The organism is Olsenella sp. DNF00959, from assembly GCF_001553055.1.
In the GTDB taxonomy this organism is placed as follows: domain Bacteria; phylum Actinomycetota; class Coriobacteriia; order Coriobacteriales; family Atopobiaceae; genus Olsenella_I; species Olsenella_I phocaeensis.
Genome location: NZ_KQ960123.1, coordinates 164,229 through 221,041, shown reverse-complemented (window position 1 = coordinate 221,041; position 56,813 = coordinate 164,229). Strand labels below are relative to the sequence as shown.

The following is a 56,813-nucleotide window of genomic DNA, read 5'->3' as shown; positions in this document are numbered from 1 at the left end:
CCCTCCGCGCGTCCTGGTCCAGTGCGTCAAGCAGCAGCTGCCCCAGGCCGAAGCTCGAGGCGGCAAGGGCGGAGGCGGGGCTGCGGTCGGAGAGGCCGATGCCTATGGCCTCCGCCGCCTCGAGCACGGCGCACCCGTCGTCCAGCAGCGCATAGCGCGCGTCGACGGGCACGCCCAAGGGTCCCCTGACCTCGAGGTGTCGCAACCTGCCACTCCGAGCGGCAAGCAGGGCGTCGATGGTTCCCTCTCCCCCGTCCGCGATGGGCAGGCAAAAGACGCGTGCGTCAGGATCTACCCGACGCACGCCTCTCTCGACGAGCTCTGCGATTGTCCTGCTCGACGCCGAGCCCTTGAAGGAGTCGGACGCCACCAGCACGCTCAGCGACATGGACGACGACCTCCCGTCGGCCTCGGTTCCCGAGACGCCCTAGAAGGAGCAGCCGCCCCCGATGGTGCAGACGCCGCCCGCAGGCGCCGCCTCGTCAGCGGAGGTTGCCCCCACTGCAAACTCCTTGGCCAGATAGGCCACGATGTCGCCAGACTCGTACAGGGGGGCGCCGTCGATGAAGAGGCAGGGCACCTGCCTCTCGCCGCCCACCTCGACGAGGTGGTTGAGGTCCTCCTCGCTGCGGCTGATGTTGTGCAGGGGCAGCTCGATGCCGTTCTTCTCCATGAACGAGAGGACCTTGTGGCAGAAGGGACAACCGTCCTTGATGTAGAGCTCGAGCGTCTTTTCAGCCATAACGGACTCGCTTTCTTCGCATGCGGCGGATGGGACCGCGCCTTGTCTCTGATAAGAGTCATATACCCCAAGCGGAGTCGTGCGAAGCACCGGGCATGGGGTCGGTCGTCCCTCCTTCAACGGCGCCCGCTCACGGCAAGGCCTAGGAGACGAGCATCCTGCCCAGGGCGATCCCGCAACCCACGGCAAAAAGGCAGCTCGCCACGTTGGCGACGACGTTGAACGCGGCTCCGGCCCAGTTGCCGGAAGAGACGAGCTGGAAGGTCTCGTTGGAGAAGGTGGAAAAGGTGGAGAGGCCGCCGCAGAGGCCCACCGCCAGGAAGAGCCGCAGCCTCTCGGGCATCGGGGCGGCAAGGCCCACCCCGGTGACCAGGCCGATGAGCAGGGCAGCGAGCAGGTTGGCGACCAGCGTGCCCGCGGGCAGCGACGGGGCGACCCCCTTGAGCCACACACCCAGCTACCAGCGTCCCAGGCTGCCCAGGAAGCCTCCCAGGCCAACCGCAAGTGCCTCCATGGCACACCTCCATAGCAAAGGGGCGGATGGATGGCCCACCCGCCCCGAAGACACAGAATGACAAGGGCTGACGCGACTCTCGCCACCCCGGAGAGCAGGGCTAGAGGAGCCTCAGCGAGACCTCCTTGAGCTGGCGGTCGCTGACCTCGCCGGGCGCGTCGCTCATGAGGTCGGAGCCCGAGGTGGTCTTGGGGAAGGCCATGACGTCGCGGATGGAGTCGGAGCCGGCCAGCAGCATGCAGACGCGGTCGAGGCCCAGAGCGAAGCCACCCATGGGGGGCGCGCCGAACTCGAGGGCCTCCATCAGGAAGCCGAACTGCTCCTTGGCGCGCTCGTCATCGAAGCCCAGCAGGCGCAGGATCCGCATCTGCAGCTCGGCGTCGTGGATGCGCATGCCGCCGCCGCCCGCCTCGAAGCCGTCCATGACGAAGTCGTAGGTGTGCGAGCCGATGGAGAGGACCTCGTCGCGGTCCTCGCTCGCAAGCAGGCCGAGCTGGTCCTCGATTGGCTGGGTGAAGGGTTGGTGCTCCGCCGCGAAGGCGTTGCGCTCCTCGTCCCAGTGGAAGAGGGGGAAGTCGACGACCCAGAGGAAGTCGTGACCCTCGCGCGGCAGGTCGAGGGCGTCGGCCATGTGGTTGCGCATGCCGCCCAGGATCTGGTCGGCCTCGAGGCGGCTGCCCACCGCAAAGAGCACGAGGTCGCCCGGCTCGACGGCGAGCTCCTCGCGAACGCCCTGGAGCTCCTCATCCGAGAGGAACTTCGCAATGGGGCTCTTCAGGCTGCCGTCCTCATGGAAGGCGAGGTAGGCCAGGCCCTTGGCGCCGAAGCCCGCCGCGACCTCGGAGAGGCGGTCGATCTTGGAGCGTGCCCAGCTGCCCGCACCCTTGGCGCAGATGGCCTTGACGTGGGCCTTGGGGTCGGCGGCGGCACTCGCGAAGAGCTTGAACTTCGAGGCCGAGAAGACCTCGCTCACGTCGTGGATCTCCATCCCGATGCGAGTGTCGGGCTTGTCGCTGCCATAGCGGTCCATGGCGTCCCAGTAGCCGATGCGCCGCAGGGGGAGCTCCATCCTGACCCCGACCTTGGAGAAGGCGTCGGCCAGGACCTCCTCGAGCTCGCCCATGACGTCGTCCTGCTCGACGAAGCTCATCTCGATGTCCACCTGCGTGAACTCGGGCTGGCGGTCGGCGCGAAGGTCCTCGTCACGGAAGCACTTGGCGACCTGGTAGTAGCGCTCGACGCCACCCACCATGAGCAGCTGCTTCAGGAGCTGCGGGGACTGCGGCAGGGCGTAGAAATGGCCCGGTTGGGTACGGCTGGGCACCAGGAAGTCACGGGCTCCCTCGGGGGTCGACTTGAAGAGCGCGGGGGTCTCGACCTCCATGAACTCGCGGCCGTGCAGGGCCTCGCGCAGGGCGAAGGTGAAGTCGGAGCGCAGGCGCAGGCGCCCCATCATGCTGGGCCGGCGCAGGTCGAGGTAGCGGTAGCGCAGGCGGATGTCCTCGGAGATGTCGAGCTGGTCCTCGATCTGGAAGGCGGGGGTCTTGGAGCGGTTGAGAACCTCGATGCTCGCGGCCAGGACCTCGATCTGGCCGGTCGCCACCTTCTTGTTCGCCTCGGGACGCTCGCGCACGACGCCCTGGACCTTGATGGGCCACTCGGGACGGATGGCCTCCGCCACGTGGAAGGCATCGCCGCCCGCGTGGTCGGGGTCGAACGAGACCTGCGTCAGGCCCTCGCGGTCGCGCAGGTCGACGAAGACCATGCCGCCGTGGTCGCGACGGTGCCAGACCCAGCCCGTGAGGGTGACCTCGCAGCCGATGTCGGAGGTGCGGAGCTCGCCGCAGGTGTGGGTGTGCATGCTGTGTGAGTCCATGGGTTCCTCTCGCCTCTTCCGCCCCGTGCCGTTGCGGGCGGACCTACAGATGACGGCGTCCCGGCGTAGACGGCGCCAGCGCGCGCAACACGCCAGTCTAGCAGCATCGGGCCACACCGTGGCCGCTAGTTGCCCGATGCGCCACCACGCCCGCACGCAGGCGGCGGAGCGCGCGTGTCATGAACGAAGCAGCGATGCGAGCCCACCGGCTCAGCGGAGGTAGTAGACGAACGAGTCGATCCTCTCGTCGATGCCGGCACTGAACGTGCCCGCGATCCGTGAGTGCGGTGCGGGTCTTGCGACCTTTTGCCTGCGTGCCAGCCAAAAAATTAGGTTATGGTAACTCTCATCACTTGACCACCTTGTTGCCATGGCAATGCGCCCTCGCGACGCAAGGGAGAAAGACAGTCTTAAGCTTTGCTTATTTCTCTTCCCAGGTCGTTGCCACGGGCCGGGGGGTCAGGTAGATTTCTGATTTAATTACCACCCATGATCCGTGCGAGCACATGCAACGCGTGACGCCTTGCGGCGTCCTGTGCGGAATGGAGCAAAGATGCCTCTAGACGATTCCACCGACTCGAACACCAGCCGGCCCGGAGCTCCCAAGAGCCCCCTGGGAGAGGATGCGCGGCAGCCCGCCGCCCATCTCGGGCAGACCGCCCGGGTGGACCTCCCGGACATCCCTCCGGTCATCGGTGCCGCAGGAACCGATGACGGCGACGTCGACGCGGAGCTCGAGCGCCAGACCGCCCTCGCCATGCAGAAGGCCAAGGAGCGTCGTGCCAAGCGCAGGCGCAAGCGCCTCGTCAAGGTGGGCGTCGCCGTAGGTATCGTTGCCGTCATCGCAGGCGGCATCGCCATCTCCAGGCAGCTCGCGGCGCAGGGGGCACAGCAGGCGACCCCCATAACGGCACCCGTCACAAAGCAGGACTTCTCGAGCACGGTGAGCGCCTCGGGCAAGGCGCAGCCCCTCTCGTCCACCATCGTCACCCCCGAGGTCGACGGCATCATAGAGGACGTGCAGGTGAAGGAGGGCTCGGTGGTGAGCGAGGGCGACGTGCTCTTCACCCTCAAGAACGACTCCCTCGACAAGGCAGTGCGCGAGGCGTCGCAGCAGGTGAGAAGCGCCCAGAACGGCGTCAACAGCGCCCAGACCACCCTCGACAACGCCTGGGACTCCTACAACAAGGCGCTTGACGCATGGAACAGCGCCCCGGACGCCGAGACCCAGAAGGGCATGACCCATCCCGACCAGGTGTACGCCGAGGTCGAGAGCGCCCAGTCCAGCCTCGAGGGCGCACGCATCTCGCTCGAGGGCGCGAACGACGCCTACAACGAGGCCGTGGCCAACACGTCCAAGCGGACGGTCAAGGCTCCCTGCTCCGGCAGCGTAGTGGCGGTCAACGCGGTGGCAGGTGCCTCTGCGGGAGGGACCGCCGGCGGCACCGGGCAGGCTGGCTCCGGTCCTTTGGTGCAAATCGCCGACGTCTCCCAGATGACGGTCACCGCCCAGGTCAACGAGGTCGACATCTCGAAGCTCGCCGTCGGCCAGAAGGCGAGCGTGAGCTTCTCGGCCCTCCCCGAGCTCAACATGGAGGGCGAGGTTACCCGCATCGCCACCGTCTCGACCGGAAGCGGCGACAGCGGCGGGAGCGGCTACGGCGTGGTCACCTATTCGGTGGAGGTGCTCATCCCCAGCCCCGACCCGAGCCTCAAGCCAGGCATGACGGCAAACGCCACCATAACCACCCAGAGCATCCCCAACGCCCTGACCGTCCCGGCGACCGCCCTCACCCCCGGGGAGGGAGACACGTGCACGGTCGAGGTCGTCAAGCTCTCGGACGACGGCTCCAGCATCGCATCGAGCGAGAAGCGCGAGGTCAAGGTCGTCGCACAGAACTCCAGTGACGCCGTGGTGGAGGGCCTCAAGGAGGGCGAGCTCGTCCTCCTGGGCACGAGCGGCGGAAGCTCCGACGACGACTCCGGAGCCATGGCCGGCGCCGGCATCATGTACTAGGGGCAACGATGGACCTCGTACTCGACGTTCGCGACATACACCGCATCTACGAGACCGAAGCGGGGCTGACCCATGCCCTGAGAGGCGTGTCGCTCCAGGTCAGGCGCGGCGAGTTCCTCTGCATCATGGGTCCCTCGGGCTCGGGCAAGTCGACCCTCATGAACACCCTGGGATGCCTTGACACCCCCACCTCCGGGACCTATCTCCTGGAGGGGACCGACGTGTCCACCCTGGACGACGACGAGCTGGCAGAGCTGCGCGCCACGCGCATCGGCTTCGTGTTCCAGTCGTTCAACCTGCTGCCCCGCTCCACGGTGCTGCGCAACGTCATGCTCCCGCTCATCTACTCGGACTGCCCCGTGCGCGAGCGAGAGGAGCGTGCCATCCGAGCGCTCGCCGCGGTCTCGCTTCCCGAGCAGTACTTCGACCACAAGTCCAACGAGCTCTCGGGCGGGCAGATGCAGCGCGTCGCCATCGCCCGCGCCCTGGTCAACGACCCGGCGCTCATCCTGGCAGACGAGCCGACCGGCAACCTCGACTCCGCCACGGGCGACATGGTCCTCGGGACCTTCCGCCGCCTGCGGGAGGAGGGGAAGACCATCGTGCTCATCACCCATGACCCAGAGGTGTCGGCCTGGGCCGACCGCACCGTCCACATCAGGGACGGCAGGCTCCTCACCGACGCGCAGGAGCGCGAGCTCGTCCGTCACAGCAGCACCGGAGGAAGGGGGCTCACGTGAGGGCACGCGACCTTGCCAGCGAGACCTGGGAGGCGCTCGACGCCAACCGGGGCCGCTCGCTTCTCACCGTGTTGGGCATCGTCATAGGGATCAGCGCCGTCATCGCCATGACCGCGCTGATTGGCGGCATCAAGAAGGCGCTGGTGAGCAGTTTGGGGCTGACACAGGCCAAGGCAGTGTACATCTCCGTCTACACGGGTGACCCCATTACCCAGCAGGACGTTGGCTACATCGCCCAGGCGCTTCCCGACTACGAGTTCGTCACGGGCATCTCGTACGGATCGGCGGACGTCACCACGCAGAAGAAGCAGACCAACGCCCAGGTGATGGGCGTCAGCCCCGAGTTCTTCCAGGCTCAGAGCAGACATGCCAGCTCGGGCAGGCTCGTCTCGTCCGATGACCTGGACAGGATGTCGACCGTCGTCGTCATAGACCAGAACGCCGTGGGCCTCCTCTTCGGCGACGCCGACGCGGAGGCGGTGGGAAGGACGGTCCGCCTGGGCAACGACGACTACACCGTCATCGGCGTGTTGCCCGCCACGGGGGCGGCGACAGGCAACGGCATCACGGTGTACGTCCCCCGCACCACCTGCTGCGCCCGCATCACCGGAAGCCAGACCGTCGACCAGATCGTGGCGTTTGCCCGCGACGGCGTGGACGTGGACCAGCTCGTGAAGTCGACCAAGTCCACACTCGAGGCCCACTACCACGTCCAACAGGACGCGAGCTCCGAGGGGGGGACGGGCGGCGGCATCATGGTCTATTCGATGAAGCAGATCGCAGACCAGCTCAACTCGACCATGCTCGCCTTCCAGCTGCTCATGACGACCGTCGCGAGCATCTCCCTCGTCGTGGGCGGCATAGGCATCATGAACATGATGCTCACCAACGTCACCGAGCGCATCCGCGAGATAGGCCTGCGAAAGGCGCTGGGCGCAAAGAGGTCCGACATCACCAAGCAATTCCTGCTCGAGTCGATCTGCCTCTGCCTCGCTGGCGGCGTCATCGGCATCGTCCTGGGCTATGCCGGCGCCTTCGGGCTGGCCAAGGTGGCAGGAGTGGGCATCATGAGCGGCATGGGGGGCTCCGGCGGCATCACGCCCGTCATAGAACCCACCGCCGTCACCCTGGCGACGAGCATCTGCGTCGCCATCGGCATCCTCTTCGGCTTCTATCCCGCCCGTCACGCCGCACGCCTGGACCCGGTGGAGTCCCTGCACTTCCAGTAGGAATCGCAGCGAGGGCGAACCGCCCCTCTCGCCCGCGAGCACCCCTTGGAGGCCCCCGCGACCGGCGCCCTGCCGGAGACGCGGGGGCCTCGCCTTGTGGCGGGACCTGGCGGTGGGCTCCTGCCCCACGTCGGGAGCCTATACTCAGGGCGGTAGGAGAAACCGCGGGACGCGGAGGAAGGCAGGGACATGGCATACGAGGCGGCCATCTTCGACCTGGACGGAACCCTGCTCGACACCCTCGACGACCTGCACGCCTCGGTCAACTTCGCCCTCGCCTCCGAGGGACTGCCCGCGCGCTCCCGGAGCGACGTGAGGGCCTTCCTGGGAAACGGCGTGGCCCGTCTCGTCCACCTGAGCGTCCCCGAGGGAACGCCCGAGGAGCAGGAGGCACGGGCGCTCGCGACCTTCCGCGAGCACTACGCCCGCCACAACGCCCAGCTGACGGCCCCCTACCCGCAGGTCGGGGAGCTGCTGCGCATCCTATCGGGCGAGGGGGTGCTGAGGGCCGTCGTGTCCAACAAGCCCGACTCGGCCGTCCAGGACCTGGTGGCGACCTACTTCGGCGGCCTCTTCGACGCGGTCGTGGGCGAGCGTCCCGACGTGAGGCGCAAGCCCGCACCCGACTCCCTCCTGGCGGTCATGTCCCAGCTGGGATGCCGGCCGGAGCGGGTGGTGTACGTAGGCGACTCCGAGGTGGACCTCCAGACGGCAAGGAACGCGGGCGTCGACTGCATCGCCGTGAGCTGGGGCTTCAGGGACGTGGGCTGGCTGCGCGCCCAGGGCGCCACCACGATCGTGTGCACGACCGAGGAGCTTGCCGAGGCCATCCTGTTCTGATGCCGAGGGGGCGTCATCCCTCGGCAGAGGGGTGGAGACGACACCAGGTTCGATGCAGGACCGACCAGAGGCCTTACGCCGACGGCAACCCCGCACCATTACGGCCTCGTGCCGGTGACGGGTCAAGCCTCCCCCACCCGCACGTCCCTAGGCCACGTTTGCCTAAAGCATCGCGAACCGGCGAATGGGAGCGGCCGCGGGGCGGTACTATTTTTTCAGCAGCACCGTTGGCAGTATTCCTTCGAGAAAGGATGCGATATGGGCAAGAAGGCAGCTGAGGAGCTCGAGATAAATTACGACGAGCTGGCCGATTACCTGCACAGCAACCACTCCGTGTACATGAAGGTCGACAACGACGTCTACTACCTCACCGACGTCAACTTCGAGGCGTGGCGCGCGCAGGACACCAGCCGGCGCAACTCAAAGAACCACTTCGTCGACTGCAGCGACCTCGTGCCGACCGTCGACGAGTTCCTCTCCCTTCCGTTCATGCACGGCAAGACCATCAAGGACGTCTTCGACTCCGCCAAGTTCTATGCCTCTGTGAGCGGCGTCAAGGAGCCCTAGGCCCCTCCCCTCGTTCGCGATAGCACGCATCGGACCGCGTCTGCCAGCTGGCAGCGCGGTCCTTTCTTGCGCGCGACCACAGCGGTCGGAAGGTCCCAAGGCCGACCGCGGGGGAAGCCTGCGGGCTGGATGCGCAGAACAGCAACGGACTGCGCGTCATTCTCGCCTGACCTGGACAAAGGCGAGAGGACCGCGCATTCCACGATTGGTCTGCGCGGCCCTCTCCCTTTCTTCTGGCGCTCCCTTTCTTCTGGCGCTCGAACCGGGCGGCCGCAGATGACGACCCCTAGCGCTTGGGCTCCTGCGCCTCGCGGCTCTCCGCGACCTCCAGGTCCTCGTCTTCCTTGGTGAAGCCCTTCTCGAGCATGGGAAGGAGCATGCGGTAGGAGTTCTCCGTCGCGTTCACGTGCGGGGACTTCTTGGCGTAGCGCTTGACCGCCGCCGCAGACTTGTTGATGGCCACGAGGGTGCCGGCGCCGGCGACGCATCCGCCTGGGCAGGCCATACCCTCGAGCAGGTAGCCAGGGTACTTGCCCTTCACGGCGTCCTTCATCATCTTGCGGCACTCGTCCAGGCCCTCCGCGTTGACGACGTTGACCACGCGGTCGGGGTAGCGACGATGAATGGCGTTGACGACGGCGTTCGCGACGCCGCCCGCCACGGCAAAGTTGCGGCCATCCGTGCTGGCAACGTCGAAGTCGCTCTTGTTGTCGTCCTCGAGGCTCAGGTAGTCGATGTCCTTTGAGGCCATCATGCCGGCCATCTCCTCGAAGGTGAGGACGAAGTCGACCTCGCTGCGCACGCTCCTGCGCATGGCCTCGAGCTTCTTGGCGGCACAGGGGCCCACGAAGACGATTTTGGCGTTGGGGTGCTGTGCGCGGATCATGCGGGCGGTGAGCGTCATGGGCGTGAGCGCCATGCTGACGCAGTTGGCATGCTCGGGGAACTCGCGCTTGGCCATGACCGACCAGGCGGGACAGCAGCTCGTGCCCATGAAGGGCAGCTTGTCGGGAACCTCCTCGAGGAAGTCCTCCGCCTCCTGCATGGTGCAGAGGTCGGCGCCCAGAGCAACCTCCTCCACGCCCGAGAAGCCCAGGAGCTTGAATGCCTCGCGCAGCTTGCCCACGTTGCCCTTGCCCCCGAACTGGCCCACGAACGAGGGGGCGACGGCGGCGATGACCTCCTGGCCCGAATGTATGGCCCAGATGACCTGGGCGATCTGACTCTTGTCGGCGATGGCGCCGAAGGGGCAGTTGACCAGGCACTGCCCGCAGCTCACGCACTTCTCGTAGTCGATGTCGGCGCGCCCGTGCTCGTCGGAGCCGATGGCGTTCATGCCGCAGGCGGCGGCGCAGGGACGAACGTGGTGATGGATGGCCTGGTAGGGGCAGGTCTTGGCGCACATGCCGCAGTGGATGCAGGCGTCCTGGTCGATGAACGCCCGCTTGTCCACGAACGAGATGGCGTTCTTGGGACAGATCTCTCGGCAGGGGTGGGCGAGGCAGCCCTGGCAGGTGTTGGTGACCTCGTAGACGTTGTCCTTGCACGCGTTGCAGGCGAACTTGATCACGTTGATCAGAGGAGGCTCGTAGTAGGCGAGGTCCGCCGTCTCGGCCTCCTTGAAGCCGTCCGAGATGCGTGCCGGGCGCTCGACGCCCTGCAGGGGAAGGCCCATGGCGAGGCGGATGCGCTCGCCGATGATGGCGCGCTCGAGGAAGACGCTCTCGCGGTAGGTCGCGACGTCGCCGGGGAGAATCTTGAACGGCAGCTCGTCGAAGGCATCGTCGATGTCGCTGTCGGTCTTGCCGGGGTCGTCCCCCATCGCGTAGCAGACCTTTGCCACCTCGCGGAAGACGTTGCGACGAATCTCGGTAAGGTTGGTGTACACGCCACGCATGCTGCCGGCCATAGGAACCTCTCTCGCGTGCGCCGGACGAACCGGCGTCCCCTCCTGAGCCGGCCCCCGCCGGCGTGCGCCCCATCGGGCTGCCCCACCAGTATGCATCAAAGCGAGAACCACGTGGACAGGCGGGCCACAGGCAGGCGTCCGCGAGGGTGCTAGCCGCGGCTGCGGAGCCAGAGGTCCTCTCCTGGGCGCCCCGCACAGGTGGCACGGCCGCCCCTCGGCCCTGTGCTAGCCGCGGCGGCGGAGCCAGAGGTCCTCTCCCTTGGGGAAGGCCTCCTCGAAGCGGGCGGGCCAGGCGGTCGAGAGGCGCAGGTGCTCGCCCGTCACGGGATGGTCGAGCTCCTCCTCGATGGCGTGCAGCATGAGCGAGGGCTCCGGACCCGCGTTGCGGCTCCGGGCACTGCGGGGAGTGGCGCGACCGGACCTGCTGCCATAGAGCACGTCCCCCACCAGGGGGAAGCCGAGTTGAGAGAGGTGGACGCGTATCTGGTGGCGACGTCCCGTCAGGAGTTCGACGGCCACGAGGGAGCGATGGCCGTCCGTGCCCAGCAGCCTCACGCGGGTGTGGGAGGGCTTGCCGCCGCGGCTCGCGCGCATGCGACGGGCGTCGTGGCGGTCGCGGCCCAGGGGGAGCTCGATGTCGCGCGTCCCTGTGGGAAAGCGCCCCTCCACCAGGGCGACGTAGCACTTGCGGATGCCACGCATGGCCACGAGGGCATCCAACCTGGGCTGGGTCATCTTGTCAAGCGAGAAGAGCACGAGTCCCGAGGTGTCGACGTCCAGCCTCTGGACGGGCTGCAGGCCACTGGCGTCCGTCCCCTGGGCCTCGAGGAGCTCGCGCAGATCGTCCGTGAGGGTGCGGGCGCCGCTGCCGTCGCCATGAACCAGGATGCCCTGGGGCTTGTCCACCGCGGCGAGCCACTGGTCCTGGTAGATGAGCTCGAGCTCTTTGCCCACGTTCCTCTCCCCTCCCGCCGGTCGGCCCCTGCCAGCTGGCGAGGGCACATCATCCGGCAAATCTCACCTGCCGGGTGCTAGACGTACATGCCTTTCATTTTTGTCGGTACATTCTTGACCACGATATACCGGCAAACGCGCCAAAATAACTCATATGACAATGATGTGATCTGTTTATCGGTCTTTCTCTGCCGACAAACAGGCAAGTTGAGCTACTACTGCACAGCGTCTTCTTGTTTGCCGGCAGGTCGTATCACCCCTCAGCCATGGACCACGGCGACATGAATTTTGGTAGAACTTGTGGACGAGCCTGACGCTTCGCCCCAAACTGCCAAACTCTCGCCAGTCGTGCGACCCTTCCAAGCTGCCCTCGGTTCCGTGAACGGTATGGGCCCAGCAGCATACCCTGCAGGCTGGTGCCAGCCATATGCAGGAAATCACCTGCTCAGAATCCTATTCTCTGGCAAAGCGAGCCGGTACCTTGGCGTGCGAGCTACCCACGTCCCGCCGCACGCGGCAACGAGCTAGCTGTACCCCATCGCGCACAGCAGAAGACGAGGAGAATAACGTGGCCATCTACCTGGGAGGACGAACGGCACTTGACATCTGGCGACGCGCATCCCTGGGGCTATGCGCGATGCCCATCAGCTGCACGTGCACCAGCCTCGTTGACTCCGCCGCTTCATCAAGAGAGCTTGTCGCGGCAGTCCAGTCTCTTCTCCTTGCAGGAGCCATCCCCGACGAGGGTGGATGCCACCGAGACCTGGAACCAAGGACGCAGCTCCCTGGCGTTGTCCAAAGATGCGCGCGCCCATTCGAACTCCTGGTAGACCACAAGAACAAGTCACATCGAATGAGGGGCGCAAAGGTACGGGTATGTCGCTCCACTCTCCCGTCGGGATCCTTGTTCCGGATTCCGAACACGGACGTCCGCCTCGCATCACCCGAGCTCATCTTCCTGCAGCTTGGCAACGGGAGGGCGCTTCTGCCAAAAATCGAGCTTGGAATGGAGCTCTGCGGAAGCTACGTGAGGGGTGACCTCGCCCCGCAAGGCCAGACGGAGCTCGAACATGGGGAGAGGGGACGAGTCCCTCGGCTAGATGCTGGATGCGAGGGGAGGCCATCCTTGACAAATGTCGCCCGATTGCATGAGTTTTTAAATGAGTCGAAAGGCATGCACGGTATCGTGGCATCCAGGCGCGCCTTGCGTTGGGTGCTCGACGGTGCCAGATCGCCACGTGAGAGCGCCCTCCACCTTGCCCTCGACCTGCCATCCAAGCTGGGTGGATATGGCATGGGCACCCCCTTGCTCAATCACCCTTTGGATCTGGGGGCAGGCATGCGAGCTGGCTCCTGCATTGCCGACCTTGCATACCCGAAGGAACGCGTCGTGGTTGAATATGACGGGTTCGCGCCACATGGTGGAAGGCGCCTCGAATCGGGCGAAGTCGTCTTTGACGCAGACAAGGTGCTTGACGACAAGGACCGCTGGAGCCGCATACAGGCGGCGGGATGGAAGCTGGTAGTGTTCTGTGGCAGGGACACGACGTCCTTCCCTCGCTTTGACACGAAGGCGAGGCAGCTCGCCAGCTACCTTGGAAAAGCCGTCTTGGACGGTGGAGCCGAAACCACGCAAGCGAGAGACAGGCTGAGGCGCTGGTTGTTCAATCCACATAGGCATCAGCTGTGAGCCAGGAGGGCACTACCGCCAAGCCGACTTCGATAAGACGTCGGCTCCCGACCTGAGCTGAATTGTCGGTACTTTCCGAGCAATGAGGTGCCGACAAACGAACGCATATGCCCTCAAAGTGCCGAATTGGGTTAGATCGTCGGTATTTCTCGCCTGCAATAGTACCGACAAACGGACTCGTACCGACAAACTGAGCCGTATCAAGTTCGGCTGCGCAGGGCCAGAGAGAGCCTCGTGGCACCCGATGCCAGCAGCAGCGCGACCGTGGCCAGGATGACCGCGCTGGCATCCGGGACGAAGGTCGCGAAGTCCCCCCATGGGGCGCCATAGAGCCTCGGCACCCACAACAGGCTCAGGGGGAGAAGGCCGTACGCCACGAGGTCCCAGGCCAGGAAGTCGCGCGCCCTCCCCTCGGACCAAGCCGCCCCGAGCCTGCGCGCCCAACCCCTCAGCCCGAGGAGGCTCGCCAGGGAGAGACCAACCATCACAAGGTAGAGGGCATCGTATTGGGCATGGAGCCACAGCCTCTCGCCACCGTCCACCTCCACGCCGCCGCCACCCACGGCGATGAAGGTGACGCCGTCGGCCATCTGCCAGAACGCCTCGTTGCCTCCGAAGTAGTCGCTCGCGTCGCCCAGCACGACGAGGGCGATTCCGCGAGAGGGCAGCACCATCATGCGAGCGACGTAGTTCTCGACCTGGCCGTCGTGGCTCATCACGAGCTCTCCGCCGTCCCAGCCGAAGGTGGTCCAGCCCATGCCGTAGTAGGTGTCGCCGTAGGGGTCAGGCACGCGACTCAGGGCGAGCGCCCGCACGGAGGAGGGATTCAGGACGCCGGAGCCGCCCCGCAGGTACATGCGCAGGTAGCTCTCCATGTCGCTCAGGCTGGCGCGCACGTAGCCGGACGAGGGCCCGCCCCAGGCGTGGTCGCCGTCCTGATGCAGGTATCCGTCTGCCAGATTGAGCCCGAACCAGTTGCGGTGCCCCGGCACGGAGCCCTGTGCGGCCTCGCCGGCACGGGCGTCGTCCGAGCCATAGGCGGACGCGTCGTACATTCCCAGGGGGGCGAAGACCCTCTCCCCTAGGTAGTCACCATAGCTCATGCCGCTGACGGCCTCGACGAGCCGGCCCAGGAGGTCGTAGTTCGCGTTGGAGTACGAGAAGCTTCCCGCCGAGGCTCCCGGCCAGGCGTCCGCGGGGGAGTCGTAGTAGCCGAATCCGCTCGTCTGGTTGAGGAGTGACCGGACGGTGACGGAGTCGGGCAGACCAGCGTCCGCCACATAGCAGCCAATGGGATCGTCCAGGTCGACTTGGCCCGCCTCCACGAGCTGCATCACCGCGACGGCCGTGAACGACTTCGAGAGCGAGCCGATCACGAAGGTCGAGCTCGTGCTGGCGCAGTCTCCCAACGTCCGCTCGTACAACGTTCCCCGGGCGCTCACCACCGCGACGGCGACGCCGGGCACGCCGGTCCGGGGGAAGTTCTGGTCGAGGTAGGCGTCCATGAGCTCGGCGAGTTCGGCCTGCGTTGGGGTGCTGCCGGGGTCAACCTGGGCATCGCCGCCGCCCCCCGAGGGAAGGACGAGGCCCTCGTCGTCGCCTCGGGCGAAGGGGAAGGCCTCCTGCGGGTCGACGTCGAGGCCAGAGTCGGCGTCGGAGCTCGCGTCCGACCCTCCGTCAGAGACGCCCGAACCCCTGTCGGTCGACGCATCGGTCTGAACCTCGATCTGGCTGCTGCCGCTGGCAACGCGGTACGAGCCGGGTACCACCCCCACGGCGCGCAGGAGCCCGGCGAGCTCCCCCTCGCCAAGCACGACGGCAATCGCCAAGGCAAGCACCAGAACCCCGCGAATCCATCGCCGGGGATCCCTGCACGCCGCAGGAGCCGCCTTCCCATCTCCAAGGACGCCCATGAAGCTAGAAGCCCGCATAGACGAACTGCACCGGCCCGTTGAGGCCCGAGAAGACGAGGAACCACAGCAGGACCGCCAGAAGTGCGAAGGCAAGGCAGCCTGCCGCCACGGCGACGAGCGTGCCATGCCCGGCGGCATGGTCGATCAGCCAGGCCTTGGAGCGGGCGAGAGGGCCCTTCCCTCCCTTGCCGGACATCAGGCGCCCTCCCCTGCCTGCGTCGCCCGCTCGGACGTGAGTCCCTCGGCGCTGCCGTAGCCCGCTCCGCCCAGGAAGGCGTCCTTGGTTCCGTTGACGAAGTGGTAGAAGGACTCCTCGATCCGCACCCAGCCACGCCAGCCGGGATGCACCGTGTCGCAGAGGAAGTACCTCTCGTACTCGCAGCTCGAGAAGTCCGCGTATGCGGAGCCGGCTTCGTCGCAGATGCCACGGATGCGCTGGTAGTAGTACTGGCGCTCGTCCTGGCTCACGTTGGAGCGGTCGTACCACGACCCGTGCACGGGAAGGATGCACACCAGGGGCTCCAAGCCCGCCTCCTTGCACACCCTGAGCAGGCAGGCGAGGTCGGCGTACTCGTCGTCAGCCTCGTGGAAGTTCTGGTACCACTCGGGGTCGTACTGGGAGTTCTTCTCCCAGTACGCGTCATAGACGCCATAGTCGTTGTTGGTGCAGCGCTGGGCGCCCTCCGCGTCGGCCTGGGCGAGCAGGGCGGCCCAGTCGGGCTCGCCCGTCGACTCGCCCGACGCGCGCAGCACGCTCTTCTTCGGGGCGAGCGAGATCACGTTGGAGAGCTTGGAGCGCAGGCGCAGCTGGTCGGACTGGTAGTAGGCGACCGCGTTGAGGCGGTCCAAGGGGGTGTCGCCGTTGGCCGCACGCAGCTCCGTCGTGCCCACGCCCAGGGCCTGGGCACGCTGGCGCACGTAGGCCTTGGTCTGGTCCGAGATGTCAGGATTGTCACAGAACTCCTGGTAGAGCGAGTAGCTGAACTTGGACGAGAACTTGGACTGCTCCCCGTTGCCCTTGAAGAACCACTGGGGAGAGACCACGAGCATGACTTTTTTGTTCGTCGTCTTGCGCGCGTACGCCCCGGCGGCGATCGCCTGCCAGAGGCTCTGGTCGTAGCCCTCCCCCACGTAGGTCATGTCCACGCCGGAGCCCGACTCGCCGAAGACGGCCTGGGGGCACATGGACACCAGGTCCTTCGAGATGTAGAACTCGGAGGAGCCGAAGCAGAGCCGCGAGCCCGCGGACATGTTCGCGGTCACGAAGGAGCTGTTCTCCGACTTCCCGCTGGCATACACGTAGTCGTAGATGCGCGACTCGTCCGCCCGCCCGCTCTTCGGCAAGGCGAGCTCCGCCACCGCAAGGCCCGCAACGGAGAAGGCGAGAAGGCCGCCCGCGACGCCCAGCAGCAGGCGCAGGCCGGGACCTGGCCAGCGTCCTGCGCGCGAAGACTGGGAGGCTTCCTCGACCGTGGCGTCGTCCCTGTTGGCGTCCGTCACCCTAGAGCCTCTTCCTGACCTGCTCGAGGATCAGGTCGACGGTGTTCATCTCCTCGCGGGGGAGCTCGGTGGGTGCGATGGAGACGCCGAACTCCTCCTCGATGCCGACGAGCAGCTCCACGGCCGCCATCGAGTCGAGCAAGCCGAGGTCGAAGAGGTCCTCGTCGCGATGCTCCCGCACCGCCGGGTCCTCGCAGACCTCCTCCATGAGGTCGAGGAGGCGCTCCTCCACGTCGTCGTTGCGCATGCTGTCAGACATTCAGTACTCCTTTCAGAACGAGGGAGACCTGCCCTGAGAAGAGGGCAAAGCCAAAGAACACGAGCTGCATGGTGATCGCCCACGAGGCCAGTCTGAACCAAGTCTGTCCCTTGTGGGCGCGGTAGTAGGCGGTCTTGTGGAAGCCCTCGGTGGCCGCCATGAGGACTCCGTGGTAGAGGCCGTACGCCACGTAGTCGGAGGTGACTCCGTGCCAGAGCCCCATGAGCAACATGTCTGCCACGAGGGCCACCTGGGCGGTGCGCAGGCGTCCCTTCACGAGGTGACGGCGCATGAGCCAGCGCGAGAGGCGCATGAACACGAAGTCGCGCAGCCAGGCCGAGAGCGTGATGTGCCAGCGGTTCCAGAAGTCCTGGAGGTCCTCGGCCAGGAAGGGCGCGCGGAAGTTGCGGGGCACGCGCACGCCCAGGCAGTAGCCCACGCCCATGGCCATCATCGAGTAGCCCGCGAAGTCGAAGAAGAGGTAGAGGCCATACGCGTAGCAGGTCACGACCTGCTTCCACAGCTCCTCGAGGAAGGGGCCGCTCCCCCAGGCCGCGGGGGCGTAGAGGCGGTGCACCAGGGTGGCGAGCACCATCTTGTAGGCCATGCCGCCCAGGACGAGGAGGATGCCGCGAGCCAGCATACCCGCGTACTCGTCGCGGGGCGGGATGCGGCGTGCGTCCTCGAGGAAGCGCCGGCTGCGGTCGATGGGACCCGAGTCGAAGGTCGGGAAGAAGAGCAGGAAGCTGAGCTGGTCGACCAGGCCCATGTCCTCGCGCGCGATGAGCCCGTCGTGCACCTCCATGAGGATCTGCACCGACTTGAAGGTGGCATACGAGATGCCCGCGAAGCCCAGGAGCGCCGTGGACGCGAACGAGACCGTGAGCTTGTAGGTCACGAGAGGCAGGATGCCGAGGGCGACGGCCGCCACGAAGCGCCTCTCGCTCTTGGGGTCCGCCATGAGCCAGCGAGTCGTGCCCAGCGAGACGACGAGGAAGAGGGCGAGGGAGACCAGTTGCGCGGGCTGGCCCGCCACGAGGCAGCCGACGAGCAGCAGCGAGGCGACGAGGCCCAGGCGGTCAAGCCGTCGGCCGTTGAGCCCCAGCACGGCGGCGACGGCAATGACCGCGGCCGTGAGTGCGAAGAAGCTGGGGTCTGCGAAGAAGCCCATCTCTCACCCGCTAGGAGGCCTGGAGGGAGCGGCGGTCGACCTTGCCGTTGGGAGTGAGGGGCATGCGATCGAGGATCCTCACCGAGCGAGGGACCATGTAGGAGGGCAGGCGCACGGCGAGGTCCGCCTTCAGGCCGCGGGCGAGGTCGAAGTCCGCCTCGTCGGCGTCCCGGCGCGAGAGGACCACGAAGGCCCGCAGGCTCCGCACCCTCCCGTCGCGTACGACGGGGAGAACCGCCGCCTGGCTCACGCCCGGCATCTCCAGGAGCGCACCCTCGACCTCCTGGAGCTCGATCCTGAAGCCGTTGAGCTTGACCAGCGAGTCGAAGCGCCCCTCGCAGTGCAGCACCCCGCCCTCGTCCAGGTGGCCCTGGTCGCCCGTGCGATAGCCGCGGGTGGGGCTGCCGTCCGACATCGTGGTCTGGAAGAAGGCCTCGGCGGTCTTCTGGGGGTTGCGGTAGTAGCCCTTGGCCACCGTGTCGCCCACGATCACGATCTCTCCGGAGACGCCCGCGGGGCAGGGCTCGCCCGTCTGGTGGTCCACGATCCTGAGCTCGGTGCCAGGGCGGGGCACGCCGACGGGGAGCGGCGCGCTCCCGGCAAGCTCCTCGTCGCCGATCGGGGCGAAGGTGACCGCCACGGTGGACTCGGTGGGCCCGTAGGTGTTCACCACGAGGGCGTCGGGGAAGCGCTCGCGCAGCTCCTGCGCCGTCTGGCGCCTGAGCTCCTCTCCGCAGAAGAGGAACATCCTGAGCTCTGGCAGGAGGCTGGCGTCGAAGCGCCCATCCACGAGGCAGAGGTCCGCGAACGAGGGGGTCGAGACCCACACCTCCACGCCGGAGCCCGCCAGGTCCTCGAAGAGGTCCTTGTAGCTCGCGGCGACCTCGCCTGGCACGGCATGCAGGCAGCCGCCCGTCGAGAGCGCCCCCACGAGCTCGTACTCCGAGAGGTCGAAGGAGTAGTGCGCCTGGTCGAGGAAGACGCGGCCACCCTCGGACACGACGGGGAAGTCCCTCATCCAGCCCATGAAGTTGGCGACGTTGGCGGCCGAGACCTCGATGCCCTTGGGACGACCCGTCGAGCCCGAGGTGAAGATGACGTAGTTGGTCTGCTCGCCCTGGACCCAGCCCTCGCGAGGGGGCACGGGGAGCTCGCCCTCCCTGCCCGACACGGCCTCGTCGGCGGCAAGCTCGCGCACGTCGACGATGCGGTCGGAGGGCAGCACGCCCGCGAGGGACGACGGCACGTTCTGGCAGCACGCGAGGGCGGCATCCTCTATCTGGCTCACGATGTCGCGCACGCGCGATGACGGCAGCTCGCTGTCCACGGGGACGAAGGCATGTCCGCTCAGGAGGCAGCCCAGGAAGGAGGCGACGGCGAGGTAGGACTTGGAGGCGTAGACGACCACGGGGGCGCGTCCGGGGGCAACTTCCAGAAGGCGCCACGCGACCCTGCACGAGAGCCTCCAGAGCTCCGCGTAGCTGACGTCCTCGTGACCCGACTCCTGGTAGGCGGGGGATTCCGGCGCAGTGCGCACCGTCGCCATGACGGCGTCCAGGAGCGCGTTTCCCTGGGCGGAGGCGGGCTGGACGGTGTCCCGAGGCGGCTTGGACGCGGATGCCGCCGATGCGACGGGCGACATGCCCGGCAGGTCCTTTGTAACGTTCATGGCCACTCCCTCGTCGCTACTTGCACGGAGTCGGTCCTTGATCCACGCTCGCAGTATTTCCGCTGCATGTGAAGGCGGCGTGTTCGAGGGAAGTCTGACACAAAAGCACGTTCAAGATAAATTTTTCCTTGAAACGAGCAGGCAGGGACCTTGCCCCAGGACGGGGGGCGGGCGAGAGGGGCCAGGCACCCTAGCCTTTGGCCGCCGACACCTGCTCCTCGAGCAGGTCCGCGAAGGACTCGATGACGCCCCAGACGTGGCGCGACTCCCTCCAGGCCAGGCTGACGGAGATGCCCGCCCCCTCCCCCAGCCCGATGGCCCTGAGGTCGGAGCCCGGATGCGCCGCGAGCGCCGACCGGGCCAGGTCGTCCGGAACGAAGCAGGCACCGACCCCCCGCGCCGCAAGCTCAACGAGGGTCTCGGAGTTCTTGGACTCCACCCGCGGCCTGGGCGGCACGCCCGAGCGCCCCAAGATCCTGCGGGAGAGGTCGCCCGGCTCGTCTCCCCTGCCCAGGAGCATGAAGGGGCAGTCCGCGAGCGCAGCCAGGCTCCCCGTGCGCTCCACCTCCCGGGCGACGGCCTCCCAGCCCCCGCCCAACAGCTGCCGGAGCAGCCCCTCCGAAACCAGCAGGACCACGCGCTCGCGCCTGAGCTCGCGCACCACGAGGCCCGGCTCGTCCGCGTCCACCGTGGCCACGACCAGGTCCACGGCCCCCTGCCGGAGCAGCTCGACGAGCTCCTGGTTCTCGGCCTCGACGAGCCTCACGTCGATGCCGGGCCTGAGCTCCTGGAAGCGCGAGACCGCCTCGGGCATGAGCATGTGGCCGCGGGTGCTCGCGATGCCCACGCCCAAAAGGCCGCGCTGGTCTCCCGCGATGTCCATGAACTCGCGCCCCATGGTGCGCCGCTCGCCCTGGAAGCGGCGGGCATACCCCAGGAACACCTCGCCGGCGTGGGTGAGCGAGAGGGGCACCCTGCGCTCCAGCAGCCTCACGCCAAGCTCCCGCTCGACGCCCGCGATGTGGGCCGAGAGCGTCTGCTGCGTGACCGAGAGGCGAGCTGCGGCGCGGGTGAAGCTCCTCTCCTCCGCCACCGCGATGAAGTAGTCCATGGTCTGGAAGTTCATGTCCCCGTCCCGTTCTGCGACCGCGCTCACGGGGCCTGCGAGCCGGTCACAACTCACAAGAAAGTTTTGTTACAGGTATCAAATATAACAGTTTGAAATACAGGTGAGAGACCCATAGGATGCGAGGGGCAGGCATCGGTGGAGGGAGCGGACGAGGATGGCAGAGGCGTTGGTCCTGGCGGCGTTCGCGCTGTCGCTTGCCGTGGGAATAGCCCTCGGCCTCTCCCTCCTCGTGCCCCTGGCCTGCGGCCTCGCGCTCTTCGTGGGCTACGGCCTCCACAGGGGGCATCGCCTGGGAGAGCTCCTGCGCGTCGCCGCGCGCGGGCCCCTCTCCATAGGAAGGGTGCTCGTGCTCTTCGTGGTCATAGGCATGCTCACCGCCTCCTGGCGCGCGGCCGGGACCATCCCCGCCGTCACCTGCCTCTCGGTCCGCCTCGTGAGCCCCTCCACCCTCCCGCTGGCGTCCTTCGTGCTCTGCGGCCTCATGTCCACCCTGACCGGCAGCTCCTTCGCCGCCTCGGCCACCGTGGGCGTGGTGTGCATGACCATCGCGACGGCCATGCGCGCGGACGTCCTGATCGTGGGCGGGGCCATCATCAGCGGGTCCTTCCTGGGGGACCGCTGCTCGCCCATGTCGAGCACGGCCATGCTCGTCTCCACCATCACCCGCAGCAGCCTGCACGAGAACCTCGGGCGCATGATGAGGATCTCCGTCGTGCCCGTCGTCGCCTGCGCCCTGATCTACGCCGCGCTGGGTCCCGCCGCCGGAGGCACGGGCATGGCCCCCTCGTTCAGGGGCTCCTTCGCGACGTCCTTCGACCTCTCGTGGTACGTCCTCGCGCCCATCGCGCTCGTGCTGGTCCTCTCGCTGGCAAAGCTCAGCGTCCTGCGCACCATGCTCGCGAGCCTCGCGAGCGCGCTTCTGCTCTGCGTCTTCGCCCAGCACGTCCCCCTGGGGGAGCTCCCGGGCATCCTCCTCTTCGGCTTCAGGACCTCCAACCTGGCCATCGGGCGCATGGTGAACGGAGGTGGGGTCCTCTCCATGACCGAGATCGCGTTGATCGTCGCGGTGGCCTCCAGCTACTCCGGCCTCTTCGAGGAGACGGGCCTCCTCCGGGGCATCCGCGCCTTCGTGCGCCGACTCGCGGGGCGCACCACGCCCTTCGCGGGAGTCCTCGTAACCAGCGTGGTCACCGCCTGCATCGCCTGCGACCAGGTGGTCTCGCTCATGCTCACCGCCCAGCTCTGCGACGAGATAGAGGGCGACGGCAGCGCGCTGGCGCTCGACCTCTCGAGCAGCGCGGTCATCATCCCCGCGGTCATTCCCTGGACGACCTCCTGCGTGGGGCTCTGCGCCTTCGTAGGCATGCCCGTCGGCAGCGCCGCGTACGCCTTCCTCTGCATGCTCATCCCGCTCTGGACCCTCGTCGTGTCGCTCTGGCAGAAGCGGCACCCGGGCTTCGCACTCCAGCGCGGGGGCAGGGCCCTGGGCCTGGACGCGCGCGACGACGCGAGGCTGATGGGGAACGAGGCCCCCGCCAAGATGGCAGGGGCCTCGTAGAAAGTGGCGATGCGAGGGCTTCGCCCACGCCTGGCGCAGGGATCTTGGACCTAGGCGATCCTGCTGGCCACCTGGGGGGCGAGCTCGGGCAGGGGCACCTGGACCTGCTCGTGGGACTCCATGTCGCGCAGCGTTGCGAAGCCACGCGCGAGCTCCTCCTCGCCCAGCACCACACAGAGGCGGGCGTGGCACTTGTCCGCCTGCTTGAACTGCGACTTGAGGGAGCGGCCCTGGTAGTCCGCCTCGCTGCGGATGCCCGCCTGGCGCAGGGCCAGCGTCGCCTCGAACACCGCGCCGCGCTGCTCGGGAGAGGCGCAGGCCACGTAGACGCAGCCCTCCTCCGGGGTCTCGAGGCTGCCGCCCTGGGCGGCGAGGGCCAGGGCGATGCGCTCGAAACCCACGGCGAAGCCGATGCCGGGCGTGGGCTTGCCGCCCTCGAGCTCGACGAGGCCGTCGTAGCGGCCGCCGCCGCCGATGGCGCCGACGCCCGCGTCGAGCGCCTCCACCTCGAAGACCGTGCGGGTGTAGTAGTCGAGGCCGCGCACCAGCGTGGGGTCCTCGACGTACGCGACGCCCGCGGCGTCGAGATAGCGCTTGACCTGCTCGTAGTGGGTGCGGCAGTCGTCGCAGAGGTTGTCCTTGGCAAGCGGAGCCGCGGCCATGACCTCGCGGCAGTAGTCGTTCTTGCAGTCGAAGCTGCGCAGGGGGTTGATCTCGGCGCGCTCCAGGCAGTCCTCGCACATCTCGTCGGCGTGGGCAAGGATGAAGTCGCGAACCATCTGGCGGTAGGCGGGACGACAGGCGGCGTCGCCCATCGAGTTGATCGAGAGGCGCAGGCGTGCGGGGTCGAAGCCCAGGCGCTTGTAGAACTCCATGAGCATGATGATGCACTCCGCGTCTGCCGCCGGGTCGGGCGCACCCAACCACTCCACGCCCACCTGGTGGAACTGGCGCAGGCGGCCCTTCTGCGGACGCTCGCCGCGAAACATCGCCTCGGCATACCAGAGCTTGGCGGGAGCCGCCCCCTGCGGGACGAGGTTGTTCTCGACCACCGAGCGCACGACGCCGGCGGTTCCCTCGGGACGCATGGCCATGCGCTGCTTGGCCTTGAGGCCCCTCTCGCTTCCGGCGGCGAGCAGGTTCTCCATGAGCGCGCCGGAGACCACGCGGAACATCTCCTTGCGCACGACGTCGGTCGACTCGCCGATGCCGTGGACGAAGGTGTCCACCTGCTCGATGGCCGGGGTCTCGATCATGTCGAAGCCATAGGCGCCAAAGAGCTCGCGCGCGACGTCCTGCATGTGCTGCCAGGCGCGCATGTAGCCGCCAAACAGGTCCTCGGTCCCCTGGATCTTCTGTGCCATGGGTCTTCCCTTCCGCTCGTGTGCAACGGCCAGTATATCCCCAAGACGGCGGCCTCCCCATGCGGTCATGCGAGAAGGATGCGCGCAATGCGGCGCCAGCGTGCGCCGAATCCGACGAAGGCGCAGGTCAGACGAGAATGCCGCGCACTCCAGAGATGGAATGCGCGGCAACGTATGGGCCAGGGCCGTAGGCGAGCCTGAATCGCAGGCAAGCCTAGGCTGCGGCCGAATCTGGAGCTGCGGGCAACGCCTGTCTGCCCGCCTACAGCCTGCCCACCAGGTCGAGGCCCGGGGTGAGGGTGGCGCTGCCGGGATGCCACTTGGCGGGGCAGACCTGGTCGCCGTGGGCGGCGACGAACTTCGCTGCCTGCAGCAGGCGCAGGAGCTCCACGGCGTTGCGGCCGATGCCGCCCGCCGTCACCTCGTACACCTGGATGCGACCCTCGGGGTCGACGATGAAGGCACCGCGCTCCGCCTGCCCGGCGTCCTCGATGAGCACGTCGAAGCTGCGCGCGAGCACGTGCGCGGGATCGGCGAGCATGGGGTAGTCCACCTTCCCGATGCGCTCGGACTCCTCGTGCCAGGCCTTGTGCACGTACTCGCTGTCGCAGGAGACGGAGTAGACCTCGCAGCCCTCCTGCTGGAAGGCGGCGTAGTTCTCCGCCAGCTCCTCGAGTTCGGTGGGGCAGACGAAGGTGAAGTCCGCGGGATAGAAGAAGAACAGCGACCACTTGCCCAGGACGTCCGCCTTGGTGATGGTCTTGACCTGGTCCTCGTGGAACGCCTTGACGCTGAAGTCGTCGATCTCCTTGCCGATGAGAGACATGGTTTCCTCCTTGTGCGCTTGCGGGACGAGGCCCTGCCTGCGCCCCTCTCTGCAGTCCCCTCGAAAGGGGTTAGCCTAGTCTAACAAAATATATGTTGTTAGGTCTATAGCAATTTTTGCGAACGCCATGCGCGCATGGGGCACGCATGAGGAGAGGGGCTTCCCGTGACGCGCAGGTCATGCCTGGTTTGCGCGTGAAGGGCACAAAGTCCCAGTTAGACGGGAAATGCCGCGCAGGCCATTTGCGACCTGCGCGGCATGCTTTTGCGCCCTACTTCCCCGCTGCGCAGTCGGCCTGCCCGCCGCGCAGCATGCGCAGGCCGTGTGCGATCGGCCCGATCACCGCCGAGAGGTTCTCGCATGCGGCCTTGGGGCTCCCCGGCAGGTTGACCACCAGGCTGCCACCGCAGATCCCGCAGGCCTCGCGCGAGAGGCAGCCGTGCGGCGTGATCTCCATCGACGCGGCACGCATCGCCTCCGGGATGCCGGGGGCCATGCGCTCGCAGACAGCGACGGTCGCCTCGGGCGTGACGTCACGTGGCGAGAAGCCCGTGCCCCCCGTGGTCACGACCAGCGCGACGTCCCGGGCGACCAGGGAGCGCAGGACGTGCTCGATCTGCGCCTGCTCGTCGGGCACGACCTCGCTCGCCACGACGTCGTAGCCCGCACCCTCCAGCAGCCCCACCAGCGCCGGGCCGCTCGCGTCCTCGCGCTCCCCGCGCGAGCAGCGATCGCTCACGGTGACGACCGCCGCCTCGAAGCCCTGCCCCGGCCCCTCCGCCATCAGAGCATGCCTCCCTCGCCCAGGACCACGAAGTCGCGCTTGCCCAGCTCTATGCCGGCGGCGATGCGCGGGAGCACCAGGTCGAAGATGGTGGTCTTGCTGTACATGACGCAGCCGGGAAGGCCCATGACGGGACGTCCCGCGGCACCCGTCTGGCCTGCCACGCCGAACTCTCCGTCGTAGTAGCCCAGGAGCATCATGGCGCCCGGTAGCACGGGCGCGCCGTAGGTCACGATGCGCGCGCCGGAGCCCTTGATGGCACCGGGCGTGTTGTCGTCCGGGTCGACGCTCATGCCGCCGGTGCAGACGATGAGGTCCACGTCCGTCTCGCGCATGCGGGCGAGGGCGACAAGGAGGTTGTCCATGCCGTCGTCCACGACCTCGCGCTGCGTGGTTACGATGCCGACGCCCTTGAGCTTCTCCTCGACCACGGGGGTGAAGCGGTCCTTGATGATGCCGGCCGCCACCTCGGAGCCCGTGGTCAGGATGCCCGCCGTCTTCAGACGGTACGGCGCGACGCGCATGAGGGGCCTGCCGCCGGCCGCGGCCTCGGCCGCCTCGAGCCGCGCCTTGTCCACCACGAGGGGGATGGCGCGCGTGCCCGCGAGCACCTGCCCCGCCTGGACGGCAATGTTGCCCGGCTTGGTGGCGACCATGACCTCCTCCACCGAGTTCACGGCGACGAGCCGCTCGGAGTCCACGATGAAGGCTCCGTCGCAGGTCGCGCGCAGGTTGATCTTGCCCTCGCGGGGCTCGCCGGCGGGCTCCAGGCCCTCGCCGAGGCAGAGCGCCGCCAGGCGCTGGGCCGCCTCGTCCTCGTGCAGCTTCGTCTCGTCCATCTCCCAGACGTAGATGTTGCGCTTGCCCATGGAGAGGAGCACGGGAATGTCCTCTGCCTCGACCACATGCCCCTTGCGGAAGCGGGCGCCCTTGTAGCGCTTGCGGTCCCCGTCGTCCTCCGGGATGATCTGCGTCATGTCGTGGCACAGCACGTGCCCGACGGCGTCCTCTGTCCTGATCTGCCTCATGCCAACCTCCTTGAGCCTCGCGCACGCACCGCGCTCACAGCTGCTTGACCGCTTCCTCATCGAGCACGCGGATCGCGTCGCCCGGTCGTACCGTGCCGCCACGCACCACCACGCAGAAGATGCCGTCGGTGGGCATGACGCAGATGCCCACCAGGCGACGGATCTCGCAGTCGTTGTGGCAGGTCTTGCCGATCTGGGTCACCACGAGGAGGCAGGGGCCCACCTCGAGCGCCGTCCCCACGGGGAGCTCCCTCAGGGCGAGGCCGCGCGTCAGGATGTTCTCGGCGAAGTCCCCCGCCTTGAGCTCCACCCCCCTGTCCCGCATCGTGTCCACCGACTCGTCTCCGAGCAGGCTCACCTGGCGATGCCAGTTGCCGGCGTGGGCGTCGCCCTCGATGCCCACGCCCACCCTGAGCTCGATGGCGTCGACCGTGTGCTTGCGGGTACCCTTGCGTTCGCTGACGCAGCAGGAGACGACCTCGCCCTCCCGCGTGCCATCGGCATTACTCCCCATGCTCCCTCTCCTCTTCGGTCCGAACGAAGTGCCCGCTCTTTCCGCCGTCCTTCTCGAGGAGGCGGACGTCCGTCACCACCATGTCGCGCTGGACCGCCTTGCACATGTCATAGATCGTCAGCGCGGCCACGGAGGCGGCGGTCATGGCCTCCATCTCGACGCCGGTCTCGCCGCAGCAGCGGCAGCTCGCCTCGAGCGCGATGCCGTCCTCCTCGAGGGAGAAGGACACGTCAACCCCCGTGAGCTGGATGGGATGGCACATGGGAACCAGCTCCCAGCAGCGCTTGGCCGCCATGATGCCCGCGACCTGGGCCACGGCCAGGACGTCTCCCTTCCTGATCCCGCCCGTGCGCACGAGCTCGAGCGTCGCCGGGTTCATGAGCACCCTGCCGCCCGCCCGGGCGACGCGCTGGGTCCTCTCCTTTGCCGAGACGTCCACCATCCGCGCCCGGCCCTGCTCGTTGAAGTGGGTGAGCTCTTCCATCCTCATCCTCCGATCTCGTTCATCGTGCGCAGGCTCTCGCTCGCCTGGCCCAGCGCCGCGCTCAGGTGGTGCTCCGCGGGCTTGGCGGCGATGGCCCCGCGCAGCGCGTGCGCGAGATCCTCCCCGTGCAGCCCGCGCACGGAAATCTCCTGCCCCGAGTGCAGGCAGGGCTTTACCATGCCGTCCGCCGTGAGCCTGAGGCGCGTGCATCCGCTGCAGAACTTGTGGCTCAGCGGCCGGATGAGGCCGACCGTCCCCTTCCAGCCCGGCGCCGAGAAGACCTGCGAGACTCCGTCCTGGCCCACGGGCTCGAGCTCTCCCACGCGGTCGAGCACCACGTCCGCCGGCACGAAGCGGCCGCGCGGCCATGCGGCGCACTCCCCCATGGGCATGAGCTCGATGAAGCGCACGCTCGAGATGCCGTACGCTCCGTCGCGCGCGAGCTCCGCGAGGGGACGCACGTCCACGTCGTTGACGCCACCCATGAGGACGGCGTTGAGCTTGGTGCGCGAGAAGCCCGCGTCATGCGCGGCATCGAGGCCCGCGAGCACGTCGCGCAGCCTGCCCCCGCGCGTGATGAGCTCGTAGCGCACGGGGTCGAGGGTGTCGAGGCTCACGTTGAGGCGGCCGAGCCCCGCCTCGCGCAGGGATGCTGCCAGGGGTGCCAGGAGCGTGGCGTTGGTGGTCAGCGCCAGCTCGTCGATGCCCGGCACGGCCGCGAGCATGCGCACGAGGTCGACGACGCCGCGACGCACGAGCGGCTCCCCGCCCGTAAGCCGGACCTTGTGCACGCCGAGCTCGGCACAGGCGGTGACGACCTCGACGATCTCTTCGAACGAGAGGATCTGGTCGTGCGCGAGCATGGGCACGCCGCCTGCGGGCATGCAGTACTGGCAGCGGCAGTTGCAGAGGTCGGTGACCGAGACGCGCAGGTACTCGATGCTGCGTCCCTGGCCGTCCCTCACCTCGTCCCGCCTTCCCCGAGCGGGAGCACGTCCCTCTTGGCGACGTGGACCACGCAGCGCTCCCCCGCCTCGAGGCCCTCCCATGCGTCCTTCTCGCACTCGTAGCGCAGGAGGCCGCCGGCCGGCGTTCTCAGCATCACGATGGTCGAGAAGCTGCTGTCTATGACGCGGTCCACGACGCAGGGGATGCGGTTCTCTCCCTCGCCCATGTGCAGGTAGTGGGCGCGGATCCCCACGTGCGTGACGTCGAGCCCGGAGGGGACCTCGCAGGAGAGCGTCACGCCCCAGGCCTCGCAGCGCAGGCTCCCGTCCGGCAGAGCGCTGACGGGCGAGACGTTCTTGCATCCCGAGATGAGGGCCGCGGCGAGGCTGCGCGGCGCCTCGAAGAGCTCTCGCATGCCCATCTTGGGGCCCGAGCGGCCGTCGCTCACCACGCAGACGCTGTCGCACATGCGATACACCTCGTCGCGGTTGTGCGAGACGTAGACCACCCCGCCCGGGAAGCGCCTCAGCGTGTCCGCGAGCTCGAGCTCGAGCTGCCAGCGCAGATATCCGTCGAGGGCGGAGAAGGGCTCGTCCAGGAGCAGGAGCTCAGGGTCGCTCGCGAAGATGCGGGCCATCGCGCAGCGCTGCTGCTGCCCGCCCGAGAGCTCCCGGGGACGTCGCGCGGCCAGCTCGCCCACGTGCAGGGCCTCGAGCTCGCGGCGCGCCCGCTCGCGGCGCTCCTGCCTGCTGCCCTCGCGGATCGCCGCCATGACGTTCTGCTCCACGGTCATGTTGGGGAAGAGGGCGTAGCTCTGGAAGAGGTAGCCCACGCGGCGCTGCTGGGCGGGGAGGTCGATGCCCGCCTCGGAGTCGAAGAGCACGCGGTCGTCGAGCACGATGCGTCCCTCGTCGGGCCGCATTATTCCCGCGATGCACTTGAGGGTGAGGGACTTGCCGCAGCCCGAGGCGCCCAGGAGGGCGACGACCTCGTGGGGGCGCTCGAGCTCGAAGGCCACGTCCAGCGAGAAGCCCCCCAGGCGCTTCCTGACGTCCACGACGAGGGACACTACGACCGCCTCCCCACGGCTGCGGACTCGCGCTCGCGTCGCTCCATGAGGTTGACCGCCAGGAGCACCACGGCGGAGATGGCGAGGTTCACGAGCACCCAGGCGAGCGCCCCCGCGTCGTCGCCCGTGCGCCAGAGCTGGTACACGGTGGTCGACACCGTCGCCGTGGAGCCGGGCGTGTAGCCGCAGACCATCGAGGTGGCACCGTACTCCCCCAGCGCACGCGCGAAGGCGAGGACCACGCCGGCCATGATACCCTGGCGGCAGCAGGGCAGCTTGACGCTCCAGAACACCCAGGCGTCGGAGCGACCCAGGGTGTGGGCGGCATCGGCGAGGGTCTGGTCGAAGGACTCGAAGGCGCCGCGCGCCGTGCGGTACATGAGGGGGAAGCTCACGACGACCGAGGCGAAGATGGCCGCATACCAGACCATGGTGAGCCTGAGCGAGAGGTGGTCCAGGAGCCAGGCACCTATGGGCCGGCGCGGACCGAGCAGGATGAGCAGCAGGTAGCCCACGACCGTCGGCGGCAGGACCAGGGGAAGGGTCAGGACGACGTCCAGCACGCCCTTGACGACCCTCGGCAGGCGGGCGACGACGTCGGCGAGCCAGATTCCCAGGAAGAACACGAGGGTGGCCGAGACGGCGGCCACCCTCAGCGAGTTTATGAGCGGGTACCAGTCCATGGACCGTTACTTCTTGAGCGGCGTGAACCCCACGGCCTCGAAGGCGGCGGAGGCGTCGGGGCCCTGGAGAAACTCGAGGTAGGACTTGGCTGCGTCGGCGTTCTTGGAGGCCTTGAGCACGGCCGCGGGGTAGATGACCCTGCCGCACATCTCCTCGGTGGCCTCGTCCACCACGGTGAGCTTCGCGGAGGTGGCGTCGGTCTTGTAGATGATGCCGCAGTCGGCGGACGCCTCCTTGACCTGGGCCGTGACCTCCTTCACGTTGCTGCCGTACGAGAGGACGCCTGCAGAGGAGAGGCTCGCCTCGTCCAGACCGAAGTAGGTGAAGATCTTCTGGGTGTACTGGCCAACGGGCACGTCAGAGTTGCCCATGGCGAGAAGCACCCCACCGGACGTGAGCAGGGACTTGAGGTCCTCGAAGCTCTTGATGTTCTTGGGATTGCCCTCGGGGACGACGAGCGTGACCTTGTTCTCGAGGAGGTCGATGCGGGTCGAGTGGTCGACGAAGTCGAGCTTGTCGTCGTTGCCCTTCTCGGCATCGATGTCCAGGGCGTTCATCTGCTTGGGTGCGGCGGAGATGAACACGTCGCAGTCCGCGCCCTCCTGGATCTGGGTCTTGAGGGTGCCCGAGGAGTCGAAGTTGTAGGTGGGCTCGGCGTTGCCCTCCTTGGCGAAGGCCTTGCCGGCCTCGGTGAGGGACTCGGTGAGGGAAGCCGCCGCGAAGACGGTCAGCGCCTTGGCGGTATCGGTCGTGGCCTGGCCAGACGTCGTGGACGTGGAGTCCGTGCTTTCCGCCGGCTTGGAGCAGGCAGTGACGCCGAGGGTTCCTGCGGCTGCCGCGGCCGCGACGAAGCCGCGCCTGGTGACGTTTGCGTTCATGTGTGCTTCCTCTCTTCCGTGAATCTCCCCTTGCGGGGCCAACAGACCCGGGCGGTCGGCAGTGCCGAGCCCGAGACCTCAGTGCTCGTGCGGGCGGTGCGGCCGCAGCTCGGCGCGGCGGCGGATCATCTCTCCCGCGATAGATATGGCGATCTCCCCCGGCGTCACTGCCAAGATGTCGTCGCCGATGGGCATGCAGATCGAGTCGATCCAGGACTGCGCGATGCCATGCTTTGCCAGGACCCCCTTGGCGAAGGCGGACTTGCGCGCGCTGCCCAGGCAACCGGTGTAGGCGGGCTCCGCGGGGGCGACGCGCTCCAGTACGTCGATGTCGGCCGCATGGCCGTGGGTCGCCACCACCACGTAGTCGCGGCGGCTCACCTCGACCTGGTCCCCCAGGGAGCGGAAGTCGCCGCAGAGGACGCGCTCCGCCGTGGGGAAGCGCTCGGCCACAGCGAGTTCGGGACGATCGTCGTACACCACGGCCCTGAACCCCACGCTCGTGAGCACCGGCACCAGGGCATGTGCGACGTGCCCCGCGCCAAAGACGTAGACGATGGGATCGGACCCCAGCGGCTCGGCATAGCTCCTGCCCGCCTCGTCCCACGTCGGCGCCTCGAGCGCCACGCGCGGGTCGTCCGACGCGAGCTCGTCGAGCGTGAGGGTCTCGACGCGATGTCCGCCCCCCTGCCAGCTCTCGCAGTACACGCCGGGACGTCCCTGGCCGTTGAGTTCCAGGGTCCGCCGCAGGGCGTCGAGGTCCCCCTGGTCCAGCAGGTCGCAGGCGATGAGGGCGTCGCCGCCGCAGGCCATGCCCGTGGACTGCATGGTGAACCACTCGAGGAAGGGCTCGCCCCTGCCGGCGGCCAGCGCGAGGGCGCGGTCCAGGACCATCTGCTCAACCCTGCCTCCGCCCACGGTGCCCATGAAGCCGCCGTCGGCGAAGGCGGCCATGCGGGCCCCCGCGCCACGCGGCATGGATCCGCGCGTGGCGAGCACGGTGCAGAGCGCGACGGGACGCCCCGCCTCGAGCTCCTCGATGAGCCTGAGGACGAAGTCATGGTCGCGCATGGAGTCGCGGGAGTCGTTCATGGGCATTCTCCTTTCTGCGTGATGCCTGGGCTCGCATCTGGCGGCGGCTGTCCCCGGGAGGCCGGCGGGCGGGGTCGCCCCCCGCCTCGTCCTGCTAGGCGAGGAGCTGGGGACTGAAGTGCAGGATGGCCTCGAGGACGCCCCCTCCGATGGCCCGTGCCTTGTCAGATACGGTCAGGCAGTGCGCGGGGTTGCCGCGTGGGTCTATGTCGCCGGACTTCATGCCGCGGGTGACGGGCACGCCCTCCTGCAGGAGGCCGCGCAGGACGCCGTCGATGGTGCAAGGCAGGGGCTCGCCCGCCACGTAGGCGGCGACGTCGCCCGCCTTGACCACGTCGCCAATCTTGAGCACGGGCTCGAAGCTGCCGTCCGCAGGAGCGCGCAGCACGCGGTCGGCCCCATGGCCCGCGATGATGCCGGGGACGCCGGTGTTCGCGATGGGGGTGCCCTCGTAGTAGACGCGCCCGAGCTCGTGTCCACGCTTGGTCTCGACTGCGGCATGACAGTCGACGGGAGCCGTGAAACCGGGGCCCACGCCTATGACCACGGGCGCCATGCCCTTGGTCGTGCCCAGGTTGCGCTTGGCCAGGATGGCGTCCACCACCACGTGGGGACGGAGCTCCTCGATGACCCTGCCCTCGGGGTCGACCAGGACCGCCACCTCGCCAGCGCGCGCGATGCGCAGGGCGTCTGCGGCGTTCTTGGCGCGCCGGGCGAGCTGGTCCTCGACCTTGGCCTGTCCCAAACGGATAGCCTCCGAGAAGGCGACTGTGCGCCGCACGGCCGTGGGGACGGCGATGTCGCACATCACGACCTCCATGCCCGCGCGACGCAGGCGCAGGGCGATGCCCGAGGCGAGGTCCCCGGCACCCCTCATCACGACCAGCATGCGACCACTCCCCCACTCGACCTACGACAGGCCCCCTGCCCAGCATCGCAGGCGCTATCCCGTTGTACCGCCGCAGCGACCCCCTCTGCCAAGCCTCGCTGTTTCTGTGCACATATAACGACGCGCAGAAAAAAGGCCCCCCGAGGGCGAGAAGACCGGCTGCTACGATGTTGCCAGCAGGCCCTGGAAGAGCCCGCTTGTCCATGTTCTCCCAAGTATATTACTAAGAATTGGGTAGTCTAATGCTTATTGGCGATTTTCTGCGAGTGGCACCCGGAATCACCTGCGTGGTGGGCAGCGGCGGCAAGACGACCCTGCTCAGGACCCTCTCGTACGAGCTTTCGGGCAGCATGGATGCCCCCGCGACCGCAGCCTCTGGTGGCGCGTCGGCAGATGACCCTTGGAACAAGTGCTTAGGGCCTGCGGTGATCCTGACGACCACCACGCACTTCCTTCCCTTCGAGGGGATCGAGACCCTCGTGGACCCCAGCCGCGAGGACCTCGCGCGGGCAGGCGCCACGCGGGGAGTGGTGTGCGTGGGCGGCCTGGGCAAGGGCGGCAAGCTCGGCACATCCGCGACCCTCTCGCCCGCGGAGCTCGCGCTGGCCTCGCCCTACGTGCTGGTCGAGGCGGACGGCTCCCGGCAGCTGCCGCTCAAGGCGCACGAGACCTGGGAGCCCGTGATTCCCGAGGGAAGCGCCAGGACCATATTGGTGATGGGGGCGTCAGGCTTCGGACGTCCCGTCCACGAGGTGGTGCACCGCCCCGAGCTCTACTGCGAGCGCACGGGGGCCCAGCCGGACGACCCCGCACGGCCCGAGGACCTGGCGCGCCTCCTGGACGTGGAGCGCGAGCTGGGGCTGGTCGACTTCGACGTCGTCCTCGTCAACCAGGCGGAGGACGAGGCGACGCTCGAGGACGCGCGCAGGCTCGCCTCCCACCTGAGGCTGGAGGCCCCCGTACTTGCCGGAAGCCTCCAGAAGAAGGAGCTCGTTCAGCTGCGCTAGCGGCATGCCGGTACCGGAAGCCCTGGTCCGAGCGGGACCCCTACTCCTCCGCCTCGGAGTCGTCCTCGGGAACGATGACGTTCAGCAGGAACGAGACGACGAAGCCGGTGATGATGGGCGAGCCGGTGATGACGCTGGCGACCTCGGCGGGCAGGAAGCCCAGGACGGCGGGCACGTTGGTGAGGCCCACGGCCACTGCCAGCGAGACGCCCACGATCATGCGGTTGCGGTAGTTGAGGGGCTGCTCGGTGATGAGCTGGATGCCCGACATGGTAATCGCCGCGAAGACCGAGAGCGTGGCACCGCCCAGCACGGGGTTGGGGATGGAGGTCATGAGGCCGCCGAACTTCGGGATGAGGCCGGCCACGATGAGCGTGGTGCCCACGATGACGAAGACGCGCTTGGCGACGACCTTCGTGGTGACGATGATGCCCACGTTCTGGCTGAAGGGATCGGAGGGGAAGCCTCCGAGCAGCGCGCCCAGCATGCCACAGACGCCCGTGCCCTTGACGGCACCACCCAGCTCCTTGTCGGTCGCCTGGCGGTTGAAGCCGCCGGCCGTGGTGGACGAGACGTCGCCGATGGTCTGGACGGCCTGTACCATGTACATGAGGATCATGGCGACGATCGCGCTGGGCTCGAAGGTCAGGCCGAAGTGCAGGGGCTGCGGAAGCGCGACCCAGGCGGCGCTGGCGATGCCCGAGGTGTCGACGCCGATGAAAATGGCCCAGACCACGTAGCCCACGAGCAGCCCGAAGAGAATGCCCAGGGTCTTGAGGATGCCCCTGCCGAAGAAGTTGAACGCCAGGGTGACCACCAGGACGAGGGCCGCGACGCCCACGTAGGCCGGTGCCCCGAAGTTGGGGTTGGACGCGCCACCGCCGATGTAGTTCATGGCCGTGCCATAGAGCGAGAGGCCGATGCAGAGCACCACGGTGCCGCTGACGACGGGCGGGAAGAGCGGGCGGATCTTCTCCATGGCCATGCCGATGAAGATGGAGAGGAACGCCGCGACCAGCTGGGCGCCAAGGATGCCCGAGACGCCATAGGCCTTGCCGATGGTGAGCAGGATGGGCAGGTACGCGAAGGCGACGCCCATGGCGTTGGGAAGGCCCATGCCCACGCCGAAGGGAGAGAGCAGCTGCACGAGCGTGGTGATGCCCGCGATGAGCATGCATGCCTGGATCAGAATGACCTTGTCCGAGTCGGGAAGCCCCAGGGTCGAGGCGATGATGATGGGCGGCGTGATGTTGCCCACGATCATGGCCAGCACGTGCTGCAGCGCGTGCGGGACACTGGCCCCCCAGCTGGGCTTTCCGTCGAACTTCCTCAACTCTTTCAGATCGTCTGCTGCCATGAGTACGTCCCCCCTAAAGACTTTTTGTATGACAACAAGACGAAAAGTCTAATGGCCAATCCCTCACAAAAGCTTCAAAAGTGAGAGATTGGCCATTGCGTGCCGCTTAGGTTAGAAAACGTACCGCTCACAACGTGAAGAGTATCTGGCGGGGACGTCAGATCCTTCCGAGCTCCCTCAGGACCTTCTCCGGCGTCATGGGCCAGCTGCGCATCCAGACGCCGCAGGCGTCGTGGATGGCGTTGCCGATGGCAGGGGCCGCGCCGTTGCAGGCGATCTCGGAGATGGACTTCGCACCGAAGGGGCCATCAGCGTCGTTGACATCCACCATGACCGCCTTGAAGTCGTCTGGCTGCTCGAAGATCATGGGCACGCCGTAGTCCGTGAGCGTGGTGCGCAGGGGACGGCCCTTCTCGTCGATGGTCATGTCCTCGTAGAGGGTGTGGCCGATGGACTTGAGCGCGGCGCCGTACATCTGGCACTGTGCGAGCTCGGGATTGATGGGCGTGCCGGCGTCCTGGAGCGCGTAGTACTTCTGCACCTTGACCTGGCCCGTACGGACGTTGACCGCCACCTGCGCGAAGTGGGCGCCATAGGGGATGGCGTTGGCCGTGGTGATGAAGCTGCCGTGCGCCACCACCTGGCCGCGGCCGTCGCCGGCGCAGCAGGCGTGTGAGAGGTCCCCGTAGCTCAGGGTCGCGTCGGTCCTGGTGGAGTGCACCTCTCCCGGATACCGAAGCTCCAGGTCCGCCTCGTCCTCCCCCATCTGCAGGGCGGCCTCGGCAATGATGCCGCGGGCGAGCTTGCGGGCGGCGTCCACGGAGGCGTTGCCGCTGAAGAAGGTACCCGACGAGGCGTAGGAACCCGTGTCGAAGGCGGCGGAGTCGGTGTCGCCAGAGATGACGCTGACCAGCTCGAGGGGAAGGTGGAGTATCTCCGCCGCCACCTTGGTCGAGATGGTGTCAAGGCCGGTGCCGATGTCCGCCCCACCGCTGTTCAGGATCACGGTGCCGTCGGTCTCGAGCTTGCAGATCGCCTCCGCGTGGTCCAGGCCGGGCAGGCCGCTGCCCTGCATAATCATCGCGAAGCCCTTGCCGATCTTCCAGTCGGGGTCGTCGGACTCCTCGCGCTTGCCCCACTCGATCATCTCGCAGCCGCGCCTGATGCACTCGTCCAGGCCGCAGGAGCCGACGGGAACCACGTTGCCCTCGCGGCCCTCGCCGAGGCCCTTCAGGATCTCGAGGCGGTAGCCCGTCTCGACGTGGTTCTTGACCGCCATGTCCTTGAAGTCGATGCCGAGCTTCTCGGCCAGCTGGGCCATGGCCATCATGATGCCGTAGCTGCCCTTGGGCGTACCGTAGCCCTGGTAGGCACCGGGCTGGAGCTTGTTCGAGTAGTAGGTGATGAGGTCGTAGGCCATGTTGTCGACCTTGAAGAGCGGGAGCACCTTGGAGCAGGAGTTCATGGGAACCGTGAGGCAGTGGTTGCCGTAGGCGCCGGTGTTGGCGCGCACCTCCATGAAGATCGCCGTGATGCTGCCATCCTTCTTGGCGCCCATCTTCACGCGCACGCGCATGGGGTGGCGCGCGGAGGCGGCCACGAGCTCCTCGGCGCGGGTGTGGCGGTAGTAGACCGGACGATGCGTGGCGTAGGCCGCGTAGGCGCAGACGTCCTCGACGAGGATGTCCTGCTTGGAGCCATAGCCGCCGCCGACTCTGGTCTTGACCACGTGGATCTTGTTCTGGGGGAGCCCGCAAACCCACGAGACGATGCGGCGCACGTGGTAGGGAACCTGCGTGGAGGCATAGACCTGGAGGCGCCCGCCCTCCATCTTGGCGTAGCAGAGGTGCGGCTCGAGGGGGGCCTGCTGCACGTTGGTGGTGCGGTAGGTCTCGTCCACGATGGCGTCCGCCTCGGCGAAGCCACGCTCGACGTCGCCAATGCCGCCCTTGTTGGAGGCGGCGATGTTCCTGTGGATGTCGGCCCTCAGCGGGAAGGGATAGAAAACCTTGCCCTCGCGCTCGTCGCCGGCGTCCTTGTTGTACTCGTCCAGGTCCTCGGGGGCGCCGACGCCGTACTCCACGATGCCGTCGTGCACGCGCGGCGCACCCTCGGCCATGGCCTCCTCGACGGAGAAGACCGGGTCCAGGACCTGGTAGTCGACGCTGATGAGACCGCAGGCCTCCCGGGCGATCTCCTTCGTCTCGGCTATGACGGCGGCGACGCGGTCGCCCACGAAGCGCACCTTGTGGTTGAAGAGCCTGGTGTCGTGCGGGGAGGGCTCGGGGTTGCCCTGCCCGGCCTGCATGTAGGTGATGTCGGGACAGTTGAAGCAGGTGATGACCGCCACGACTCCCGGCAGCGCCTCGGCGGCGCTCGCATCGATGGAGTTGATGTAGGCGGAGGCGTAGGGCGAGCGGAGCATGACCAGGTGGCAGGCGTCGGGATCGACGAAGTCCTCCACGAAGGCGCGCTCGCCCCTCACGAGCTGGGGGCCGTCCACCTTGGAGCCGGGCTTGCCCACGTAGCTGAGCTCGGGACGGTAGTCGGGGGCGATCTTCGACTCGTAGCCGCCCTTGTCGCGGAGCTCGCAGGCGAGCTTGACCGCCAGGTAGTAGTTCTCGTAGCTTGCGTCACGGATGTAGACGCCGGACAGCGCGTCCTTCACCTGCTCGCGCGTGGGGTTGGGTTCGTTCTCGAGGAGCCAGGTCAGGAGGAGGGCGGTTGCGGGAGAGTTGTAGGCGCTCTGCACCACGCCGGCATCGATGAGGGCCTGCTGGACGTAGCTCAGCTTGCCCGGCTCGCCCAGGCCGGCGGGGGTGCGCACCTCTCGCCCGTCGACCTCGCCCGCGAGCATGAGGTTTGCGTACACGGGGGTGCCGTCCACGAGCACGGTGTCAGAGCCGCAGAAGCCCTCGCCGTCGTCGCTGTCTCGCACGCAGAGGTTTCCGTTCCTTACCAGCAGCTCGCGCAGGGACAGCGTCGGATCAAGCTCGAAGCCGCGCTCGCGCCCGTCTATCTTGCACTCGATCCTCATCGCGCATCATCCCTTCCGGCGTCCTCGAGCATGCGAGCGAGGGTGACGCCCGCGAGGTAGCGCTTGTATCTCTCGCTTCCGTACATGTCGCTGGGAATCGTCGCGTCCAGCCCGTAGGCGAGCTCGACCAGCTCGTCCTCGCCGGCACCGCGCGACGCGGCGTCAGAGAGCTCGGGCGAGACGAACGCGCCCACGCCCTTGACCGTGAGCGCCACCCGTGCCGCCCCATCGTGCAGGCAGAGCGAGACGACGAGGTAGGAGAGGCTCTCCATGGTGTTGGCGTAGCGCTTCGAGGTGACCCAGCCGGGGTCGGCGGGAACGATGACGCGGCGGACGAGCCTGTGCTCCGGCTGCGTCTGCGCCCACTCGGCGACGCTCAGCCTCCTCGTCGCGCCGGACTCGTTCATGAGCCCGATGCTCGCACCCACGGCGAGCAGCGTCGCGGCGAGATACGAGTCGTCGCGCCAGGCGGCGACGTTGCCTCCCACGGTGGCCATGTTGCGCTTGGTGCGCGAGCCCATGAAGAGCAGGGCCTCCTTGAGGTAGGCGGGGACCAGCTCGCTTTGCAGGGCCTCCTGGAAGCTCGTGGTAGCGCCGATCAGGACCTCTCCGTCCCCAGCCTCGACCCCCCTCAGCTCGGCGACGCGGCTGATGGATACCAGCCTCTGGTAGTGCAGGGGCGAGCCGAGCCTGTTGAGCTCGGTCCCTCCGGCGAGGTAGCCCGCCCCGGAAGCAGCCAGCTTGGCCGCCTCCTGCGCAGAGGCCGCAATGACAAGTCTCTCGTCCATGTGATGCTCCGATGAACAGGCGCGTGCGAACGTCGCGGCACGCGCTACCTCCCAGCAAACGTCGGTTCGGCACGGTCAGGGAGGGCTATTCCATGCACCCTCATCGTGCGCCTAAAGCAAGGCAAAAGATAGTCGAAACCAGGCGAACGACCCAAAGAACTAGGCCTGTGACCTGCGGATACGTAATATTTTTAGAAACATAACGCCTGCCTGCGAAACCGGCGGCACGTACGTCGGTCGGCGTCTGCCTGGCCACCGCGCTCGTCTCGTCCCTCGACACGAGGGAGCCCTGGGCGACTCTCCGCCCAGGGCTCCCAAGGCTGCCACACGAGGCGACTGTGCGCCTCTCCGCTAGACCCTGGCTACGGCCTTGATCTCGACCTTGGCGCCCTTGGGCAGGGCCACGACCTGGAAGGCGGCGCGCGCGGGGTACGGTGCCTCGAAAAACTCGGCGTAGACCTCGTTCATAGGGCCGAACTCGGCGATGTCGCTCAGCAGGACGGTGGTCTCGACGACGTCGGCCATGCTGGCGCCGGCGGCCTCGAGGACGTTCTTGACGTTGGTCAGGCTCTGGCGGGTCTGGCTCTGGATGTCGTCTCCGGCGAACTCCCCGGTGGCAGGGTCGACGGGCAGCTGGCCCGAGACGTTGATCGAGACGCCCTCGGCCTGGATCGCGGCGGAGTAGGGTCCGACTGCTGCGGGAGCCTTGTCGGTGACGATGGCCTTCTTGTTCATTCCAAACTTCCTTTCTTCTCTCGTCGGACGCACCCGAGCGGCCGGCGCTGGAGCCTGATTGTAGGGACGCGCTACCTGCTGACGTAGCTGCCGGGCTTCTCGCCCGTGGGCTCCCCGTCGCGCGCGACGAGGACGCCGTTGACGAAGACGTACTTCGCGCGTCCCTGGGCCTCGAAGCCCTCGTAGGGCGTGTAGTCGACGTTCTGGTGCTGCGTCGCCGCCTGGATGGTCCAGCGGCAGCTGGGGTCCCAGACGCAGACGTCCGCGTCAGCGCCCTCGGCTAGCACACCCTTGCGGGGATACATCCCAAAGACCTTGGCGGGGTTCTCGCTCATGAGGCGGCAGAAGTCCTGGGGGCCAAGCGCGTCGGCGAAACTGGTCATGATCAGCGCGGGACGATGCTCCACGCCGGGACCGCCGTTGGGAATCCTGGTGAAGTCGCCGACGCCGCGGTCCTTCTGGCCCCTGAGGTTGAAGGCGCAGTGGTCGGTGGCGAGGGTGTCGATCTCTCCGTCGCAGACCGCCTGCCGCAGCACGGCCACGTCATGGGGCTTGCGCAGCGGGGGGCTCATGACGTACTTGGCGCCCTCGAAGCCGGGCTCGAGGTAGCGGGTGTCATCGAGCAGGAGGTACTGGGGGCAGCTCTCGACTGCGACGTCGACGCCGCGCGCCTTCGCGTCGCGGATGGCCTCGAGTCCCAGCGCGGTGGAGAGGTGCACGATGTTGATGCGAGCACCCGAGAGCTCCGCGAGGTAGCACAGGCGCGAGATGGCCTCCGCCTCGCAGACGTCCGGACGGCTCATGGGATGTCCCTCGGGACCAGTGATACCGCGGGCGAGCATGCGGCGCTGGAGCTCGTTCACGAGGGTCCCGTTCTCGCAGTGGACGCAGAGGATGCCGTCGCGGTCCTTGATCGACTCCAGGACCTCGAGGGTCTGCGCGTCGTCCAGGCGCAGGTGGTCGTAGGCGAAGTAGGTCTTAAACGACACGATGCCCGCGTCGAACATGTCGTCGACCTCTGCCCTGGTGCGCTCGTTCCAGTCCGCCATGGCCATGTGGAAGGCGTAGTTGGAGGTGCAGGTGCCGTCCGCGCGGGAGTGCCACTCCTCGAGGGCCTCCGCCAGCGTCATCCCCTTGTCCTGGGTGGCGTAGTCCACGATGGTCGTGGTGCCACCGCAGGCGGCGGCGCGGGTGCCCGTCTCGAAGCTGTCCGCCGTCCAATCCATGCCCGTCCAGCACTGCATGTGCGTGTGGGCGTCGATGAAGCCCGGGAAGACCCAGCAGCCGCTGGCGTCCACGACCTCGTCGGCGTCCGTGGCCTCGATGCCGGCGGCGATGCGCGCGACTTTGGCGCCGTCCAGCGCCACGTCACCACGCACCAGGCCGTCGGGCAGTACGAGTATGCCACCCTTGATCAGCTTCATGCGAACCATCTCCTTACTCGCTGCGGGCGCCCGCAGGCGTCCGCGCCAATCCGCAAACGAAGGCGCTACTCCCCCCTGACCAGACGCTCGAGACGGGCGAGCTCGTCGGGCGTGTCCACGTCCTCGAGCTCCTCCGGGCGCTCGGCCTCCACCAGGCGGATCCGTCGGGCCAGCTCGGGATCCTTCTTCAGGAGCCCCGTCCCGCCCACGTCGCCCTCGAGGCCCTTCAGTCCCTCGAAGCAGGATGCCGGGAAGAGGACGGGGCCGCCAGCCTTGCCCTGCCAGGCCAGGCGCACGACGCGCGTGGGGTCCTCGCGGAAGGCCCTCACCAGGGAGCGGACGCTCCTCTCGCCCAGGAGGGGCTGGTCGCCCGTGACGAACATGCAGCCGTCCCAGCCGGCGTCGAGCGAGAGTCCCATGCGGACCGTGTCGCTCTGGAGCGGCAGCTCGTGCCTGATCGAGCGCGCGCCGAGGCGGTCGCAGAGGTCCTGGACCTCCCGCCAGCGCGTGACGACCACGGGGTCGACCAGGTCGAGGGGCAGCGAGCGCAGCGTGCGCTCGAGGACGGGGGTGCCCGCCAGCGGCGCGACGAGCTTGTTCGAGCCGAAGCGGCTGGCCAGGCCCGAGGCCATGACCACGACGCCTATGCGGCCGCGGGAGGCGTCGTCCGAAACGTCCTTCGCGGCAGCGCCTGCCCCGAAGCCGTCGAAGCACTCGTCAAAGGAGCGCGTGCCGAAGCCGCGGCAGGCGGCGCTCCAGCGCTCGTAGCGCTCTAGCAGGTCGAGCGCCTCGGGGGTCAGACGAGAGCCGCCGCCTCCGGAGCCACCGATCGTGCGGCTCGTGAGCTTGACCCCCATCGACCTTTCCGCCACCTTGAGCATGCGGATCGCCTTGGTGTAGGCCATGCCCATGGATATGGCAGCGGAACGCAGGCTCCCCGTGGTCTGGACGGCCTGCAGCAGCCTGCAGGGCCCCGGGCCGAAGCACCGCGTTCCGTTGTCATCCAGGACGAACATGGCCTGTGAGGGTCTCATAGCCGCTCCTCCCGAGCTTGGGGGCGGGGCGACGGCACCGCAGCGCGGACCGTCGCCCCAAACCGTCGGGACCGCGACCCGGCTGGCCGCGGTCCCCGTTATGCGGATTCTACGCCTCGTACCAGCGGGCCTCGCCGCGCTCCTCGAGCGCCCTCAGCGTGGCGACGGGATCCTTGGCCTTCTGGAGGAAGATCATGGACGCCACGGCGTAGGGCTTGTAGCTGGCCTCCTTGTACAGGCCGTCGCGGTGGTAGTCGAAGACCTCGTTGGCGACCTCGCCGTGCTCGCAGGACACGCCGTTGATGTCGGCCGGCAGCGGGTGCATGTAGATGGTGTCCTTGCCGTTGGCCGTCTTCTCCATGAGCTCGGGCGTGCAGCACCAGTCCATGTGGGTGGCGTTCTGGGCGAGGAGCTCCTGCTCGAGCTTGTCGATGCCCGCGGAGTCGCCTGCGGCGTAGAGCTTGGTGCGCTCCTCCATGGCGGCGTAGGGAGCCCAGCTCTTGGGGATGACGATGTCGGCGCCCTCGAAGGCCTCGGCCATGCTGTTGGTCTTCCTGAAGCTGCAGCCGCTCTCCTCGGCGTACTTGCCGGCCTGCTCGACCAGGTCGGGCATGAGGTCGTAGCCCTCGGGGTGGGCCAGGGTGACGTCCATGCCGAAGCGGGTCAGCAGCATGATGAGGGACTGGGGGCAGCTGAGGGGCTTGCCGTAGGAGGGCGAGTAGGCCCAGGTGACGGCAACCTTCTTGCCACGGAGCTTGTCGAGGCCGCCGAACTCGTTGATGAGGTACAGCATGTCGGCGGAGGACTGCGTGGGGTGGTCGGAGTCGGACTGCAGCGAGACCAGGGTCGGACGGTGGTCCAGGATGCCGTCACGCCAGGACTGCTCGACGGACTCGGAGACCTCCTTCATGTAGGCGTCGCCCTCGCCGATGAACTTGTCGTCGCGGATGCCGATGACATCGGCCATAAAGCTGATCATCGTGGCGGTCTCGCGCACCGTCTCGCCGTGCGCCACCTGCGACTTGCTCTCGTCCAGGTCCTGCTGCTGGAGGCCGAGCAGGTTGGTGCCGGAGGCGAAGGAGAAGCGGGTGCGGGTGGAGTTGTCGCGGAAGTTCGAGACGGCCAGACCGGACTCGAAGATGCGGGTCGAGATGTTGCGCTCGCGGAGGTTGCGCAGGGCGTCTGCCACGATGTACATGGCCTTCAGCTCGTCGGTGGTCTTGTCCCAGGTGTGCAGGAAGTCGTTGTTGTACATCTTGGAGTAGTCGAGCTTGCCGAGCTTCTCCAGGTAGGCGTTGAACTTGCTGTCCATCGGTGCCCCTTCCTTGTCAGGCGTTTCCTTGCTGCGTGCAAGGCGTCCGCCACCTCTCTCGGGGAATGGCGGACGTCGGCTTGCGCGTGTGCTACTTGATGTCGTTGTTGGTGAGGCCGGCGCGGAACTCGGTCACGTCACCGGTGGCGGCGGAGCCGTCGTAGAGGTTCAGCGCGGCGGTGTAGAGGGCGGCGCAGGTCACGAGGTCCTGCTTGTAGGTGATCTCGTTGGGGGCGTGGGCCTGGGACTCGGCGCCGGGGCCGAAGCCGACGCAGGGGATGCCGTAGCGCCCCTGGATGGAGACGCAGTTGGTCGAGAAGGTCCACTTGTCGACCAGGGGACGGTGACGCTTGTCCATCGAGGGCTCGCAGCCGATGCGCTCGTCGCCGAAGAGGGCCTTGTGGGCGTCGACGAGGGCCTTGACGTGGGGAGCGGACTCCTTGTTGATCCAGGTCGGGAAGTAGCACTCGGTCTCGTAGACCTCGCCGGTCCAGGAGGGACGGTCGTACATGTACATGGAGACCTTGACGTCGTCGCCGTACTTCTTGACGGCGGGCAGGTTGCGGACCTCGTCGAGGCAGGACTCCCAGGTCTCGCCGGCGGTCATGCGACGGTCGATGGAGATGGCGCAGGAGTCAGCGACAGCGCAGCGGCTGGGGCTGGTGAAGAAGATCTGCGACACGGTGCAGGTGCCGCGGCCCAGGAAGCGGGCGTCCTCGAAGTGGTCGGGGTTGTACTTGGGGTCGAGCATCTTGACGAGGCCCTTGATGGCGGTGGACTCGTCGGCGCCGTTGTTGTTGAGGGAGCGGACGTCGGCGATGATGTCGGCCATCTTGTAGATGGCGTTGTCGCCGCGGTCGGGGGCGGAGCCGTGGCAGGAGACGCCGTGGACGTCGACTCTGATCTCCATGCGGCCGCGGTGCCCGCGGTAGATACCGCCGTCGGTGGGCTCGGTGGAGATGACGAACTCGGGCTTGATGCCGTCCTTGTTGTAGATGTACTGCCAGCACATGCCGTCGCAGTCCTCTTCCTGGACGGTGCCGACGACCATGATCTTGTAGCCCTCGGGGATGAGGTCCATGTCCTTCATCATCTTGGCGGCATAGACGGCGGAGCAGACGCCACCCTCCTGGTCGGAGCCACCGCGGCCGTAGATGAGGTCCTCGGTCTCGTAGCCCTCGTAGGGGTCGGCCTCCCAGTTGTCGCGGTTGCCGATGCCCACGGTGTCGATGTGGCCGTCCATGCAGAGGATCTTGTCGCCCTCGCCCATGAAGCCCATGACGTTGCCAAGGCCGTCGACCCTGACCTCGTCGAAGCCCAGGCGCTCCATCTCCTCCTTGATGCAGGCCACGACCTCCTTCTCCTCGCAGCTCTCGCTGGGATGAGAGATCATCGCGCGCAGGAAGCGGGTCATGTCCTCCCTATGGGACTCCGCGACTTCCTTGATCTTGTCGTAGTCGAGCTCCTTCATTCCTTACCTCCCAAGTCAAAGCCTTCAGTGCCGGTATCCGTCGCGGGCCGCCTCTTCTTGGCCCTCTCCCCTGGCCCGCAGGGAGGAGAGGACCCTCGGAACCCTACTCGGTGGCGTACGCGCCACCCCAGACGACCTCGCGATAGCGGACGGGGTCGGTGTCGCCCTCGGTCGAGAAGAGTAGGACCTTGGAGTCGCGCCCGAGCTCCAGGACGTCGCGCAGCTCGGCGTAGTCGGGGTCGCTCATGATGGTCGAGATGACGCCCATGCCCACGGCCCCGGACTCGCCGGAGGTGACGGAGGGGTCTCCCTTCGTGGGGGCGGCAAGCATGCGCATGCCCTTCGCCGCGACCCAGTCGGGGCAGGAGAGGAAGGCGTCCGCGTGGTTGCGCAGGATGTCCCAGCCGATGGTGTTGGGCTCGCCGCAGGCGAGGCCGGCCATGATGGTCTGGAGGTCGCCGCCCACGATGCGGGGGTCACCGTCGCCGGCGAGGGCGCCCTGGTACAGGCAGTCTGCCGCACCGGCCTCCATGATCACGAACTTGGGCGGGCAGCTGGGGAAGAGGTTGGCGAAGTAGCCCACCATGGCGCTGGCGAGGGAGCCGACGCCGGCCTGGACGAATACGTGGGTGGGACGGTTGACCTCGAGCTGGCGGAGCTGCTCGGCAGCCTCGGCGGCCATGGTGCCATAGCCCTGCATGATCCAGGACGGGATCTTCTCGTAGCCCTCCCAGGCAGTGTCCTGCACGATGACGCCATGCTCGGTCTCGGCCGCCTCCTTGGCGGCCAGGCGCACGCAGTCGTCGTAGTTGAGCTCCTCGATGGTGACCTTGGCGCCCTCCTTGGCGATGTTGTCGAAGCGCGTCTTGGTCGAGCCCTTGGGCATGTGCACGACGGACCTCTGGCCGAGCTTGTTGGCAGCCCAGGCGACGCCGCGGCCGTGGTTGCCATCGGTGGCGGTGAAGAAGGTGGCCTGGCCGAAGTCCTTCTGGAGCTGGTCGGAGGTGAGGTAGTCGAAGGTCATCTCGGACACGTCGCGACCGGTCTCGTCGGCGATGTAGCGGGCCATCGCGAAGGAGCCGCCCAGGACCTTGAACGCGTTGAGGCCGAAGCGGTAGCTCTCGTCCTTGACGAAGAGGCCGCCCAGGCCAAGGCGCTCGGCCATGCCCGCGAGGTTGGCAAGGGGGGTCACCGAGTACTGGGGGAAGCTCCCGTGGAAGGCGCGGGCCTTGGCGACGTTGTCGAGCGACATGACCGGCAGGTTCACGTCCTCGCTCTTGGGCATCCCGTTGGCAACCCACTTGATCTTTGGCTCCATGCTGCGTCCCCTCCTGGACTTCCGTGACCCCGATACTTACATACTGTGCGCTTACCAAACTTTTTGTTTGGTACCAATAAATATAGGCTCTTTTCCGCGCTTGGCAAGGGGCTTCGCAAGGAGTACGTCGCAGGCGGCAGGCCGTTCGACGAACGGCCCCTCTGGGGCTTTGAACGTCGTTGTTCTCTTTGTCATATAACGCTTCCCATGCGCCGCTCCCGGGCGGCCAGCACGTAGGCAATCGACGAAAGGCTGAGCATGAGCATGGGGTATAGCCCCAAGTTCAACGAACACGCCACCATGGCCAGGAGGAGCACGGTCACCTTCGTGGCAACCGTGAGTCCCGTTCCCCTGGCGTCACCCTCGTCCACCCTACAGGGCACCGGCACGCTCGAAGTGCCTCTTCATGAGCGCCCTTCCGACGAGGCAGCCCAGGAAGCCCACGGCCATGGTGGCGAGCATGATGGCGACGACCCACGCGGGGTTGCCGTAGTACTTGAAGAAGGTGTCGGCATAGGACTGGTCCAGGCCACGCTCCAGCATGGTCTGCGACACGTACGCCTCCATGTTGCCCAGGTAGGGAATCAGCGTGGAGAGCAGGTACAGGCCGCTGAACGCGGTCCATGACGCGGTGGCCCACCAGGAGCTCTGGCGCTGCCGCGGCGTCCGCAGGCAGGCGAGGTCGAGGAGCAGCCCGCCCAGCACGTAGAAGGGCAGCATGAAGAGCATGTTGCCCATGGTGCAGAAGAGCAGCGCCGCGACGGTGGTGAAGACGGTGGTCACGCCGAGGCGGTTGACGCGACGCACCATGAGCATGTACACGGGCGCCGCGAGGAACACGGCCGCCCCGCCCGAGGCGACCATCGCGAAGTCGTAGGAGAACATGGTGAGCATCGACCCCACGAACATGATGACCACCGTGAGCGCGCTCAGCAGGGCCGCGGTCACGACCTCGCGGACCCCTACCCACGATTGGGCTCGGTGGCCTTCCCCTTCTCGTCTTCCTTCTCGCTTGACATTCGAACGCTCCCAAGAAGTTAGTTATCGTTAACTTATGAATCGTAACATAGGTTGGGTGAGAGTTGCCTGAGCCGATCCGAGCCTCCCGTGCCCACACGAGACGCACGCCTCGCGAGCAAGGGAACGGGAGCCCCCATCGGGTATCTTTATTTGACTGAGGCCAAGCGCCCCCCGAGGGCGAGGAAGAGAGGTGCGACATGCTCGAGGCAGAGGAGGCCAAAAGGATCGCCGGCGAGGCGCAGCCGGGACGCGAGCGCGCCGAGGCGGACACGCTTTCGGGCAACGCGCTCAAGTGGGCCATGAAGAACGCCATCGGCCAGACCGACACGCGCATACGCATGTACGCGACCTACGGCCGCAGGTCCCTGACGGTGAAGTTCGCACCGGGCGAGGGAGACGGCAGGGGCAGCGGCAACTCGTTCTACAACGACCTTCTGGCGAACAGCAACATGATCGTCGCAGACGCAATGAGCGACATCATCTACGGGCGGGAGCAGTCGCTCATCAGCCCCCTTCAGCAGGCGCGCCTTCTGAACGAGTACAACACGCAGCTGGTGCACTTCATCCGCACGCTGCGCCGCCTGGGCTACGACGTGAAGACCGGCACCGAGGCATCAGACGACGCCGAGGGAGGAAACGCCCACCGCGACGACAGCACGATCATCGTCAGCTGGTAGACCCACCAGGACTGGCTCCGGACGTCCAAGGAGAGAGGGGCGCCGCACGGCTTCGGTTCCGTGCGGCGCCCCTCCCATTTGCGGCCAAGACGAGGGAGGCCCGCGCCAGGGGAGCTGACACGGGCCTCTTGGTGCTTGCGTGGCCTAGCCTTGCGGCATGTCCTTAGGGGGGGCTAGTCCTCGACCACGAGGGACTCGAACTGGAAGGTGTCGGTGTTCACCAGGCCGCGGTTGGTGAGACGCAGGCTGGGAATGCACGCGAGCGAGAGCAGGCCCATGGTCATGAAGGGCGAGGGCATGGTGCAGCCCATGCTCTTCCAGGCCTCCTCGACCTTCTCGACGTCCGCCGCCACGTCCTCGACGTGACGGGGGCTCATGAGGCCGCAGATGGGAAGCGCGACCTGGCCCAGGATCTTGCCGTCCTCGACCGCGCACTCGCCGCCGCCGCACTCGACCAGGGTCTTGGCCGCCAGGGCCATGTCGGCGTCGTTGTCGCCGACGACCAGCAGGTTGTGGGCGTCATGGGCGACGGTCTGCGCCAGGGCGCCGTGGATGCCGAAGCCCTTGACGAAGCCGTAGGCGAAGCTGCCGGTGTCGTGGTGGCGCTCGAAGACGAAGGCCTTGAGCAGGTCGTTCTGGGAGTCGGCCACGAGCTGGCCGTCCTTGATCGGGGCCTGGGCGAGGGTGCCCTCGGTGATGGTGGAGCCAGGGGCGACGACCATGGTGCGAACGGTCGCGGTGTCACCGGAAAGCGCGTTGCCCTTGGAGTCCACCGCGGGAATCTGGAAGGTTGCCTCGCTGATGTCGACCGCGACGTGCATGGTGTCGGTCATGAACTCGGGATACTGGTAGGAGCCGGCCTCGAAGAGCGCCTTGCCGTCCTCGGCCACGACCTCGCCGTCGATGATGGTGCGCGTGACGTGGAAGTCCTTGAGGTCGTCCAGGAAGACGATGTCGGCGCACTTGCCGGGGGTGACGGAGCCCATGTCGGTCCCCATCTGGAAGTAGGTGGCAGCGTTGATGGTCACCATCTGGATCGCGGTGATGGGGTCGATGCCCTCGCGCACGGCCATGCGCAGGATGCGGTCGAGGTGGCCGTCGGAGACGAGCGTGTTGGGGTGGTTGTCGTCCGAGACCAGGTTGCAGAGGCGCGTGTCGACCTTGCCGTCAGCCACGGCGGGAGCCAGGTCGTGGAGGTTCTGCCAGGCGGAACCCTCGCGAATCTGCGCGTACATGCCCAGACGCAGCTTGGCGAGCACGTCCTCGGCGCGGATGGACTCGTGGCAGGACGAGACGCCCGACGCGATGTATGCGTTGAGCCCGCGGTCGGTCTCGCAGACGCTGTAGTGCCCCGTGACGGTCGCACCGACCTTCAGGGTCTCGTTGACCTCCTCGATGGGGTTGTCGGCACACGCGAGGATGCCGGGATAGTTCATCATCTCGCCGAGGGCGACGACGGAGTCCCAGCCCATGGTCTCCTTGATGCCCGCGGCGTCGACGGAGGCACCGGTGTCCTCGAAGCCCGGGACGGCGGGGACGCAGGACGGCGTGGTGATCATGGCCTTCAGGGGCACGCTCTTGGCGACCTTGGCTACCTCGGCCACGCCCTCGAGCCCGGTGACGTTGCAGAGCTCGTGGGGATCCCAGTAGATGCCGGTGGTGCCGTGGGGCACGACTGCGCGCGCGTACTCGTCGACGCCGACCATGGAACTCTCCACGTGGATGTGGCCGTCCATGAAGCCGGGGGTGACGTACTGTCCCTGGGCGTCGATGACCTTGGTCTTCTCGCCGATGCAGTGCTCGGCGGTGTAGGGGGCGATGCCCAGGTAGGCGACGCGCCCCTCGGCGATGGCGATGTCGGTGTCCTCGAGGATCTCGTGCGTGGTGACGCTGACGAGCTTGGCGTGACGGATCACGAGGTCAGCGGGCTCCTGGCCCTGTGCCACCTTGATGAGGGTGCGGTTGCACTCCCAGAGGGGCATCTTGCAGAACTTGTTGAGCATGGTGCGATCCCTTCTCTTTGACCGGCTGTTGCGAGGTCGCAGCCGCGACCAGACCTACACGAAGAAGTACTTGGCCACGAACAGGAGCGCTATCACATACATTGCCACACTGACCTTCTTCTGGCGCTCCTTTCCGCCGAGCGTGTTGATAACGACGTACGAGATGAAGCCCAGGGCCATGCCCTCGACGATGCTGTAGGTGAAGGGAATGGTGAAGAGGCAGATGAAGGCAGGCATGGCCTCGGACATGTCGGAGAAGTCGATGTTGAGCAGCGACGAGATCATGAGGAAGCCGACGATGACCAGGGCAGGAGCCGTGGCGAACGAGGGGATGGCCAGGAAGATGGGCGAGAGGAGCAGGGAAATCAGGAACATGATGCCGGTGACCAGCGAGGTGAGGCCGGTCTTGCCGCCGGCCGCGATGCCGGCCGCGCACTCGACGACGGAGGTCGTGGCGGAGGTGCCGGTGACGGCTGCGGTCAGGACGCCCACGGACTGGGCGACGAGGGCGTTCTTGAAGCGCGGGAACTTGCCGTCTTCCTGGAGTACGCCGGCCTTGGAGGCGGACCCCACGAGGGCGCCGAAGGTCTCGGAGATGTTGGTGAAGAGGTAGGCGATGACCACGGTGGCGAAGCCGACGCTAAAGACCTGCGAGAAGTCCATCTTCATGAAGGTGGGAGCCATGGAAGGGACGGAGAGGCCGCGGGAGAAGTCGGGGATCAGGCTGCCATAGCCGGCCGCGGGGTCGGGGACGTAGACGCCCGCCAGCTGGCAGACGAGGCCGAGCGCCCAGGTGATGAGGATGCCGAGAAGGATGTTGCCCTTGACGTTGTGGATCATGAGGAGCGCGGTGATGACGATGCCCACGAGGCCCAGGAGCGCGGAGATGCCGCCGGTGGCGAAGCTGCCGTCCTGCATGCTGCTGTGGAAGGGGAAGATGGTGATGAGCGTGGAGGGACTGTCCACCACGATGCCGGCGTTCTTGAGACCGATGAGGGTGATGAAGAGGCCGATGCCCGCCGTGATGGCGAACTTGAGGCTCAACGGGATGGCGTCCAGGACGACCTCACGGATGTTGGTGAGGGCGATGACCAGGAAGATGAGGCCCTCGACGAAGAACGCCGCGAGCGCGACCTCCCAGGTGTAGCCCATGCTCAGCACGACCGTGTAGATCATGAAGGCGTTGAGTCCCATTCCCGGGGCGAGGATGAAGGGATAGTTGGTGGAGAGGGCCATGAGGCAGGTGCCGAAGGCGGCGGTGACTGCCGTGGCGGTGAAGACCGCGCCGGGGTCCATCCCGCCGTCACCCAGGATGGAGGGGTTGACGACGAGGATGTAGGCGATGGTGACGAAGGTGGTGATGCCTGCGATTATCTCCGTCTGGATGTTGGTTCCGTGCTCTTCCAGGTGGAAGAACGACTGAATCTTGTCCTTCATGAGCGAGCGATCCTTTCTTGGCGAGTTTGCAAGAGTGTCCCTAGAGGGCGGCCAAAGTCGCCTCCTCTCAGCCCTGACGTGGCGCGGAGCCATAACTTCTATGAGTGGAACCAGACCACGCCCTGGCGTGGTCCAAACATGGGGGCCGTCGTGACTCTTGGTCCCCTACCTGTTTTTGCGAGGGATGGTGCCTGACTGGCGGTGCGGCGGGGCGGCCGCCGCACCGCGCTGGTCGACTAGGCGGTGGTCGTCTCGTCTGCCCCCACGCGCTCGTGGCAGAACTCGACGGCCTTCTCCACCGCGTTCATGACGTCCTGGTAGCCCGTGCAGCGGCAGAGGTGGCCCGAGAGCTGCTTGCGCAGCTCGTCCCTGGTGTAGGTCTTGCCGGAGTTTGCTATCTCGACCGTGCTCATGATGAGCCCGGGAATGCAGAAGCCGCACTGGACGGCGAACTCGTCCACGAAGGCCTGCTGGACGGGGTGGAGCGTGCCGTCTGCCGCCTGGAGGCCCTCGACGGTCAGGATCTCCTTGCCCTGCGCCCAGTCGGTGAGGTAGAGGCAGGTGTCGGTGGCGACACCGTCGATTAGGACGGTGCAGGCGCCACACTCGCCGACCTCGCAGCCACGCTTGACGCTGGTGAGGTGCAGGCGGTTGCGCAGGGTGTCGAGCAGAGACTCGCGGGGGTCATAGCCCACCTGGACTTCCTTGCCGTTGACCTTGCACTTCAGGATTCTCATGTCCATTAGATATCTGCCCCTCCCTTGCGCGCGGCCTCTGCGAGGGAGCGCTTCGCCATCTCCTTGATGAGCTGGAGCCTGAACTCCTTGGAGGCGCGCCAGCTGTCGCGGGGGTTGGTGTCTGCCTGAGCCAGCTCGCCGATCTTCTCGACGGCCTCGGCGACGGGAAGCCCGCGCACGCCGTCCTCGGCTCCCCTCGCCCTCATGGGCGTGGGCCCCGCCACCCCGAAGGCGAGGCGGATGTCGTCGACGGTCCTCTTGTCGGCCGAGAGCTTGACCAGGCAGCAGCAGCCCATGGTCGCGATCTCGAGCGCGCGGCGCTTGCCGTACTTGAAGTAGTGGCCGGTGAAGCCCTCGTAGTGGTCCTTGGGGATGCGGATCTTGACGAGGACCTCGTCGCGCTCCTTGGTGGAGCGGCCGGGACCCGCATACCACTCCTCGATGGGGATGGTGCGCTCGCCCTTGGGACCCCTCACGTCGAGCAGGGCGCCGTAGGCATAGAGGGTCGACGCGGAGTCCGCGGAGGTGGCGGCGTTGCAGACGTTGCCACCGATGGTGCCGGACACGCGCAGCTGGGGGCCGCCGGGGGTGTCGCAGGCGTCGCCCAGCGTGGGGACGGTCGCCTGGATCACGGGACTCGTGGTCACATGGTGGAACCAGGTGATGGGCCCTATCTCCACGGTGCCGTCCTCGGCGAGGGTGACGCCATCGAGCTCGTCGTGGAGCTCGTGGATCGAGACGAGGTGGGCGCCCGAGAACTTGCCCTCGCGCACCTTCACGAGGACGTCGGTGCCACCGGCGACCACGATGGCCTGGGGGTCGTTCGCGAGGGCCTGGACGGCGTCGTCCACGCTGGTCGCGCAATGGAGCGATTCGATGTCATACATTAGATGAGACCCTCCTTCTTGAATCCCTCGAAGAGGCGCTGAGGGGTCATCGGCTCCTGGTAGAACTTGACGCCGGTTGCATCCAGGATGGCGTCGCGGATCGCAGCCGCAGGCGAGATGACGGGCGTCTCTCCCACTGCCTTGTTGCCGTAGGGGCCGGTGGGGTCGTCGGTCTCGACGAACTGCGCCTCGAGGTCGGGCACGTCCATCGTGGTCGGAATCTTGTAGTCGAGCAGCGTGGGGTTGAGCACGCGGGCGGTCTTGGGGTCTATGAGGAGCTCCTCGTAGAGGGCGAACCCGATGGACTGGGCCATGCCGCCGTGCACCTGCTGCTCGACGAGCTTGGGGTTGATGAGGCGACCGGAGTCCTGGACGTTGATGATCTTGTTGACCGTGACCTTGCCCAGCGGCATGTCGACCGTGACGTCGGCGAAGCTGCAGCCCACGGCAATCGTGTTGGTGTGCACGTTGGCGGTGGAGCGGGCGTAGAGCTGGTCGTTGTGGTTGGTGTTGTAGTAGGCCTCGAGCGCGAGCTCCGCAAGGTCGATGACCTTGTTGCCCACGCAGTCCCAGATGGCGTGGTCGTGCAGGTCGAACTCGCCCTGGGCGCCCGGGAAGAGGTAGTGGGCGTACTCGATGATCTGCTTGTGCAGCTTCTCGCCCGCCTGCTTGACCGCGGTGCCCGAGACGTAGGTCTGGCGGGAGGCGTAGGCGCCTGCGTCATAGGGCGTTACGTCGGTGTCCTGGAACGAGACGATGTGGACGTCCTCGGTGTCGACGCCGAGGGCCTCGGCCGCCATCTGCGAGAAGACGGTGTCGGCACCCTGGCCAATCTCGGTGGCGCCCATCTGGAGCTGGAAGCTGCCGTCCTGGTTCAGCGTGATCGCGGCCGTCGCGGTCTCGAGCGCGAAGGGGGCGACGGCGGTCTTGTACACGAAGAAGGAGACGCCCACGCCGTGGCGGATGGGACCGGTCTCGTTGGCGTACTCGGCCTTCTTCTTGTCCCACTCGATGTACGCCTTGCCCTTCTCGGCGCACTCGGGCAGGCCGCAGGTGTGGGCGGCGATGTAGTTGCCGGGGCTGAACTCGTCGTAGTAGCCCTCGTAGATGGCGTTCTTCAGGCGGAACTCGACGCCGTCCCAGCCCATGTCGTGGGCGATGTCGCTCATGAGGCACTCGGCGGCCCAGTTACCCTCGGGCACGCCGTACGCGCGCATGGCACCGGTGTGCGGTCCGTTGGTGTGGATGGTCCAGGCCTCGCAGCGAACCGCGTCCTCCTGCTTGTGGTACAGCCAGCGGAAGGTGTTGACCGAGTTCAGGACCAGGGCGTGCCCGTGATGGATGTAGCCGCCGGTGTTGGACCAACCCTTGATGGAGCGGGCGCGGAGGTTCATGTCGTCGTCGACGGCGGCCTCGACGTCGAAGCTCTTGGGCTGGCGTCCGCTGGTGGCGTAGAAGAGCTCCTCGCGGCTGAGCTCGAGGCGGACGGGACGCCCGCCGACCTGCCTGCAGAGCCAGGCGTTCAGGGGCTCGTAGTGGATGTCCTGCTTGGTTCCGAAGCCACCGCCGATATAGGGCTTGATGACGCGGACGTCACCCCAGGGGATGCCCAGGGCCTGGCCGATGACGCGGCGGCAGATGTGCGGGATCTGGGTGGAGGACACGCAGACGATCTTGCCGTTCTCCTCGTAGCAGTAGGAGGTGCAGGTCTCGATGTGGACCTGGGACTGCTCGCCCGTCTCCATGTGAATCTTGTAGTGGTGGTACCTGGGGTCGTTGACCGCGTCCTCGACGGAGGAGTAGCCCAGCCTGGCGAGCTTCTCGTCGTCCGTCTTGGCCAGGGTGTGCGCCACGATGTTGTCGGGCTTGCCCTCCTGGACGGGGTGCTCGGTGCCCTTCATCGACTCGATGGGGTCGTAGACGACGGGGTACTCCTCGTACTCGACCTTGATCTTGGCCAGGGCGCGGTCGCAGGCCACGGTATCCTCGGCCACGACGGCGGCGATGTTGTCGCCGTAGATGCGCACGCGCGCGTCGAGGAGCTTGCGGTCGGGAAGGTCGCGCTTCTCCTTCTTGGACTCGGCGTACCAGGGGTGCCCTGCCACGGGGTACGGGTGGTCGGGCACGTCGAAGCAGGTGAAGACCCCCACCACGCCAGGGACCTTCTGCGCCTCGCTGATGTCGATGGACTTGACAACGCCGTTGCCGATGGTCGAATGCAGGATTCGAGCCTCCAGGCAGGGCTTCGGGCAGAGGTCGTCCGTGTACATGGCACGTCCGGTGACCTTGTCGTACGCGTCGACGCGCACCAGAGGCCTGCCGACCTCCCTCAACTTCTCCATGGCTCACCCCTTCGCTTGGTTACCCCACGCCACCAGGCATTCCCTCTTTGCCCGGCGTCCCTCTCTCCGCGCTCCCCATGGTGCGAGGGGCGTAACTTCCTATGCTACAAAAGTCAGGTCCCGGCGATGCCGCGCTCCCGACCCGCAATGCCGAAGTACGCGCTGGGATGTCGTGGGCGCAATCCCCTGCGCGCCCGCTCCCCCTGCCTCCGAGGCGAGAAATGCTGGCTCGAAACCAGCCATTGTTTAGCCCTCCCCCACCTCGTTAGCAACTTCCATGCTATCAGTGCCTGCGCCTTACGCTTTTTCTCGGCTGCCGCATACGGTACGAAAGGCGCGGCAAATGGCAAAAAGTTTGTTTGCCTACCTATTTTTTCGTTATGTTTTTTTATATATAACGCATCGCTTGCGTGACCATGTCCTTTGCAATTGTTTAGATGGATAAGAGAGAAGCTTAGAAAGGGGCAGTGGCACCCCGCAAGGTACCACCACCTCGGCAGCGCGGATCGCGAACGGCCGAAGGGCTAGAGCGTGGACCTCACGGCCTCGATCTCGGCCTCGGTGAGGAAGCTTCCCCCGGAGATGAGCTTGACGTAGTCCCCGATCTTGTCCTGGACGTCGGCGGGAACCTTGTCGGAGAACTTGCCCAGCGAGATGCCCCCGTTTGACATGTCTGCGGAGATGGTCCTGCCGGAGCCGAACTCGCCCTTCTCTATCTCGTCCATGGCCTGGTCGATCTTCCAGTCGATGACCGTTGAGGTGACGACCGTCGCCTGCCCCTCCCCCGCGATGTCGATGGGCTGGGCGATGTCGAAGTGGGTGTCGGCACCGGCAGACTCGAGGGCCTGGCGCGAGCCGTTGTCGACCGCCGAGGCGTCGCCCCACATGACGTCGACGTCGTTGGCAGCGATCCAGTTCTCGGTCAGGCGCGCGCCCAGGGAGGCGTCGGTGAAGCCGGCCTCGAAGTTGTAGTGGCCCTCGACGCCAGGGGTGACCTTCTGGGCAGCCGCGAGGTAGGCCGCGTACTTGGTGAGGGTCATGGGCAGCTTGGCGCCGCCGATGAAGCCGATGCTCTTCGTCTTGGTCATGAGGCCTGCCACCACGCCGGCAAGCGCCCCCGACTGGCTGAGGTCGGTGAGCACCGTCTCGAGGTTGTCGAGGGTCTGGTAGTCGGCCAGGTCGACGGCTGGGTCGGTGTTGGTGATGAGGAAGTGGACCTTGGGGTGCGACTCCGTCGCCTCCGCCACGACCTCGGCCCAGACCGATGCGAACTCGTTGCCGGCGCCCACGATGAGGTCGACGTCCTGGTCGACGTAGCTCTGCGCGGCATCCGCCGCATCGGCGTCCGCCACGCTTTCCTTGGGCTCGAGCATCTCCCACTTGGGGTGGG

Annotated in this window: 50 protein-coding genes (1 of these 50 only partly in view); 9 read left to right on the top strand and 41 right to left on the bottom strand. The window is 67.1% G+C overall.

Annotation, left to right across the window (positions count from 1 at the left end):
• From HMPREF1868_RS00975 to aspS, 4 genes are all read right to left on the bottom strand, one after another.
• Positions 1-388, bottom strand: the beginning of a protein-coding gene (locus HMPREF1868_RS00975; protein ID WP_062529588.1) for a glycerate kinase family protein. 758 nt of this gene lie to the left of the window's left edge; the window shows 388 of its 1,146 coding nt (coding positions 1-388); the start codon lies at positions 386-388; its stop codon lies beyond the left edge, outside the window.
• Between the two features lie 39 nt (positions 389-427).
• Positions 428-742: a glutaredoxin family protein gene (locus HMPREF1868_RS00970; RefSeq protein ID WP_062529586.1), complete on the bottom strand. Its 315-nt coding sequence runs from the start codon at positions 740-742 to the stop codon at positions 428-430.
• 142 nt (positions 743-884) lie between these two features.
• A complete protein-coding gene (locus HMPREF1868_RS00965; RefSeq protein ID WP_231782222.1) occupies positions 885-1,193 on the bottom strand; it encodes a fluoride efflux transporter FluC in 309 nt (102 codons plus the stop codon).
• A 163-nt stretch (positions 1,194-1,356) separates the two neighbouring features.
• Positions 1,357-3,132 carry an aspartate--tRNA ligase gene (gene aspS, locus HMPREF1868_RS00960; protein WP_062529584.1) on the bottom strand — a complete coding sequence of 592 codons (1,776 nt, stop codon included), beginning with the start codon at positions 3,130-3,132 and terminating at the stop codon, positions 1,357-1,359.
• Between the two features lie 553 nt (positions 3,133-3,685).
• Here aspS and HMPREF1868_RS00955 point away from each other — a divergent pair.
• The 5 genes from HMPREF1868_RS00955 (at position 3,686) to HMPREF1868_RS00935 (ending at position 8,525) form a co-directional block, all read left to right on the top strand.
• Positions 3,686-5,149, top strand: a complete 1,464-nt coding sequence (locus tag HMPREF1868_RS00955; protein WP_009277941.1) for an efflux RND transporter periplasmic adaptor subunit — start codon at positions 3,686-3,688, stop codon at positions 5,147-5,149.
• 8 nt (positions 5,150-5,157) lie between these two features.
• Entirely contained in the window at positions 5,158-5,889 is a 732-nt protein-coding gene (locus HMPREF1868_RS00950; protein ID WP_062529582.1) for an ABC transporter ATP-binding protein, read from the top strand.
• Positions 5,886-7,118, top strand: a complete 1,233-nt coding sequence (locus HMPREF1868_RS00945; protein ID WP_009277943.1) for an ABC transporter permease — start codon at positions 5,886-5,888, stop codon at positions 7,116-7,118. Before HMPREF1868_RS00950 ends, HMPREF1868_RS00945 begins: the two co-directional genes overlap by 4 nt.
• Positions 7,119-7,307: 189 nt before the next feature.
• Positions 7,308-7,958 (top strand): HAD family hydrolase, encoded by a 651-nt coding sequence (locus HMPREF1868_RS00940; RefSeq protein ID WP_062529580.1) that lies wholly within the window; start codon positions 7,308-7,310, stop codon positions 7,956-7,958.
• Positions 7,959-8,216: 258 nt separating this feature from the next.
• Complete coding sequence (locus tag HMPREF1868_RS00935) at positions 8,217-8,525, top strand: hypothetical protein (RefSeq protein ID WP_062529578.1); 309 nt, start codon at positions 8,217-8,219, stop codon at positions 8,523-8,525.
• Positions 8,526-8,811: 286 nt separating this feature from the next.
• On the opposite strand, the gene HMPREF1868_RS00930 is transcribed toward HMPREF1868_RS00935, so the two are convergent.
• Positions 8,812-10,434: a 4Fe-4S dicluster domain-containing protein gene (locus tag HMPREF1868_RS00930; protein WP_062529576.1), complete on the bottom strand. Its 1,623-nt coding sequence runs from the start codon at positions 10,432-10,434 to the stop codon at positions 8,812-8,814.
• 225 nt (positions 10,435-10,659) lie between these two features.
• Positions 10,660-11,388, bottom strand: a complete 729-nt coding sequence (locus HMPREF1868_RS00925; protein WP_062529574.1) for an RluA family pseudouridine synthase — start codon at positions 11,386-11,388, stop codon at positions 10,660-10,662.
• Positions 11,389-12,514: 1,126 nt separating this feature from the next.
• Here HMPREF1868_RS00925 and HMPREF1868_RS00920 point away from each other — a divergent pair.
• Complete coding sequence (locus HMPREF1868_RS00920; RefSeq protein WP_156439366.1) at positions 12,515-13,078, top strand: hypothetical protein; 564 nt, start codon at positions 12,515-12,517, stop codon at positions 13,076-13,078.
• 200 nt (positions 13,079-13,278) lie between these two features.
• Here HMPREF1868_RS00920 and HMPREF1868_RS00915 read toward each other — a convergent pair whose 3' ends face one another.
• The 7 genes from HMPREF1868_RS00915 to HMPREF1868_RS00885 all read right to left on the bottom strand — a co-directional run bounded on the left by HMPREF1868_RS00915 (position 13,279) and on the right by HMPREF1868_RS00885 (position 20,716).
• Complete coding sequence (locus tag HMPREF1868_RS00915; protein ID WP_062529564.1) at positions 13,279-14,916, bottom strand: serine hydrolase domain-containing protein; 1,638 nt, start codon at positions 14,914-14,916, stop codon at positions 13,279-13,281.
• Positions 14,917-14,995: 79 nt separating this feature from the next.
• Positions 14,996-15,187, bottom strand: coding sequence for a hypothetical protein (locus HMPREF1868_RS09665; protein ID WP_009277950.1), 192 nt, complete (start codon positions 15,185-15,187; stop codon positions 14,996-14,998).
• Complete coding sequence (gene dltD, locus HMPREF1868_RS00905) at positions 15,187-16,491, bottom strand: D-alanyl-lipoteichoic acid biosynthesis protein DltD (protein ID WP_062529562.1); 1,305 nt, start codon at positions 16,489-16,491, stop codon at positions 15,187-15,189. The genes HMPREF1868_RS09665 and dltD overlap by 1 nt, the downstream gene beginning before the upstream one ends.
• A 1-nt stretch (position 16,492) precedes the next feature.
• Positions 16,493-16,750, bottom strand: coding sequence for a D-alanine--poly(phosphoribitol) ligase subunit DltC (dltC, locus tag HMPREF1868_RS00900; protein ID WP_009277952.1), 258 nt, complete (start codon positions 16,748-16,750; stop codon positions 16,493-16,495).
• Positions 16,743-17,921, bottom strand: a complete 1,179-nt coding sequence (gene dltB, locus HMPREF1868_RS00895; protein ID WP_062529560.1) for a D-alanyl-lipoteichoic acid biosynthesis protein DltB — start codon at positions 17,919-17,921, stop codon at positions 16,743-16,745. The genes dltC and dltB overlap by 8 nt, the downstream gene beginning before the upstream one ends.
• A gap of 10 nt (positions 17,922-17,931) precedes the next feature.
• Positions 17,932-19,590, bottom strand: coding sequence for a D-alanine--poly(phosphoribitol) ligase subunit DltA (dltA, locus tag HMPREF1868_RS00890; protein WP_197414906.1), 1,659 nt, complete (start codon positions 19,588-19,590; stop codon positions 17,932-17,934).
• A 190-nt stretch (positions 19,591-19,780) separates the two neighbouring features.
• Entirely contained in the window at positions 19,781-20,716 is a 936-nt protein-coding gene (locus tag HMPREF1868_RS00885; protein WP_062529558.1) for a LysR family transcriptional regulator, read from the bottom strand.
• Positions 20,717-20,873: 157 nt separating this feature from the next.
• Between HMPREF1868_RS00885 and HMPREF1868_RS00880 the strand changes: the two genes are divergently transcribed.
• The gene (locus HMPREF1868_RS00880) at positions 20,874-22,277 is read left to right on the top strand and encodes a Na+/H+ antiporter NhaC family protein (protein ID WP_062529556.1); all 1,404 of its coding nucleotides are present in this window, start codon (positions 20,874-20,876) and stop codon (positions 22,275-22,277) included.
• A gap of 50 nt (positions 22,278-22,327) precedes the next feature.
• On the opposite strand, the gene hisS is transcribed toward HMPREF1868_RS00880, so the two are convergent.
• From hisS to yqeB, 12 genes are all read right to left on the bottom strand, one after another.
• Positions 22,328-23,641: a histidine--tRNA ligase gene (hisS, locus tag HMPREF1868_RS00875; RefSeq protein WP_062529555.1), complete on the bottom strand. Its 1,314-nt coding sequence runs from the start codon at positions 23,639-23,641 to the stop codon at positions 22,328-22,330.
• A 262-nt stretch (positions 23,642-23,903) separates the two neighbouring features.
• Positions 23,904-24,467 (bottom strand): alkyl hydroperoxide reductase subunit C, encoded by a 564-nt coding sequence (ahpC, locus tag HMPREF1868_RS00870; protein ID WP_009277958.1) that lies wholly within the window; start codon positions 24,465-24,467, stop codon positions 23,904-23,906.
• Between the two features lie 271 nt (positions 24,468-24,738).
• The gene (locus HMPREF1868_RS00865) at positions 24,739-25,251 is read right to left on the bottom strand and encodes a MogA/MoaB family molybdenum cofactor biosynthesis protein (RefSeq protein ID WP_062529553.1); all 513 of its coding nucleotides are present in this window, start codon (positions 25,249-25,251) and stop codon (positions 24,739-24,741) included.
• A complete protein-coding gene (locus tag HMPREF1868_RS00860) occupies positions 25,251-26,279 on the bottom strand; it encodes a molybdopterin-binding protein (RefSeq protein ID WP_062529551.1) in 1,029 nt (342 codons plus the stop codon). Before HMPREF1868_RS00860 ends, HMPREF1868_RS00865 begins: the two co-directional genes overlap by 1 nt.
• 34 nt (positions 26,280-26,313) lie before the next feature.
• The gene (locus HMPREF1868_RS09660) at positions 26,314-26,793 is read right to left on the bottom strand and encodes an MOSC domain-containing protein (RefSeq protein WP_062529549.1); all 480 of its coding nucleotides are present in this window, start codon (positions 26,791-26,793) and stop codon (positions 26,314-26,316) included.
• The gene (gene moaC, locus HMPREF1868_RS09655; protein WP_062529547.1) at positions 26,783-27,277 is read right to left on the bottom strand and encodes a cyclic pyranopterin monophosphate synthase MoaC; all 495 of its coding nucleotides are present in this window, start codon (positions 27,275-27,277) and stop codon (positions 26,783-26,785) included. Before moaC ends, HMPREF1868_RS09660 begins: the two co-directional genes overlap by 11 nt.
• Before the next feature lie 2 nt (positions 27,278-27,279).
• Positions 27,280-28,242, bottom strand: a complete 963-nt coding sequence (gene moaA, locus HMPREF1868_RS00845) for a GTP 3',8-cyclase MoaA (protein WP_062529545.1) — start codon at positions 28,240-28,242, stop codon at positions 27,280-27,282.
• Positions 28,239-29,294 carry a sulfate/molybdate ABC transporter ATP-binding protein gene (locus tag HMPREF1868_RS00840; protein ID WP_062529543.1) on the bottom strand — a complete coding sequence of 352 codons (1,056 nt, stop codon included), beginning with the start codon at positions 29,292-29,294 and terminating at the stop codon, positions 28,239-28,241. Before HMPREF1868_RS00840 ends, moaA begins: the two co-directional genes overlap by 4 nt.
• A complete protein-coding gene (gene modB, locus HMPREF1868_RS00835; RefSeq protein ID WP_062529541.1) occupies positions 29,294-29,977 on the bottom strand; it encodes a molybdate ABC transporter permease subunit in 684 nt (227 codons plus the stop codon). The genes HMPREF1868_RS00840 and modB overlap by 1 nt, the downstream gene beginning before the upstream one ends.
• A 6-nt stretch (positions 29,978-29,983) precedes the next feature.
• Positions 29,984-30,856, bottom strand: a complete 873-nt coding sequence (modA, locus tag HMPREF1868_RS00830) for a molybdate ABC transporter substrate-binding protein (protein WP_062529539.1) — start codon at positions 30,854-30,856, stop codon at positions 29,984-29,986.
• A gap of 78 nt (positions 30,857-30,934) precedes the next feature.
• Positions 30,935-31,948 carry an XdhC family protein gene (locus tag HMPREF1868_RS00825; protein ID WP_062529537.1) on the bottom strand — a complete coding sequence of 338 codons (1,014 nt, stop codon included), beginning with the start codon at positions 31,946-31,948 and terminating at the stop codon, positions 30,935-30,937.
• 94 nt (positions 31,949-32,042) lie between these two features.
• Positions 32,043-32,837 carry a selenium-dependent molybdenum cofactor biosynthesis protein YqeB gene (yqeB, locus tag HMPREF1868_RS00820; RefSeq protein WP_062529535.1) on the bottom strand — a complete coding sequence of 265 codons (795 nt, stop codon included), beginning with the start codon at positions 32,835-32,837 and terminating at the stop codon, positions 32,043-32,045.
• A 266-nt stretch (positions 32,838-33,103) separates the two neighbouring features.
• Here yqeB and yqeC point away from each other — a divergent pair, with 266 nt between their 5' ends.
• A complete protein-coding gene (yqeC, locus tag HMPREF1868_RS00815; protein WP_197414905.1) occupies positions 33,104-33,844 on the top strand; it encodes a selenium cofactor biosynthesis protein YqeC in 741 nt (246 codons plus the stop codon).
• A gap of 40 nt (positions 33,845-33,884) precedes the next feature.
• On the opposite strand, the gene HMPREF1868_RS00810 is transcribed toward yqeC, so the two are convergent.
• The 10 genes from HMPREF1868_RS00810 to HMPREF1868_RS00760 all read right to left on the bottom strand — a co-directional run bounded on the left by HMPREF1868_RS00810 (position 33,885) and on the right by HMPREF1868_RS00760 (position 47,268).
• A complete protein-coding gene (locus tag HMPREF1868_RS00810; RefSeq protein ID WP_062529531.1) occupies positions 33,885-35,201 on the bottom strand; it encodes a uracil-xanthine permease family protein in 1,317 nt (438 codons plus the stop codon).
• A 157-nt stretch (positions 35,202-35,358) separates the two neighbouring features.
• The gene (locus HMPREF1868_RS00805; protein WP_062529529.1) at positions 35,359-38,238 is read right to left on the bottom strand and encodes a molybdopterin-dependent oxidoreductase Mo/Fe-S-binding subunit; all 2,880 of its coding nucleotides are present in this window, start codon (positions 38,236-38,238) and stop codon (positions 35,359-35,361) included.
• Positions 38,235-39,026: an FAD binding domain-containing protein gene (locus HMPREF1868_RS00800; protein WP_062529528.1), complete on the bottom strand. Its 792-nt coding sequence runs from the start codon at positions 39,024-39,026 to the stop codon at positions 38,235-38,237. The genes HMPREF1868_RS00805 and HMPREF1868_RS00800 overlap by 4 nt, the downstream gene beginning before the upstream one ends.
• 351 nt (positions 39,027-39,377) lie before the next feature.
• Positions 39,378-39,761 (bottom strand): Rid family detoxifying hydrolase, encoded by a 384-nt coding sequence (locus tag HMPREF1868_RS00795; RefSeq protein WP_062529526.1) that lies wholly within the window; start codon positions 39,759-39,761, stop codon positions 39,378-39,380.
• A 71-nt stretch (positions 39,762-39,832) separates the two neighbouring features.
• The gene (gene hydA / locus HMPREF1868_RS00790; RefSeq protein ID WP_062529525.1) at positions 39,833-41,185 is read right to left on the bottom strand and encodes a dihydropyrimidinase; all 1,353 of its coding nucleotides are present in this window, start codon (positions 41,183-41,185) and stop codon (positions 39,833-39,835) included.
• A gap of 65 nt (positions 41,186-41,250) precedes the next feature.
• Complete coding sequence (locus HMPREF1868_RS09485) at positions 41,251-42,219, bottom strand: NTP transferase domain-containing protein (protein WP_082719457.1); 969 nt, start codon at positions 42,217-42,219, stop codon at positions 41,251-41,253.
• A gap of 109 nt (positions 42,220-42,328) precedes the next feature.
• A complete protein-coding gene (ygeW, locus tag HMPREF1868_RS00780) occupies positions 42,329-43,531 on the bottom strand; it encodes a knotted carbamoyltransferase YgeW (RefSeq protein ID WP_062529522.1) in 1,203 nt (400 codons plus the stop codon).
• Between the two features lie 91 nt (positions 43,532-43,622).
• Positions 43,623-45,002 (bottom strand): YgeY family selenium metabolism-linked hydrolase, encoded by a 1,380-nt coding sequence (locus HMPREF1868_RS00775; RefSeq protein WP_009277977.1) that lies wholly within the window; start codon positions 45,000-45,002, stop codon positions 43,623-43,625.
• Between the two features lie 103 nt (positions 45,003-45,105).
• Positions 45,106-46,320 (bottom strand): diaminopropionate ammonia-lyase, encoded by a 1,215-nt coding sequence (gene dpaL, locus HMPREF1868_RS00770; protein WP_062529520.1) that lies wholly within the window; start codon positions 46,318-46,320, stop codon positions 45,106-45,108.
• Between the two features lie 372 nt (positions 46,321-46,692).
• Complete coding sequence (locus HMPREF1868_RS00760) at positions 46,693-47,268, bottom strand: MptD family putative ECF transporter S component (RefSeq protein WP_082719456.1); 576 nt, start codon at positions 47,266-47,268, stop codon at positions 46,693-46,695.
• Between the two features lie 269 nt (positions 47,269-47,537).
• On the opposite strand from HMPREF1868_RS00760, the gene HMPREF1868_RS00755 reads away from it, so the two are divergent.
• Positions 47,538-48,017, top strand: a complete 480-nt coding sequence (locus HMPREF1868_RS00755) for a hypothetical protein (protein ID WP_062529517.1) — start codon at positions 47,538-47,540, stop codon at positions 48,015-48,017.
• Between the two features lie 173 nt (positions 48,018-48,190).
• On the opposite strand, the gene ade is transcribed toward HMPREF1868_RS00755, so the two are convergent.
• The 6 genes from ade to HMPREF1868_RS00725 all read right to left on the bottom strand — a co-directional run.
• Positions 48,191-50,020 (bottom strand): adenine deaminase, encoded by a 1,830-nt coding sequence (ade, locus tag HMPREF1868_RS00750; RefSeq protein WP_062529515.1) that lies wholly within the window; start codon positions 50,018-50,020, stop codon positions 48,191-48,193.
• 54 nt (positions 50,021-50,074) lie between these two features.
• A complete protein-coding gene (locus tag HMPREF1868_RS00745; RefSeq protein ID WP_009277985.1) occupies positions 50,075-51,457 on the bottom strand; it encodes an NCS2 family permease in 1,383 nt (460 codons plus the stop codon).
• Positions 51,458-51,693: 236 nt separating this feature from the next.
• Positions 51,694-52,200, bottom strand: coding sequence for a xanthine dehydrogenase subunit XdhC (xdhC, locus tag HMPREF1868_RS00740; RefSeq protein WP_009277986.1), 507 nt, complete (start codon positions 52,198-52,200; stop codon positions 51,694-51,696).
• Positions 52,200-53,081 (bottom strand): xanthine dehydrogenase subunit XdhB, encoded by an 882-nt coding sequence (gene xdhB, locus HMPREF1868_RS00735; RefSeq protein WP_062529514.1) that lies wholly within the window; start codon positions 53,079-53,081, stop codon positions 52,200-52,202. The genes xdhC and xdhB overlap by 1 nt, the downstream gene beginning before the upstream one ends.
• A complete protein-coding gene (gene xdhA, locus HMPREF1868_RS00730) occupies positions 53,081-55,423 on the bottom strand; it encodes a xanthine dehydrogenase subunit XdhA (protein ID WP_062529512.1) in 2,343 nt (780 codons plus the stop codon). The genes xdhB and xdhA overlap by 1 nt, the downstream gene beginning before the upstream one ends.
• A 524-nt stretch (positions 55,424-55,947) precedes the next feature.
• A partial coding sequence (locus HMPREF1868_RS00725; protein WP_082719455.1) for a BMP family lipoprotein occupies positions 55,948-56,813 on the bottom strand: 866 nt, incomplete at its 5' end.

Coding starts and splice junctions, on each gene's coding strand:
- ade (WP_062529515.1), bottom strand. CDS start 50,020: ATGCTCAACAAGTTCTGCAAGATGCCCCTCTGGGAGTGCAACCGCACC.
- HMPREF1868_RS00800 (WP_062529528.1), bottom strand. CDS start 39,026: ATGGACGAGAGACTTGTCATTGCGGCCTCTGCGCAGGAGGCGGCCAAG.
- HMPREF1868_RS00775 (WP_009277977.1), bottom strand. CDS start 45,002: ATGAAGGAGCTCGACTACGACAAGATCAAGGAAGTCGCGGAGTCCCAT.
- dltB (WP_062529560.1), bottom strand. CDS start 17,921: ATGGGCTTCTTCGCAGACCCCAGCTTCTTCGCACTCACGGCCGCGGTC.
- HMPREF1868_RS00825 (WP_062529537.1), bottom strand. CDS start 31,948: ATGAACGACTCCCGCGACTCCATGCGCGACCATGACTTCGTCCTCAGG.
- dltA (WP_197414906.1), bottom strand. CDS start 19,590: ATGAACGTTACAAAGGACCTGCCGGGCATGTCGCCCGTCGCATCGGCG.
- HMPREF1868_RS00935 (WP_062529578.1), top strand. CDS start 8,217: ATGGGCAAGAAGGCAGCTGAGGAGCTCGAGATAAATTACGACGAGCTG.
- xdhA (WP_062529512.1), bottom strand. CDS start 55,423: ATGGAGAAGTTGAGGGAGGTCGGCAGGCCTCTGGTGCGCGTCGACGCG.
- HMPREF1868_RS00810 (WP_062529531.1), bottom strand. CDS start 35,201: ATGGCAGCAGACGATCTGAAAGAGTTGAGGAAGTTCGACGGAAAGCCC.
- HMPREF1868_RS00930 (WP_062529576.1), bottom strand. CDS start 10,434: ATGGCCGGCAGCATGCGTGGCGTGTACACCAACCTTACCGAGATTCGT.
- modB (WP_062529541.1), bottom strand. CDS start 29,977: ATGGACTGGTACCCGCTCATAAACTCGCTGAGGGTGGCCGCCGTCTCG.
- HMPREF1868_RS00745 (WP_009277985.1), bottom strand. CDS start 51,457: ATGAAGGACAAGATTCAGTCGTTCTTCCACCTGGAAGAGCACGGAACC.
- ahpC (WP_009277958.1), bottom strand. CDS start 24,467: ATGTCTCTCATCGGCAAGGAGATCGACGACTTCAGCGTCAAGGCGTTC.
- hisS (WP_062529555.1), bottom strand. CDS start 23,641: ATGGCACAGAAGATCCAGGGGACCGAGGACCTGTTTGGCGGCTACATG.
- yqeB (WP_062529535.1), bottom strand. CDS start 32,837: ATGCTGGTCGTGATGAGGGGTGCCGGGGACCTCGCCTCGGGCATCGCC.
- HMPREF1868_RS00755 (WP_062529517.1), top strand. CDS start 47,538: ATGCTCGAGGCAGAGGAGGCCAAAAGGATCGCCGGCGAGGCGCAGCCG.
- HMPREF1868_RS00860 (WP_062529551.1), bottom strand. CDS start 26,279: ATGAGGCAGATCAGGACAGAGGACGCCGTCGGGCACGTGCTGTGCCAC.
- dltC (WP_009277952.1), bottom strand. CDS start 16,750: ATGTCTGACAGCATGCGCAACGACGACGTGGAGGAGCGCCTCCTCGAC.
- aspS (WP_062529584.1), bottom strand. CDS start 3,132: ATGGACTCACACAGCATGCACACCCACACCTGCGGCGAGCTCCGCACC.
- HMPREF1868_RS00940 (WP_062529580.1), top strand. CDS start 7,308: ATGGCATACGAGGCGGCCATCTTCGACCTGGACGGAACCCTGCTCGAC.
- HMPREF1868_RS00805 (WP_062529529.1), bottom strand. CDS start 38,238: ATGAGGATCGAGTGCAAGATAGACGGGCGCGAGCGCGGCTTCGAGCTT.
- HMPREF1868_RS00955 (WP_009277941.1), top strand. CDS start 3,686: ATGCCTCTAGACGATTCCACCGACTCGAACACCAGCCGGCCCGGAGCT.
- HMPREF1868_RS00880 (WP_062529556.1), top strand. CDS start 20,874: ATGGCAGAGGCGTTGGTCCTGGCGGCGTTCGCGCTGTCGCTTGCCGTG.
- dpaL (WP_062529520.1), bottom strand. CDS start 46,320: ATGGAGCCAAAGATCAAGTGGGTTGCCAACGGGATGCCCAAGAGCGAG.
- HMPREF1868_RS00970 (WP_062529586.1), bottom strand. CDS start 742: ATGGCTGAAAAGACGCTCGAGCTCTACATCAAGGACGGTTGTCCCTTC.
- modA (WP_062529539.1), bottom strand. CDS start 30,856: ATGAACGCAAACGTCACCAGGCGCGGCTTCGTCGCGGCCGCGGCAGCC.
- HMPREF1868_RS00865 (WP_062529553.1), bottom strand. CDS start 25,251: ATGGCGGAGGGGCCGGGGCAGGGCTTCGAGGCGGCGGTCGTCACCGTG.
- HMPREF1868_RS09665 (WP_009277950.1), bottom strand. CDS start 15,187: ATGTCCGGCAAGGGAGGGAAGGGCCCTCTCGCCCGCTCCAAGGCCTGG.
- ygeW (WP_062529522.1), bottom strand. CDS start 43,531: ATGGACAGCAAGTTCAACGCCTACCTGGAGAAGCTCGGCAAGCTCGAC.
- hydA (WP_062529525.1), bottom strand. CDS start 41,185: ATGAAGCTGATCAAGGGTGGCATACTCGTACTGCCCGACGGCCTGGTG.
- HMPREF1868_RS09485 (WP_082719457.1), bottom strand. CDS start 42,219: ATGAGACCCTCACAGGCCATGTTCGTCCTGGATGACAACGGAACGCGG.
- xdhB (WP_062529514.1), bottom strand. CDS start 53,081: ATGTATGACATCGAATCGCTCCATTGCGCGACCAGCGTGGACGACGCC.
- moaC (WP_062529547.1), bottom strand. CDS start 27,277: ATGGAAGAGCTCACCCACTTCAACGAGCAGGGCCGGGCGCGGATGGTG.
- HMPREF1868_RS00885 (WP_062529558.1), bottom strand. CDS start 20,716: ATGAACTTCCAGACCATGGACTACTTCATCGCGGTGGCGGAGGAGAGG.
- HMPREF1868_RS09660 (WP_062529549.1), bottom strand. CDS start 26,793: ATGGGGAGTAATGCCGATGGCACGCGGGAGGGCGAGGTCGTCTCCTGC.
- xdhC (WP_009277986.1), bottom strand. CDS start 52,200: ATGGACATGAGAATCCTGAAGTGCAAGGTCAACGGCAAGGAAGTCCAG.
- HMPREF1868_RS00795 (WP_062529526.1), bottom strand. CDS start 39,761: ATGAACAAGAAGGCCATCGTCACCGACAAGGCTCCCGCAGCAGTCGGA.
- HMPREF1868_RS00950 (WP_062529582.1), top strand. CDS start 5,158: ATGGACCTCGTACTCGACGTTCGCGACATACACCGCATCTACGAGACC.